The 57,671-nt window shown below is 38.2% G+C and carries 59 protein-coding genes (1 of these 59 running past the window's edge); 19 read left to right on the top strand and 40 right to left on the bottom strand.

Going from position 1 to position 57,671, the window contains the following annotated elements:
- Both ABDW33_RS24070 and radC read right to left on the bottom strand, forming a co-directional pair.
- Nucleotides 1-211 carry the 5' portion of a hypothetical protein gene (locus ABDW33_RS24070; protein ID WP_321570520.1) on the bottom strand. Its footprint begins 29 nt before the window's first position, so only the first 211 of its 240 coding nucleotides appear in the window; it begins with the start codon at nt 209-211; the stop codon falls past the left edge of the window.
- 141 nt (nt 212-352) lie between these two features.
- Nucleotides 353-1,096 (bottom strand): DNA repair protein RadC, encoded by a 744-nt coding sequence (gene radC, locus ABDW33_RS24065; RefSeq protein WP_343692653.1) that lies wholly within the window; start codon nt 1,094-1,096, stop codon nt 353-355.
- A 225-nt stretch (nt 1,097-1,321) separates the two neighbouring features.
- Here radC and ABDW33_RS24060 point away from each other — a divergent pair, with 225 nt between their 5' ends.
- Complete coding sequence (locus ABDW33_RS24060; protein ID WP_343692652.1) at nt 1,322-1,981, top strand: hypothetical protein; 660 nt, start codon at nt 1,322-1,324, stop codon at nt 1,979-1,981.
- A 1,074-nt stretch (nt 1,982-3,055) separates the two neighbouring features.
- Here the strand turns inward: ABDW33_RS24060 and ABDW33_RS24055 are convergent.
- The 24 genes from ABDW33_RS24055 to ABDW33_RS23940 all read right to left on the bottom strand — a co-directional run bounded on the left by ABDW33_RS24055 (nt 3,056) and on the right by ABDW33_RS23940 (nt 19,103).
- Nucleotides 3,056-3,334: a hypothetical protein gene (locus ABDW33_RS24055; protein WP_343692651.1), complete on the bottom strand. Its 279-nt coding sequence runs from the start codon at nt 3,332-3,334 to the stop codon at nt 3,056-3,058.
- Nucleotides 3,335-3,542: 208 nt separating this feature from the next.
- Entirely contained in the window at nt 3,543-3,878 is a 336-nt protein-coding gene (locus ABDW33_RS24050) for a hypothetical protein (RefSeq protein ID WP_343692650.1), read from the bottom strand.
- A 57-nt stretch (nt 3,879-3,935) separates the two neighbouring features.
- Nucleotides 3,936-4,730 carry a hypothetical protein gene (locus tag ABDW33_RS24045; protein WP_343692649.1) on the bottom strand — a complete coding sequence of 265 codons (795 nt, stop codon included), beginning with the start codon at nt 4,728-4,730 and terminating at the stop codon, nt 3,936-3,938.
- Between the two features lie 107 nt (nt 4,731-4,837).
- A complete protein-coding gene (locus tag ABDW33_RS24040; protein WP_343692648.1) occupies nt 4,838-5,722 on the bottom strand; it encodes a hypothetical protein in 885 nt (294 codons plus the stop codon).
- A 2-nt stretch (nt 5,723-5,724) separates the two neighbouring features.
- A complete protein-coding gene (locus tag ABDW33_RS24035) occupies nt 5,725-5,898 on the bottom strand; it encodes a hypothetical protein (protein WP_343692647.1) in 174 nt (57 codons plus the stop codon).
- A 5-nt stretch (nt 5,899-5,903) separates the two neighbouring features.
- Nucleotides 5,904-6,548 carry a hypothetical protein gene (locus tag ABDW33_RS24030; RefSeq protein WP_343692646.1) on the bottom strand — a complete coding sequence of 215 codons (645 nt, stop codon included), beginning with the start codon at nt 6,546-6,548 and terminating at the stop codon, nt 5,904-5,906.
- 37 nt (nt 6,549-6,585) lie between these two features.
- Nucleotides 6,586-6,825, bottom strand: a complete 240-nt coding sequence (locus ABDW33_RS24025; RefSeq protein WP_343692645.1) for a hypothetical protein — start codon at nt 6,823-6,825, stop codon at nt 6,586-6,588.
- Between the two features lie 76 nt (nt 6,826-6,901).
- Entirely contained in the window at nt 6,902-7,531 is a 630-nt protein-coding gene (locus tag ABDW33_RS24020; RefSeq protein WP_343692644.1) for a hypothetical protein, read from the bottom strand.
- A 43-nt stretch (nt 7,532-7,574) separates the two neighbouring features.
- Nucleotides 7,575-8,579: a hypothetical protein gene (locus tag ABDW33_RS24015; protein WP_343692643.1), complete on the bottom strand. Its 1,005-nt coding sequence runs from the start codon at nt 8,577-8,579 to the stop codon at nt 7,575-7,577.
- Nucleotides 8,580-8,590: 11 nt separating this feature from the next.
- Nucleotides 8,591-9,256: a hypothetical protein gene (locus ABDW33_RS24010; protein WP_343692642.1), complete on the bottom strand. Its 666-nt coding sequence runs from the start codon at nt 9,254-9,256 to the stop codon at nt 8,591-8,593.
- A 10-nt stretch (nt 9,257-9,266) separates the two neighbouring features.
- Nucleotides 9,267-9,449: a hypothetical protein gene (locus ABDW33_RS24005; protein WP_146971330.1), complete on the bottom strand. Its 183-nt coding sequence runs from the start codon at nt 9,447-9,449 to the stop codon at nt 9,267-9,269.
- Nucleotides 9,450-9,495: 46 nt separating this feature from the next.
- A complete protein-coding gene (locus ABDW33_RS24000) occupies nt 9,496-10,302 on the bottom strand; it encodes a hypothetical protein (RefSeq protein ID WP_343692641.1) in 807 nt (268 codons plus the stop codon).
- A 1-nt stretch (nt 10,303) separates the two neighbouring features.
- The gene (locus tag ABDW33_RS23995; RefSeq protein WP_343692640.1) at nt 10,304-10,618 is read right to left on the bottom strand and encodes a hypothetical protein; all 315 of its coding nucleotides are present in this window, start codon (nt 10,616-10,618) and stop codon (nt 10,304-10,306) included.
- Nucleotides 10,615-11,079, bottom strand: a complete 465-nt coding sequence (locus tag ABDW33_RS23990) for a hypothetical protein (protein ID WP_343692639.1) — start codon at nt 11,077-11,079, stop codon at nt 10,615-10,617. The genes ABDW33_RS23995 and ABDW33_RS23990 overlap by 4 nt, the downstream gene beginning before the upstream one ends.
- A complete protein-coding gene (locus tag ABDW33_RS23985; RefSeq protein WP_146971326.1) occupies nt 11,076-11,456 on the bottom strand; it encodes a hypothetical protein in 381 nt (126 codons plus the stop codon). Before ABDW33_RS23985 ends, ABDW33_RS23990 begins: the two co-directional genes overlap by 4 nt.
- Before the next feature lie 77 nt (nt 11,457-11,533).
- The gene (locus ABDW33_RS23980; protein ID WP_343692638.1) at nt 11,534-12,262 is read right to left on the bottom strand and encodes a hypothetical protein; all 729 of its coding nucleotides are present in this window, start codon (nt 12,260-12,262) and stop codon (nt 11,534-11,536) included.
- A 17-nt stretch (nt 12,263-12,279) separates the two neighbouring features.
- Nucleotides 12,280-12,912, bottom strand: a complete 633-nt coding sequence (locus ABDW33_RS23975) for a hypothetical protein (RefSeq protein ID WP_343692637.1) — start codon at nt 12,910-12,912, stop codon at nt 12,280-12,282.
- Nucleotides 12,913-12,934: 22 nt separating this feature from the next.
- Nucleotides 12,935-14,641, bottom strand: coding sequence for a hypothetical protein (locus ABDW33_RS23970; RefSeq protein WP_343692636.1), 1,707 nt, complete (start codon nt 14,639-14,641; stop codon nt 12,935-12,937).
- Nucleotides 14,642-14,647: 6 nt separating this feature from the next.
- On the bottom strand, nt 14,648-15,130 hold the full coding sequence (locus ABDW33_RS23965; protein WP_343692635.1) for a hypothetical protein: 483 nt from the start codon (nt 15,128-15,130) through the stop codon (nt 14,648-14,650).
- Nucleotides 15,114-15,368, bottom strand: a complete 255-nt coding sequence (locus ABDW33_RS23960; protein WP_343692634.1) for a hypothetical protein — start codon at nt 15,366-15,368, stop codon at nt 15,114-15,116. The genes ABDW33_RS23965 and ABDW33_RS23960 overlap by 17 nt, the downstream gene beginning before the upstream one ends.
- Before the next feature lie 116 nt (nt 15,369-15,484).
- Nucleotides 15,485-15,712, bottom strand: a complete 228-nt coding sequence (locus ABDW33_RS23955; protein ID WP_146971320.1) for a DUF4248 domain-containing protein — start codon at nt 15,710-15,712, stop codon at nt 15,485-15,487.
- A 1,337-nt stretch (nt 15,713-17,049) separates the two neighbouring features.
- Entirely contained in the window at nt 17,050-17,634 is a 585-nt protein-coding gene (locus tag ABDW33_RS23950; protein ID WP_343692633.1) for a hypothetical protein, read from the bottom strand.
- Nucleotides 17,618-18,037, bottom strand: coding sequence for a response regulator (locus ABDW33_RS23945; RefSeq protein WP_343692632.1), 420 nt, complete (start codon nt 18,035-18,037; stop codon nt 17,618-17,620). Before ABDW33_RS23945 ends, ABDW33_RS23950 begins: the two co-directional genes overlap by 17 nt.
- 94 nt (nt 18,038-18,131) lie before the next feature.
- Entirely contained in the window at nt 18,132-19,103 is a 972-nt protein-coding gene (locus tag ABDW33_RS23940; RefSeq protein WP_343692631.1) for a hypothetical protein, read from the bottom strand.
- A 484-nt stretch (nt 19,104-19,587) separates the two neighbouring features.
- On the opposite strand from ABDW33_RS23940, the gene ABDW33_RS23935 reads away from it, so the two are divergent.
- A complete protein-coding gene (locus ABDW33_RS23935) occupies nt 19,588-20,001 on the top strand; it encodes a helix-turn-helix transcriptional regulator (RefSeq protein WP_343692630.1) in 414 nt (137 codons plus the stop codon).
- A gap of 385 nt (nt 20,002-20,386) precedes the next feature.
- A complete protein-coding gene (locus tag ABDW33_RS23930) occupies nt 20,387-20,611 on the top strand; it encodes a hypothetical protein (RefSeq protein WP_343692629.1) in 225 nt (74 codons plus the stop codon).
- A gap of 138 nt (nt 20,612-20,749) precedes the next feature.
- On the opposite strand, the gene ABDW33_RS23925 is transcribed toward ABDW33_RS23930, so the two are convergent.
- Nucleotides 20,750-21,973 (bottom strand): DNA-processing protein DprA, encoded by a 1,224-nt coding sequence (locus ABDW33_RS23925; protein ID WP_343692628.1) that lies wholly within the window; start codon nt 21,971-21,973, stop codon nt 20,750-20,752.
- Nucleotides 21,970-23,121: a phosphoribosyltransferase gene (locus tag ABDW33_RS23920; protein ID WP_343692627.1), complete on the bottom strand. Its 1,152-nt coding sequence runs from the start codon at nt 23,119-23,121 to the stop codon at nt 21,970-21,972. The genes ABDW33_RS23925 and ABDW33_RS23920 overlap by 4 nt, the downstream gene beginning before the upstream one ends.
- A gap of 551 nt (nt 23,122-23,672) precedes the next feature.
- On the opposite strand from ABDW33_RS23920, the gene ABDW33_RS23915 reads away from it, so the two are divergent.
- The gene (locus ABDW33_RS23915; RefSeq protein ID WP_343692626.1) at nt 23,673-25,418 is read left to right on the top strand and encodes a hypothetical protein; all 1,746 of its coding nucleotides are present in this window, start codon (nt 23,673-23,675) and stop codon (nt 25,416-25,418) included.
- Nucleotides 25,419-25,699: 281 nt separating this feature from the next.
- Here ABDW33_RS23915 and ABDW33_RS23910 read toward each other — a convergent pair whose 3' ends face one another.
- Nucleotides 25,700-26,962, bottom strand: coding sequence for an ATP-binding protein (locus tag ABDW33_RS23910; protein ID WP_343692625.1), 1,263 nt, complete (start codon nt 26,960-26,962; stop codon nt 25,700-25,702).
- 224 nt (nt 26,963-27,186) lie between these two features.
- On the opposite strand from ABDW33_RS23910, the gene ABDW33_RS23905 reads away from it, so the two are divergent.
- The 5 genes from ABDW33_RS23905 (at nt 27,187) to ABDW33_RS23885 (ending at nt 35,560) form a co-directional block, all read left to right on the top strand.
- Complete coding sequence (locus tag ABDW33_RS23905; protein ID WP_343692624.1) at nt 27,187-28,518, top strand: putative phage abortive infection protein; 1,332 nt, start codon at nt 27,187-27,189, stop codon at nt 28,516-28,518.
- A 1,053-nt stretch (nt 28,519-29,571) separates the two neighbouring features.
- Nucleotides 29,572-31,755, top strand: coding sequence for a reverse transcriptase domain-containing protein (locus ABDW33_RS23900; RefSeq protein WP_343692623.1), 2,184 nt, complete (start codon nt 29,572-29,574; stop codon nt 31,753-31,755).
- A 3-nt stretch (nt 31,756-31,758) separates the two neighbouring features.
- Entirely contained in the window at nt 31,759-32,445 is a 687-nt protein-coding gene (locus ABDW33_RS23895) for a hypothetical protein (RefSeq protein ID WP_343692622.1), read from the top strand.
- Nucleotides 32,446-32,494: 49 nt separating this feature from the next.
- Nucleotides 32,495-34,303, top strand: coding sequence for a hypothetical protein (locus ABDW33_RS23890; RefSeq protein ID WP_343692621.1), 1,809 nt, complete (start codon nt 32,495-32,497; stop codon nt 34,301-34,303).
- A 252-nt stretch (nt 34,304-34,555) separates the two neighbouring features.
- Nucleotides 34,556-35,560, top strand: a complete 1,005-nt coding sequence (locus tag ABDW33_RS23885) for a hypothetical protein (protein WP_343692620.1) — start codon at nt 34,556-34,558, stop codon at nt 35,558-35,560.
- A gap of 518 nt (nt 35,561-36,078) precedes the next feature.
- Here ABDW33_RS23885 and ABDW33_RS23880 read toward each other — a convergent pair.
- From ABDW33_RS23880 to ABDW33_RS23865, 4 genes are all read right to left on the bottom strand, one after another.
- The gene (locus ABDW33_RS23880; protein WP_343692619.1) at nt 36,079-36,633 is read right to left on the bottom strand and encodes a hypothetical protein; all 555 of its coding nucleotides are present in this window, start codon (nt 36,631-36,633) and stop codon (nt 36,079-36,081) included.
- Nucleotides 36,634-37,317: 684 nt separating this feature from the next.
- Complete coding sequence (locus tag ABDW33_RS23875; RefSeq protein WP_343692618.1) at nt 37,318-38,358, bottom strand: serine hydrolase domain-containing protein; 1,041 nt, start codon at nt 38,356-38,358, stop codon at nt 37,318-37,320.
- Nucleotides 38,359-38,603: 245 nt separating this feature from the next.
- Nucleotides 38,604-41,228 carry a glycoside hydrolase family 2 TIM barrel-domain containing protein gene (locus tag ABDW33_RS23870; protein WP_343692617.1) on the bottom strand — a complete coding sequence of 875 codons (2,625 nt, stop codon included), beginning with the start codon at nt 41,226-41,228 and terminating at the stop codon, nt 38,604-38,606.
- A 520-nt stretch (nt 41,229-41,748) separates the two neighbouring features.
- Entirely contained in the window at nt 41,749-42,297 is a 549-nt protein-coding gene (locus tag ABDW33_RS23865) for a hypothetical protein (RefSeq protein WP_343692616.1), read from the bottom strand.
- Nucleotides 42,298-42,430: 133 nt separating this feature from the next.
- Between ABDW33_RS23865 and ABDW33_RS23860 the strand changes: the two genes are divergently transcribed.
- Nucleotides 42,431-43,060 (top strand): hypothetical protein, encoded by a 630-nt coding sequence (locus ABDW33_RS23860; protein ID WP_343692615.1) that lies wholly within the window; start codon nt 42,431-42,433, stop codon nt 43,058-43,060.
- A 449-nt stretch (nt 43,061-43,509) separates the two neighbouring features.
- On the opposite strand, the gene ABDW33_RS23855 is transcribed toward ABDW33_RS23860, so the two are convergent.
- A complete protein-coding gene (locus ABDW33_RS23855; protein WP_343692614.1) occupies nt 43,510-44,205 on the bottom strand; it encodes an NAD(P)-binding domain-containing protein in 696 nt (231 codons plus the stop codon).
- Between the two features lie 115 nt (nt 44,206-44,320).
- On the opposite strand from ABDW33_RS23855, the gene ABDW33_RS23850 reads away from it, so the two are divergent.
- The gene (locus tag ABDW33_RS23850; protein WP_343692613.1) at nt 44,321-44,722 is read left to right on the top strand and encodes a helix-turn-helix domain-containing protein; all 402 of its coding nucleotides are present in this window, start codon (nt 44,321-44,323) and stop codon (nt 44,720-44,722) included.
- 516 nt (nt 44,723-45,238) lie between these two features.
- Here ABDW33_RS23850 and ABDW33_RS23845 read toward each other — a convergent pair.
- Nucleotides 45,239-45,589, bottom strand: a complete 351-nt coding sequence (locus ABDW33_RS23845) for a helix-turn-helix domain-containing protein (protein WP_343692612.1) — start codon at nt 45,587-45,589, stop codon at nt 45,239-45,241.
- A 29-nt stretch (nt 45,590-45,618) separates the two neighbouring features.
- Between ABDW33_RS23845 and ABDW33_RS23840 the strand changes: the two genes are divergently transcribed.
- Entirely contained in the window at nt 45,619-46,584 is a 966-nt protein-coding gene (locus ABDW33_RS23840) for an SDR family oxidoreductase (protein ID WP_343692611.1), read from the top strand.
- A gap of 23 nt (nt 46,585-46,607) precedes the next feature.
- Here the strand turns inward: ABDW33_RS23840 and ABDW33_RS23835 are convergent, their stop codons facing one another.
- Nucleotides 46,608-47,528 (bottom strand): 2-dehydropantoate 2-reductase N-terminal domain-containing protein, encoded by a 921-nt coding sequence (locus ABDW33_RS23835; protein ID WP_343692610.1) that lies wholly within the window; start codon nt 47,526-47,528, stop codon nt 46,608-46,610.
- 104 nt (nt 47,529-47,632) lie between these two features.
- Between ABDW33_RS23835 and ABDW33_RS23830 the strand changes: the two genes are divergently transcribed.
- From ABDW33_RS23830 to ABDW33_RS23805, 6 genes are all read left to right on the top strand, one after another.
- Entirely contained in the window at nt 47,633-48,034 is a 402-nt protein-coding gene (locus tag ABDW33_RS23830; RefSeq protein ID WP_343692609.1) for a winged helix-turn-helix transcriptional regulator, read from the top strand.
- A gap of 578 nt (nt 48,035-48,612) precedes the next feature.
- Nucleotides 48,613-49,851 carry an aminotransferase class III-fold pyridoxal phosphate-dependent enzyme gene (locus tag ABDW33_RS23825; protein ID WP_343692608.1) on the top strand — a complete coding sequence of 413 codons (1,239 nt, stop codon included), beginning with the start codon at nt 48,613-48,615 and terminating at the stop codon, nt 49,849-49,851.
- A 12-nt stretch (nt 49,852-49,863) separates the two neighbouring features.
- Nucleotides 49,864-50,889 carry an alcohol dehydrogenase catalytic domain-containing protein gene (locus tag ABDW33_RS23820; RefSeq protein ID WP_343692607.1) on the top strand — a complete coding sequence of 342 codons (1,026 nt, stop codon included), beginning with the start codon at nt 49,864-49,866 and terminating at the stop codon, nt 50,887-50,889.
- An 11-nt stretch (nt 50,890-50,900) separates the two neighbouring features.
- On the top strand, nt 50,901-51,584 hold the full coding sequence (locus ABDW33_RS23815; protein ID WP_343692606.1) for an HAD family hydrolase: 684 nt from the start codon (nt 50,901-50,903) through the stop codon (nt 51,582-51,584).
- 89 nt (nt 51,585-51,673) lie between these two features.
- Nucleotides 51,674-52,822, top strand: coding sequence for an MFS transporter (locus ABDW33_RS23810; protein ID WP_343692605.1), 1,149 nt, complete (start codon nt 51,674-51,676; stop codon nt 52,820-52,822).
- Between the two features lie 4 nt (nt 52,823-52,826).
- Nucleotides 52,827-53,357, top strand: a complete 531-nt coding sequence (locus ABDW33_RS23805; protein WP_343692604.1) for a DUF1349 domain-containing protein — start codon at nt 52,827-52,829, stop codon at nt 53,355-53,357.
- A gap of 228 nt (nt 53,358-53,585) precedes the next feature.
- Here ABDW33_RS23805 and ABDW33_RS23800 read toward each other — a convergent pair whose 3' ends face one another.
- The 3 genes from ABDW33_RS23800 to ABDW33_RS23790 all read right to left on the bottom strand — a co-directional run bounded on the left by ABDW33_RS23800 (nt 53,586) and on the right by ABDW33_RS23790 (nt 56,205).
- Nucleotides 53,586-53,921, bottom strand: a complete 336-nt coding sequence (locus ABDW33_RS23800; protein ID WP_343692603.1) for a hypothetical protein — start codon at nt 53,919-53,921, stop codon at nt 53,586-53,588.
- A gap of 225 nt (nt 53,922-54,146) precedes the next feature.
- Nucleotides 54,147-55,367: an MFS transporter gene (locus ABDW33_RS23795; protein WP_343692602.1), complete on the bottom strand. Its 1,221-nt coding sequence runs from the start codon at nt 55,365-55,367 to the stop codon at nt 54,147-54,149.
- The gene (locus ABDW33_RS23790; RefSeq protein WP_343692601.1) at nt 55,348-56,205 is read right to left on the bottom strand and encodes an NAD(P)-dependent oxidoreductase; all 858 of its coding nucleotides are present in this window, start codon (nt 56,203-56,205) and stop codon (nt 55,348-55,350) included. The genes ABDW33_RS23795 and ABDW33_RS23790 overlap by 20 nt, the downstream gene beginning before the upstream one ends.
- A gap of 88 nt (nt 56,206-56,293) precedes the next feature.
- Here ABDW33_RS23790 and ABDW33_RS23785 point away from each other — a divergent pair, with 88 nt between their 5' ends.
- Nucleotides 56,294-57,250, top strand: a complete 957-nt coding sequence (locus tag ABDW33_RS23785) for an AraC family transcriptional regulator (protein ID WP_343692600.1) — start codon at nt 56,294-56,296, stop codon at nt 57,248-57,250.
- Between the two features lie 240 nt (nt 57,251-57,490).
- Here the strand turns inward: ABDW33_RS23785 and ABDW33_RS23780 are convergent.
- Nucleotides 57,491-57,671: hypothetical protein (locus ABDW33_RS23780; RefSeq protein WP_343692599.1), on the bottom strand; the 181-nt coding region annotated here is incomplete at its 5' end.

Below are 57,671 nucleotides of genomic sequence, written 5' to 3'. Positions count from 1 at the left end.
TCACTGTTGCCTTTTCGCCCTCCAGCATTTTTTCAACATCCTCTCTTTTAAAGTATCCATTTTCATTTTTAAATACGCCAAACTCTTCGCACTTCTTGGCAAACTGTGTACGGCCGAGATTACAAAAAATCATTGCTTCTTCCGGTTTCAGATACGGTTTGAAGCAAATTGCAATTGCACGCATAGTAACTAATTCTTGCTGTTTAATCATATGTCAGATTTTAAAGCAAAGTTCAGCCATCCCCTAAAACTGATATTCCAATTGTGCAGCTTTAAGTCGAAAAATGTCATATTATGTAGAAAAATGTCGAAAAATGTAAAAAATAGTCGATCGACTATTTTTTACATTCCATCAATTAAGCGATCCTTCATCTGCAAGGCTGTAAAATCCGACCTCTGAAACGATAATATGGTCAATCACAACAATATCCATAAGGCTTGCTGCCTTCACAATTTTCTCCGTAAAATATTTATCCGCAGAACTAGGATGTAAATTCCCGGATGGATGATTATGACAAAGGATTAACTTAGTTGCTCCAATTTCCAATGCTTCTCGAAGTATCATTCTTGTATCTGATGAGACATTAGCAATCCCCCCTTTGGCTACAACACTGTGTTTTAAAACCCTTTGCCCATGATTCATATACAACACATGAAATGATTCATAGGATTGATCCCCTAATATAGGCTTGAAGTATAGCACAGCATCAATGGTATTTGTAATGACTTTTTTCGACAATAGAAGTCCTGCCTGCCTACGTCTTCCTAATTCCATTACCGCTGCTAATTCGGCAGCTTTTATGTCTCCTATTCCCCTAATTCTCTTAAACTGGTTCACATTAAATTTCGCTAGCTCACTGAGGCTGTAAGAGGCTTTAGCAAGTAATTCCTTTGCCATATTTTGTACGTTATTTCCTTTAGAACCGGTGCCGATAACTAGTGCTAACAGTTCCGTATCTGTCAAAGAAGAAGGACCGTGATTTATTAATTTTTGATGTGGTAAATCATCTATTGGCCACCTGGACATTGACAATGTGGATTTTACATCGACCATCTTATTATCAATTACCTGGTCCCAATCAACAATGGATTTCATAAATACCTTTTTTGATTTTCTAATTACCGATTAAATCGCAATAATTAATTTTTTTTGTAACAATGAACAAAATGATATCGCAATTCCTAAGAATTAGCTAAAGTGGATAATAAAACATCCCTTCTGAAAACTATTTTTACAATTACCCAACTAGCGACCACCCCAGGTGTATCTAACATTTCTTGAGTGAACTAATGCCCGCTCAGGACGAAACTAAAAATAGATATGTCGGACGCTGTAAACCCTCTAATCCTACTTTCGGAACTCGTCTGTGATATTAGCATTAAAAATGCGTTCCAGATAACCCAGCAGGAATATGAGTATCAGATAACCAAAATAAACACGTATGAAAAAGAAATCCAGGTAGAGATTTTTATGCAGGCTGTACATTTATTGTCATGTCAAGGTGTTGAGAACTACGTTTCTTCTTATTCACGGGTGTTGTCATATCTGGAGAACTGCCTGAATGAACGTCTTTCCAGCATTGAAATGAATTCAGGAAAGGATTCTCTTATCCTGTCACTAACGCATCACCTTTTATCTGTAGTGCAAAGCCTAAAACAGTTTATTGATCGCCGATTTATAACTTTTTCTCCTGACAATGCGGCTATTGACAAACCCATTCAGAAACAAAAATTTAAACTGAATATAGCAGTTTCAGTTATAGCTACCTTGACATCGGCTTTTGTTCGATCAGGAGATAATGTTAGCACTAGAGAGGAAACTGAAATTATGCGTTTCATAATACAGCTATTCAGTTCAAAGCAAACTGGTGAAATAGCCTTCAAAAGCTTTCAAAACCACTATAGGACACCGGAGAGATCAGGAATTGCCAAATCAATAGGCATTCTGCAATCAATGATAATGTGGTTAAAAAAACAATAATTAACAGATCACATTAATTATTAGCCAGTTGCAAGGGGCTACACCAGCCTTTGCAACTGGTTCCTTATTTAAAATAGGTGTTGCTTTGATAACTCTTCCATTGTTTGTTTTTCCCAGGTAAATAGCCTTGCACGATTATTACTATTTACCACAAAAAATGGCCTGGCAGTATTGCCAAGCCATTTATAAAAAATTATTTTAAAATTACGGTAACTATGTAGCACTTTAACCTAAAAGTGTAACAGACAAGCCTTCAATATTGAAGGCTTGTTAATCGAATCAATCATCTGAACTTCTTTACTGATGCTTAATTAGCTCGGTGATCATTTTGACAACCGCAGTTGCAAAAGGAATCAGTTCTTTGAAATGCCTTTTCAAGAATTTCATTGCAAATTATTTTAAAGTGTATCCGATTTGTTTGATTTACAATTGACAAGCTCAGAGCTGAGCTTCTTTTTACAATTTTGACATCCTGATTGAGACAGGATCTTTACGGTATCGAGAGCATTTCTTGGGAGGAAGCACTCTCCTCATCTAAAATACATCAAAAATTCTACATAGAAAAGTTGCAAAATCTACTGAATCCCGGTTCCTCATCAAAACAGCTAACAAATCACAGAAATGGTAAGTTTACTTCCTGGACAATGTAATACACAGTTAATTATATTGATCTTTAAATAAATGACTGATGTGAATAAACAATATGCGTCTCTGGTTGAGTATAAAGAGGCACCTGAGAAATTTTTATTAAGGGAAAAGAAGTGGCACCTTATGAAGGTCATTAATAAAGTAAATGAGCTTCATGTTGAGTTGGATAGGCTATATATAAAAAGACACTTCCATTGAAGATGCTTTTTACGAATTATTTACTGGTTCGGGACAGGATATTCATTCTTTTAAAACATTTGAGGAATCTGCAGAATTCTTTAAGTGCAAGTTAGTTAAAAGGTATAACTCGTCTGTTTCAGCTGCCTCTAAGTTTGAGACTGAAAAATTACTGGAGGCCTATGAAAAGGCCTCTCTTTAAAGGAAGCCTATTTCAAAGTCTTTGCCAAGGTACAGGACCTACAAAAATCACAAATTATTAGTAAGCCATTGCGATCCTTTATCATTAAATCCTCTCCAGGCAGATTCGCGGCCAGTTACATTAATAACTAGCAGCTCATCGTTGCCGTCAATGAATTGTTTTAAGTGATCTCTTACCTGAACAGCAGTAAGATCTGACTTAATCAGCCAAGTGGAGTCAAGATGGTGCCACCATGTGTTATTTGACAGTTCCTTGATCCCTTCAAATAGAGATTCATAATCTTGACCTTTTTTGTTAAGATCGTAACCAATAAGAAATGTACTCATATAATATTAATTAATGAGGACTACTTATTACAATTATGATGCGAACTGCTTCCTGGTGACAAAACGACGTTTGAGATCGATTTCAATGGACAAATCGGCACGGTTAAAATGGCAGATATCTGATAATCAAATATCTATATCGTAATTTTAAAATAATAATGCTAAGTTAAACTGATGTATAAATGCCCAAATTATTAACTAGAAACCATCATGCTACCGTTGGGGTGTCAAAGATATTCATCTCTCCTCCCTGATTATACCTACCCATTTGCACTGCACGTCCCTTTTCAGGAACCTCAATTACGATGTCAACATCATGCTGGAAGGAATTTTCTCCTCTAAAACTACCCTGTTTAGTTGCCTGGAATATGAAAATAAATGATTTATCAGGATACCTTTCGCGTAATACCCTCAAATCGTCAGGTTTCAGACCAAGATAAGTAACACTATCCAGGAAAACATTTGCGTAAGGAGATAAGTCTTCAGGTAATTTACCCGAAACAATCAAATTCCGATGCTTAACGCTGTCTACTTTCTCCTGCAAGGTACGATTAAGCTTTTCTTCATTAGCTACATATAATGTAAGACCAAAATTCCTGGCTTAATAACCAGCAAAATCTAATGCTAAATGACTTTTCCCAAGTTTAGGTTTACCAAATATCATGACACTAAAATTTTGAGCAGGATCTCCTATAAATTCAAGCCACTTACCCTCAAATCCTAATGTTTTAAAATTCAACTTTGCAAAATCCATACTATTCATAATTCCGTCAGGCAATACATTCCCCTCCACTCCCCCGGATAATTCGACCGATATACTTTCCTTATTATGTTTACTTAGAGCGTCGTTCCAGCCAGACAACGTAGCTCGTTGAATCGGAAGAGGATTTAACTTCACCTTGTGACCTAGAAATTTGGTCAGATTATTTTGGAGCATCCTGATCCTATTCATATATGGATCATTTACTGGGATCTCCCTTTTCGTTATAGCTTCGACAATAGTATCCAATAAATATTGTGCCTTCTCCCTGGTAATTTCTTTACCTTGTAATGAAATGTATTTTTTAATATAGGAAATCGGAAAATAAACTTTCTCTGAATCTAAGATCATACGGAATTCTTCAAGCCGTTCTTTCTTAATATTTACTTCAATTGTTTCCTTCATTGAATTATACACCCTAATAAGATTATCCTGGATATAGACGATTTGTTTAGCATAGTTAGATACTTTTCTAATTCTCTTCTCTATAATGGCTTTTTGTAAAGAGTTAAGGAAATTAAGAATATACTTCTTAGTCCTAATTTTTCCATGCATATCAAAATATCTTTTGATAAACTTGATCTCTTCACCGATGTATCCGGGTTCAATTGTTTTTATATTTTCTTTTAGAGGCATAGTAGAATATTAAATGCAATAAAACACCAACATATCCGGGCTTTTTTCAACATGTACTACATCAAGAACTGAGGTTTTTCTTCAGAAAAACCTCAGTTTAAACTAACCTAACGTGAATTTGCATTGGCTAATAATTGCTTGATATCAACAAGTAGTTGATTTTGCGTATCCTGCTTACTTATCAAACTGGCATGCTGGCTACGTAAATCATTCAATGTTGTATCCATCGTTGACAACTTATTAGTTTGAGATTTCAACTCATTTAGAATATCAGCAAGGGTAGTCTGAACTTGCCCGGTTATTACCTTAGTATCCGTCAATACACCGGTTAAACTGTCCTGCTTACTCAATAGGCTTTGATCTGTTGTGCTGATTACACCCAACTTCTCAACCATGGAAGTAAACATGATGGAATGGGCACCAATGAGGGAGATAATAGCATCTTGTTTCGTCAACAATTCATCCTCTCCGGATTTTATATCAGATACTTTTTCTGAAAGAACTGAAATTTTCACTGTCTGCTCCTTAACTGACAATGTCTGATCCTGCATACTGGTTAGGAGTTGCTGGCTGCTTTCCTTTTCCTCTAATAACCGGTTACCAATAGCTATTAACGCGTTTACCTGTAATTGTTGGAAGTTCAGATCTATCTGCTGGGTACTGTGCCACAGGTTTAAAACCTGTTTAATTTCTATAAGCTGGTCTATTTCCAGCTGCTGCTTATTCAAGGCCAATTCCTCATATTCGTTAGAATAATCAAGCATATGAGCTACCGCATCTCTCAAAGCAGCTATATCAACAATCCCGGATGGTGCCGTCACATCCACCAATTTTATAAACAGATCACTTAATTTACCCTCTCCAAAACTGATCTTGATTGTGTCATCCCTGACAGTTTCTACAGTTTTTATTTGGTCTTTGGCTATTAAAAGCACGCTATCATTAGTTACCATCCGGATAAATGCCCCATAACTATATATCTGTACACTCATACTTAACTCCTTTTATCGATTTTAATGAGTATTAATTCCGCTGCCATTGCCCCAACAAAACCACCTATAAGCAAATAAGGCACCTCTGACCTCTTGTTTGCTTGGGCATACCAGTAAAAGGCTAATGAGCTGATTAAAGTACTGGTGGCTATAACAGCCCGTTCTTTATTTTCCATATGAATTAATGAGTTGCTACTACAACCAGGACACCTGTGACGGCCGCAAGAATGCCACCAAGCACCCTTTTAACCTTCCGGTGCTTTTTGATCATTTCACGCTGCTGGGTATTTTCCGTTAATAGCTGCTGATGTTGGTAAGCAATACTTGTAAGATTATTCCTGAGCGTATCACATTCGTCTTTTTGCAAAGAAATCATACTGTCTTTTATGGAAACCTGCGACTGAAGGTCAACAACCATTGAGTCATACAAACTATCTTTAAGCTGGTCAATCGCTTTAAAATCCACCAATGCTACAGCCAGGCTATCACAATTACTAATGATTGCCGAGGTATCTGTCTCGGTATAGTGAACAGAAAGCAAATCATCAATGGATTGTCTTAATGATGCATTTTCAACTTTTACAGCCGTCAACGAGCTACGAGTTTTAATAATACTTTGGTTTAGGGCTGCATTCACCCGTCTTAAAGAATCAATTTTACCGATGAAGTACATTTCTGATTCATGAATTTTATCCAGGAACACAATCGGCTCCTCGACCCTTACCGATGATTTTTGAGAATTGCCTTTAAATAAAGGTTTTAAGAAATAATAAGCCATTACAGCGATTAAAGAAATAACAAACAGTTCTACTATTATTTTTTTCATGAAATATGTTTTATACTTATTGGGTTAAAAATGAGGTCTAAATATTTTTACTGGAATCATTACTTTTCCTTTCCAGGGAGTATCCAAAGGTTCCAGTGCCAATTAAACTGGCAAACGTAAAGAACATCGCTTCGGGAATATCCTTATCAAGGAACTGCTGTCCAATCCAACTAATAACCAGAGCCAGCAATAATGTTCCGATAACTAATTCTCTAAGGCTATAGCTTCCATTCTTATCCTTCAGTAATTGAAGGATGAAATTCTTTATATCTCTCATGTGCTATTGTATTTTATGAGTTTATATGTGGCCAGTGATACCCCGCCGGCAAATAGTAATCCTGCAATACTGACCATCAATTTTTTTTTATGATAGACTTACCATCGCCATCAAATATTGGCAGGCTACCATCCGGCAGGCCAGATAAAAGAGTGTAGGTAAAAGAGTTGTTGTAAAGTGCGCGGTGCCTTTCTGCTAATTGGAGAAATACCGAGAAGTCATCAGCATTAGAAAACACCTGGCAACCAGCAGAATACTGATCAATATACTTCGTCGTTCCATTGGCAAGTGCCCTATGGATATTGATCCCAAAAAGTCCGGTCTGTTCCCTGCCTGAATTGTAGTCAGGCTTTCCATCCCTGTTAAAATCCCGTATAACAGTTACTGGCTTTACCTGGACAAGTGCCAGGTACTTCCCCCTGTGCATCCCCAATCCATGGCTACCTGGATATTGACCAGGTTTAAGAATTGCCGTTCCCTGTTCATTGGATGGATTACGTAACCAATATGTACCGGGATCAGTTGTAGCCCTCCAGCTGAAAGCAACCTGCTTTCCCGTATTATCTGTAAATAGCACGTTAATACTGTCATTAAAGACATTAGGAACACTGGTATTATGCCTGACACCGATGATATTTAGCTCCCATGGGCGCACGGCAACCTTATACCCCCTCTGAAGGAGAGCTTCATTTAGAATAGTCTGCATTTTAATGTAGTTTGTAAGTGAAGAATATCGGGGTAACTAGAACTTACAGGTACTTGATGGATTTAGTGGCAACCAGGAAGTACCTTCCTTTGTTTTCGAAAAGCGTATAGTCCAGTTTCTTGGTGACTTCAGCTCCTAAGACAGTCTTCTGAGGTACTTCCATTCTCTCATTAGCATTTATCCACACATTGGCAGGCTCAATGGTGATTAACGTTCTACCATCAATACCATCTAAAAACCATGTGCTTCCGTTGTATCGCAAGCCCATACGAATAAATTGATACCTTATTTGTTCCTTGTCAGATTCTTTGCTAAAACTGCTTAAAAGTCCATTTACAAGGGTCTGCCGGACACCACGAAGCCGTAGTTGAGAAAAAGCCGCGCTAACTTGCTTATAATCCTCTTTTGTATTCATTTGCTTTAACAAGCCTAAAACCGTTGATAAATTAGATGTCGTGGCCGCTGCTAGAAATTTTGAAGCCAATGCTGATTTATCTGTAGCGCTACCACTCCCTTGTACAAAAACATAATAGGTACTTTCATCAATAACTGCTGGTAAACCAGCTTTTACCAAAGCAGCGACTGTTTCAGAACCAAAATCCCCATCTGCACCATACTTAGGTAAAATGGATACCCCGTATTTACTAATCAATGCCTGCTGAAGTGCTTTGACTAATTGCCCTTTACTGCCCTTTTTCAATGGAAAGCTGTTATTCGATTGGGATGTAGTTGAAGAAGTTGTTGCTTTCCCTGATCCTTGGCTGGTATTAACAGGCGTTAAAAATACCGGTGTTGCAGGTGTATCCGTATACGATGTTGTGGATGGGTAAACCGAAGCAGTGGGCCGTAAAATCGTATTTAAATCAGCAGATGTACTACTGGTTTTCTTCTTCTTCCGCAGGTACTGCCATCCCAAATATCCCAGTATCCCGGTTGCAGCTACTGCCAGTGTAGTTAACACGATATTACTTTTCGCCTGCTTCTTTCCCGCCTTCCTGTTCATCGTATTACCGGAAGTACTTTTAGCTTTTACCCCACTTTTTTTCATAAAGATTCGTATTACGGTTTACTTCTAATAATAGACATCATTGGATCATATTCCCAAAATTCCAATTCACTCTTCAGATCACTTTCCAGGTCATTGCCATAAGTCTGCCTGTAGATGGCGGCTACCTGGTCGTATACAGCCTTTGATGGTATCTCAATGAATACAGCTTTAACTGCACTCTCATCAGTTCCAGGGAAAGGACCATAGTGAATGTCAAAGGCAGCTTTGAGACGCTGTGCCCAGGAAAGATATTGAGTAGGACCAATCATAGCAGAAGAGGATGAATTTAAAGTATCTGGTTTGCCAGCGATAATGGCTAATAGCTCATTATACTCAGTGGTCTGTAGCTCATCCTGCATATCCCTCATCATGGTACGATTGTATAATCGTGAATAACTATTCATTACCTTCACGAAATCCTCCTTACTTGGAATACTTCGAATAGTATCTCGCAACGCTTCTACATCCGTACCCCACCAACCATCATTTTCAAAAGCCATCTTTACCTGTTTGGCAAAAGCAGGAATACTGCCACTCTCAAAGGTTTTCTGTTCTTCATTATTCGCCCTGTTATTCAGAACTATTTTCCTTCCAATAATAAATGCTCCACCTAATACCACTATCCCAATGAGACTATATTGAATTTTTTCCCGGGTTGTAAGTGCGTCTTTTCCCATCTTACAATAGTTAAACTCCTAAAAATTGCTTGGCTATCGCGGTTTTGCTGGCATCCGTTTTAAGAACGTGGGCCATTTTTGCAAGTTCAGCAGCTGTTAGATGGCTGGCCAAGGTGGCAAATGCTGAAATCTTATCTTTTGCTTCATTCTCACTGGAAGCCTTAATCTTGATATTATAACTGTACTCTTTCATGTTGGAATGGATTTAATAATTGAATTAATTATGTTTGAGCTATTCTTTAATGTCCAAGGTATGCGAGAACAGATGCAATTTTTTCAGGACTATTTGCCAGGACATCCATGATGGTAAAAACTGATATCATTTGTTGCTCATTAAATCGCTCCTGCATTTGGGCGATAAGAGATAACCGGTTACGGGTAATTTCATCGGGGTGCTCGTCATTAGATCGCTCAAAGCTCACCGATGCTTCGGGCAATGGAGTAGGCGCGGAATTAATAGGTGCCTCAGCGCCTAACAAACCTGCTAGTGCCGCTCCGCCTGGCAATTTGGATGCGTGCTGTTGTACCAGCCCCTTTAACACCACACTGGCTACCTCTCCCAGGGATACCGCATTGGTATATCGTTTATCCTCCATTTCCTTAATACGATTCTGCAAAACATCAGCGTATTCTTCTGCTTCAGTCAGCTGAGTTTGCATATCCTTCAGTTTCTCTCTCATTCTATTCAATTCATACTCACGTTCCTTCTCTTCCATCTTCTGCGCTATCATCTGGTCTATCTCCCCTAAACCATTTAGGGTTGTGCTAGTCCTGTTGCCATTATCTGCATTTAGAATAAAAGAATACCGGGTATTCCTGTTCGTATTAGGACCGTCATAAATTAATATGCTCAAATTCCTTGTTGAATCTTTTATCTCCTGTTCATATTCATCAAACTCAGAAATATCATCGGTCCTGGAGACAATATGAAATCCGTCAACCTTTATTTCATAATCACGTGGGCGATTTTTATCAGCTTCACGTTGAAGAAAGCGTTTAAGGAAATCTACTTTCTGTTGATCAAATTTTTCTTCTATTAGTGGCATATTATGGATGTATAATTACCTGTAAAAATTCAATGTGTTGTCTATGATTGGCATAATTCTCCACTTCGATATTCCCCATGTGCTCATACTGCAACTCGTTAACTGTGTCTACTGTGAGGTCATATATACCAAAAGCACTCTGCACCCGAATCATAACAGCAGGGTTAATGAGCAAAAACATATGAGAATCGGCCTGGATAGTGACGGTTTGCCTGGGCCTTAATACATAGTGCCTCAGCCTTATGTAATAGCTGTTAGCATAACCTAGCTCCCTCATTCTTCCATCAATAAATTGCTGGGCAATTGCTGTAGTCATTTTCGATTAACTTGAATCCATAATGTGATGCTTACCCTATATGCTATATCCTTTGCCAGTGTTTCTCCTAATACATCCTTATAATTCGCATAGAAGCAGTTACAAGAGGGTAGGAAAATTGTTTCTGGGGAGTTCATTCCCCGCTGAGCAAGTCCATTCTTTTGCAATAAGGTCGGCTTGGTAAATCCTGCCTGGTACGTTGTAAGGCTCAAATCTGATTTCAGTGCCTGGGAAGATTCAAATTTGCATATGGTATTATAACACCCATTAGCTTTTCCAGTGGCCTGAAATTGTAAGAAACCTACCTGCCCCGTTCCTGTAGCCTTCACGTCCTGCATTAGCTGGACACTACTAGTCACTCCTGTAATTGCAATGACATCCCTGGAAATATTTAGCTGGAAATATTGATGTTCTCCAGCCCGCGTTATTAACAGGGTATGAACTATTATTTCTTCCCTCATAACTCTACCTGTTCGCAGTCCAAATAAAGGCTCACCCTGTATGATTCAAATGTCATGCGCGTATCATTACTATCTTTGTATTCCATTCTCACCAAACCATTACCAACGGGAATATTAGTAACATAATACCTGGCGTTCGGGGATACGTTTATACCACACATCAACAGTTTCGTTTCATAATTCTCCGGAAATATTTCCTGTTTGTTGACCTCGATCCGCTGAGAACCTCTATAGTAGAGTAGATCTTCTTTATCAGCGGTCAATAGTATTCCTTTAATAAAAGTGATATTCTTATCCAATTCGAACGTCTGTGAAAAGATCCTATCACTAGCGGTAACAGCGATATCAAATCTCTTTTTAACAATGGTAGTAGCCATAAAATGATTTTTTAGGATTAGGATATATGGCAGCAGATGGAAATCTGCCGCCTGATAAAACTTAAATAAAGGAACAATTAAGGCGTAGTTATCGTACCATGAAGACCCGCATATATGTACGTATTAGCCGGAAGCCCTTCTGTAGTTCCTAACTCTACAGTCAGTTCGATTAAAACGTCATCAACAATCAACCGGGGATTTGCCAATTTGTAATAACCTACCGGAACCTGGGTATATTGATCCGTTCTGAATACGTAATTAGATGTTTCCGGAACTATCTGCTTTTTATTATACTTCACATTAAACTCCCCATTAAGTAATGCGGAATAATTTTCCAGCCCTACATACTTGGTTGAGAGTACCTGATCTTTTCCACTGCTTGCAGCGGTACCGGCTAGCAGGTATATACCAGATACTAATAATGCCTGGTTTTTGGGTAGCTTCGCATTGGAGATATTACGAAATCCAACTTCACGGTCATCCTGCGTCTCCCACATCTTAATAGTCTTGGAATTAACTGGTTTAATTGAATAGATCAAGGTATCTGCCAGGCGAAGATCACCCTTGACTAACGCTTCTTTAATGGAGGCGGGTAATTCACCAAAAAACTTTTCCATTTCCGCACGGGAACCTTTTGAAGGAGCACCAGTAGAAGCCAGTTTATTAACCGTACGCTGCCTTTTCACTGGATTCATCCTTTTTAACTCTCCCATCAATTCATCGCCGTCAGACCCATCTAATCCAAGTAATGCACCAGAGTTATTATATTCTTCAAGTGGACCATTTAATCCGTCTAAACCGAGCATAGTGTGTATTTTAAAGGTTATAAATTATAATCTGAAACATCCCCTAAATCAGATAGATCTGCAATTGGGCCTTCTATACCAGGGAAACTATAATCTGGTGATACACCTCCCTGTAGCTGAAGCCTGGACATGGCGCTATTCTCAATCTGATCTTCAATAGCATTTAACCCCTCAATACCTGCAATCTCATTTGCGTAGTTAAAATATTGAAGGCCTCCAATCCCGGATACTGTGGATGCAGCTGTGCCCGTTTTATTCTTAATAAACTTATCGATATAGAGTTTTTGGGAGAAAGTATCTTTAAAGGCGACAACTCTATCTTTAAAACCAAGTAGGCTATCATCCTCTATACCACTTACAGATGACTGGGTTTGAAATCCGTTGGCGGCCATCATACCTACCCCCAAAAGACTTATTGCTTTATTGCCGACAAAATGTCCCAGTCCAGTTACCCCGATGCCGATTAATAATGATGGCTTACCAATAGCCGACCCTAACAGACCGCCGCCCAGGACACCGATTAATAATTCCTTCCCTGTCTCAATTACACTATTCTTTAAATCTCCTTTAGTATCCAATGTTCGGGCAATAGCCTGATAATGGGTCTGCTGCGCTTTTTTAGCATAACGATTACTTGTTTTCTTACTCATATAATAATAGTTTTCACATTATTTACATTAAGGCAACTTTTGTCTTCCTCTTATAATTCTTTCGCTTCTTCTCATTCTTTGGCTTCGCGCTGGCAGGAATTCCATTGAGGTGTTGCTTCCCGGTATGATCGCCTGTATTTAGCATTTTCATTCCGACTGTGATAGCGGCAATAGCGCCAACACCAATTACAGCAGGTAACAACCATTTTTTGTTCTTTTCCCAAAATCCCTGGGAAACTTTAGCCGCCGTGGTTGTATTCGCAGCATCTGAAACAGCAAGTGAAGAGGATGTCGAAACGGGCAATAGTGAAGAGTCAGACGAAGTATCATCAATATCATCTGATGCAACCCTTGCAGATGAGCTATTAGATGGTGCCGATGAATCATAAGAACTATTCTCGCTTTCATCACTGGTTACTGGTGCTGCAGAGGAACTGGATGATGTATTTGAAGCAACAACGGTCGTAACTGGCGAGGTGGCTGTTGGAGTTTCCGCTGCTTCTTTATCAGCAGCAGCCGTTTCAGTGTCGGAGAAGTCTTCAGATCCTTTTTGCCCCCCACCAAATATGTTTCCAATGCCCTTGATGATCTTTGATAACGCTGCGATGGCTGCAGAAGCTGCCGCAATTGCAGCGCCAGTAGCAGGCTCTCCCAGCTCTCCAAAACCTTCAAATCCCTCCATTCCATTCACATTTTCGTCATAATAGATGTCTGGACCAAGTAGTGTAGCAAGCGGAGTAATGCTGTTCATATATAAGACTGAAGCATCACTATCAACAAAACCCAACCCCGCTACAGCAACCTCTTTATTCTTATTGCCTTTACCTTTAAGAATGGCCTTCTTCAGGTTCTTGGGATTCCCACCAGCTGTTTCAAAGATTGATTCTAATTTTTCCCGGACCTTCACCAATTTGTCGAACTTATCCTTGATAATACCCCGATTCACTGCTTCTTCAGGTGACAGGTAAGCATACTTAATCCTGGATGCTACCTTGAACAAGTTCAGTTTCATTGCAGCAAGGACACCGTTTCTCAACAAAATTGTAGCTGGATTTATCTTATTAATCTTACTCAGAACTTTCTTGAAAAAACCTTTCTTCTTTTTCTTTTTCGCTGCTGCTCCTAACTCCCCTATATTTCCATCAAATACAAGATCATTACCTCGCTCACCTACTCCCTGCAGGCCGTCTAAATATTGTAGATCCATAACTATATCTTTTTTTTCACTAAATGGTACCTCGTAGTTAAAATGATCTGTTACGCAGTCTATAATGATCATTTTACCCTTATCATTTACCACTGGATAAATATGCTGAAAATGATCACGCTGATACTTAGTAATTCTAAGACTATGAGGAATCCGAAGGTTACTTAAAATGCTGCTTATAAATGTGCTATAACAGTCACAATCCACCCCTGTTTTCCTGTCAGCCCATGTGCGACTTGGGCTACGTATCTGTTCCAAACCTTCTGCATCTTTCTGGTATGCCACGTTGTTATAAACAAAGTGCCAGATATTCTTACAGGTATCATATACAGTGGAACCAGATAATTGCTGTGCAATTCTTGAGGTCTGAGATAGAGTTTTCCCAACTACCTTATGAATAAATGAAACAGTATCCTCCAGGGTGGCATTTTCCACAACTGTTTTATCTCTATTCATTGCTGGCGGGAAAAGGTAGTCGTACTCTCTTCCCGGGTAAACCTTTCTTCTTGTAGCAGCCTGCATATCCAATTACTTTTTCAATGTTATTTCCTTCTGGTCGTTATAAGGCACACGTGACCAGCCTAAATCAATAGTAGTAATCGTCTCCACCTTCACTGTTATTGATTCCTTGTTGAGTAAAGCCTTAATGACATCATAGGCAACTGAAAAGAAGCTCATGGTAGATATTTCAACCTGGATGTTGTCAATCTTGACCTGACCGAATGCTGGAACAGTAATATCCTTATCAATAACCTGGCTACTTCCAAGAATGGAATCTTTATGGCTTATCTTCACATATGGGAACTTCACTTTGAAGCTTGCCCCAGTTGGATTCTTCAGTAAAGCATCAATACGGATTGACAGACCAGAAAGTGATAGAGAATGAATTGTTGCAGTGGGGACAACTTCTAATTGTACGGAAGCCCGTCGCATATTGGCGAAATAACTTATAATGGCTATTACTCCGGCTCCAACTGCTGTACCCATTATTAATTTATTCAGTGTTGCCATTTTCTTTATTTGTTTTTTTGTGATGTACGCGCTTGTATCGGGTACTAATTACTTTCCGCTTCCGCCTTCGCTGTATATACTCACCTGCAAGCTTAAAAGCTAGCCATATGGCCCCACCGGTTAATGCCTTTAAAGCATATTCAAACAAACCGGTCATATCAATATTGGCCAGGAGAATCGTTGCAGGCAATAGGATATTATTAAGAGAGGAATCGCCGTGGTTTGTTTCTGTTCTCATAATGTAGTTTTTATTGTTTTGTAGTACAAAGTTCCGACGATGGCAAATGACGGTGTCCTGATTATGTTGAATTATGCAGGATTATGTCGAATTATGTAGATTTATGTCGAATTATGTCAAATATTACTATCCCTGAACTCCAAATCACCGGGTAATCCCAACCTGTTAATAATAATCAGCACCTGGTTAACGGTGTACATATGGCCTACCCGTTCACCAATCAATGGAAGATGTGGTTTCAACCATCTGTTGAAGGTCCGGTAGTTTACCTTATATAATTTGGCGAGTTGCGCCGTATTATATGCGCGTAGTTCGAAAATGACCTTTGGATTATTGGTACTCATAAATCTTTGATTGGTGGGTTAATAAGTAGTTGAACAATAACATTATTCCATAACTGGATGAGGTCATATTCCCTCAATGAAAGGAGCTTTGCAGCGCAGCTTTTCAATATTTTATCAGAGGGGCATACCATGTACCGCAATAAGTGCCTGGCAAAAACCTTGATTCCTTTATAATATCCTTTGACCAGCTTTCTCTTTTCCCTAACTGACCTATATAAATCATCATAGCTAGAGATTCCGTCCGGAAATTCAGGATTAAACCAAAGTGACGGTAGATCTATCCACCTTGAGTTATCGTTACGTACCGTTTTATACGATAGAAGTAATCGTTCTATCATCTTTATGAAATTCCGATCTACAAAAGGTTTGCTAAGGATATTCCAGATAGCATTTTTCGCATATAAGACTTCTGCTGCGGGTAAACGGTCGTAACACCAAAATGCCTTGTAGCTTAGTACCCAGCATGCATGCACATATGGGTGGTCTAATGGAATAGTGGGAGAATTGTTAATTGGAATTATCTTACTCATTGTGGCATTTGTTTCCACAAAGATGACTATCGCCAAAAACTCAATGCCCTAATTAGGTTGTTTTAGGTAGAAACGGGTAATATTTGGTTGTTTTTTGCAGGTTTTAGTCGGATTGGGAATCTTTGGGCAATTTTGGGCAAATTCCACCATAACCTATTTACAAAGGATTCGAATTCCATTCGGAAGAATTTGAAAGCGAATAAAACCGGGTTTAAATCGTAATGGGATATGTATAGAAATACCGTTCCAGTATAGCTATTATGTTATGAAAAACTTCAAATAAAAGCTGCATGGAAATACAGCATCATTAGTTATAACGAAATCTAAGTTTCGGTTCAACTACTTTACTTCCTTTAAATTAGTATCCAGTTTGGTAATAACGATCTTATTAGGAGATAATCTTACTTTAATCTTGTCCCCAACATGAAACTTATATTGGTATAGCCAACTTCCACCGAATTTGATTATGGGTATATCCGCATATGTATAACTGTTAGAAGCCGTTTTAAAATTCAATCTACGGAATCCCTGCACCTGAAGGATTTTGACCGGATTCTCCTTTTTACTGACAATCCTTTGGGCCTTCTTTGTGCTTTGTTTTTTCTTTCTATACATGATGCGATTTTACATTTTAAAAATTTTAGCGAAACCAATGGCGGGTATCACCCGCTCATTGGTCGCTGAACATCCACAAAATGATTTGGATATATACACATACGGGGTGGAAAAGCATAGGCCAAATAGACATTTAGCCTATTTTTCTTCACTTTTATATGCGTATGGATTATCGTTAAACTTTGTTTTTTATTAGCTATTCAATTTGATCTTCCATTTTATAGCCCTGTTACAAACCTGATCAACAGCAATTAATTTTTGATAAATTGGAATGATTAGTCCTATTTGCTTTTTATTAAATACCGCATAGGTATCATAGTCATTCGCAACCGGGACCATCCTTTTATAATCAAAAACCTTTTCTTCCCACTTAAGTTTTTCACACACCTTTTGCTTAAATTGTAAGGGCGAATCAACCAACCCTCTTATTAAATCCTCCATTATATTCATCGAATATGAATACGGAGATTGAATATCATGTCGAGGATCTTTATAAAAACCCCGCAACCTCGTCTTCCAACCCTCTGCCCTGGAGGACATATGTTCTATACCTATGAACTGGTTATAAGTCCGTAAAATGAGACTTACCACCTTGCCTGAAAAGAAATCAGCATTTCCCTTTTCGTTTACCATATTAATTTTCGTCATATACAGTAAATCGGCTTCTCCGTATTTTAATGTCTTGCAAATAGCTGACTTGTAAATAGCCGCTGATTGCTCCAGGGAAATGGATAGATCATTCAGGAAGTTGTTGGAGTATTTAGTTGCTTCTTTCATCAGTCTTACCTTTTAAATACTTTTGAATTGTGGCCTTTAGTCCAGATCGGCTAATAGGCTTCTTTAAAAACTGAACAATCCTCACTTCCTTTATTTCCGAAATAGCTTCTGTTTGGGAATCACCATACAGAAGAATAATAGGAATCTCTGCTAATGGGCTGTTTTGGAAATAGGCAATAAAGGCAGGATCATAAAATTCCCTGGTCCACTCGGTTAATATAAAATGAGGTGGACCCATTATAGTGTAATTCTTATATTCCTCTATTGCCATCTGAAGATTAGAACAAAAGATGGGTATATGGATTCCTAAGCTATCCAGTATTTCCCCTAATTTTTCCCTGGTAGTAGGATTTTCATCAACTAAACAAATGGATATGCCTGTTTTAAGGTGGCGTGATATCATGATAGTTATTTTAACAATGGATTAAATCGAAAATTTAAGGTACCGGTGAATGAGGAGTCAAGTACCGGGATACGCGGTGTCATTTAAAGAATCCCTAATTTGTACCTGCAACAGGGATCTTAGCAGTAAAAACTGTTTCAGCGGAATTGCTGACAACGTGTATGCTCCCCCTTAATTCACTAATTATCTTTTGTGATAGATATAACTTCCTTTCCTGGTCGTATGTGAAAGGCCAATCGTTAAGGAAATCTACTGGCTGAAATAACTCTCCGATAAGATCCGGGTGGATTGGTTCGCAATTACATTTAACCGAGAAAATTATATTTTCATGCTCCTCATGATTTTCAGAATGTATACCTACAGATACCAATTGACCAGGTGTAGCATAATAAAATCCTAAGTGCAAAAGATTAGTTACTACAATATTCAACATGTGAATATCCGTAGAAATAATCCTTGAATACTTCAGCGTGTTTGTGATCTCCAATATTTTACCCATCGTTTCCTCATACAACCTAAATGGAGCAGTTACTTCGTCGATGAATAATGCCAGGTTAATACTATCCTTTGTGGGTAAGAAAGAAAAATCATCCTTTGAAATAGTTAGGCTCTTTACTACCGCCTTCAGCGATTCACTAGATTGACTTACAATCATCCGAAATGTGCTTATGAAATAAGCTATCTCTGGTTTAATAGCAAACAATTTCATCTCATGAGTCTCCATAATCATATCCATGGACATTTTTGCCACTTTCATCCTGAGTTCAAGCATATTTAAAAACTCGACAAGGAACGTGGATATACCGGGATGGATTCCCTTGTCCTTATATGGACTTACGAATCCTGCTCTATCCCTATATTTTACTAATAGAAGACTAGCCTCAATAATTCGCCTAATGAGATCATTCGCTGCAGATTGGCCTGGTACTGTATATGCCTCCTTAATAAGGTCAGGAATTTCATAAACTATAAAAATGCGTGTCAAGGCTAACATAGGGTCAGCCATCTCATTATCTGTAAGCATAGAGGTAGCAGCCCACTTGTCAGGGGAATTCACTTTCTCCATTATTATAAATTTTAATTGATGAGAAATAAGGCAATAGGAAGAAGTTCCAGGATTTAGATCCTAGGTACTATTTCATTTGTATTAACCCCAAAAATATAATCAGTATTTTTGTACGATATAGGAACAGGAATACTCGCCGCTTTTAAATAAAAAAAGCGCAGGGCCATACTTGTCGCCGTGAGCCTGTCGAAGGGCGTATGCAGACAAGATGGCACCCACGCGGTAACGTGAGCACCCTTCTTATCATCCTAGCATACTTGAAATTTTCGACAGTTCACGGCTTGGATAATGTAAGAAGCGAGCTTCAAATAAGATTTTGAGGTTGCAATAATACAAAAACTATCCTGTATCTAAATTAGACAAGCGCATTTTGTAAATCATTTAATCAGTTTAATAATTTCTACAACCAAGTTAAGAAATATAAAATACATGGGCAATACCATGTGACAAATAATTTAAAATTATTTCTTTTCGCCACAAAAAAATGGCTAAAAAGAATCATACAAGAATTATCCATAATGTAACTGATAATCAAAAAGATGAGTCAGCCATAATCAACAATAAAAAGGAAGAAAAAATTAAAGGAAATATTTTAAAACCAAAAGAAGAAAGAAAGCGGGTTCCAGTAACAGAGAATCTAAAGTCTCCTATTAATCAACACGTTATTGATATTGTAAGGGCTAAAAGAAAGGTTTTAAAATTAAGCCAAACTAAACTAGCTATCGCCGTAGGGTTCACAGAATCATTTGTTGGCCACTGTGAAAATCCAAATAGGCCAGAAAAATACAATTTAGATCACATAAACATTTTAGCTGCTTTCTTTAAATGCTCCGTCAAAGATTTCTTTCCAGATGAACCTTATAAAGTTTCAGATTCTGAAAATATTCAATTAGGCTAATTTGGACAAATTCCCCCTTTACAAGCACCAATACTAATAACTTCAAAGAGTCTACGATTTGTTAATTTTCATACAAAAAAAATATTTTAAAAATACATTTACATTAATTATCAATTTATTGAAATTTCAATATTTTCTAAATGCTTTCAAACCTTAATTTCATTTGATTTTTTGGTATAAATTTAGTATCAAGAACAATAATCCTGAGACTGAAAAACTTGCAAATTAAATGCTACTGAATGAATTGCAATAATTTTTAGTTTATTCATTAACGTTGTAAAAACAATTATTATCGCACAACAAATAATTTAAAGATTTATACCATTAGACACACCCAACATTCGATCAAACCTATATCCATTTAACCCATTAAACAGCTGGTCACATGAAATCTAAACCTATTCCCTCGACCAAGGGATTAACCGCCTACAAGAAAGGGGAGATAGCAGACTTATATGGTGTTACCTTAAAGGTATTTAACCGATGGCTTCAGCCACATAATAAAAATATCGGTAAATGCGAAGGACAATACTATAATATCAAACAAATTAAATACATGCTAAAAGAATTCGGACGGCCAGATTCAATGAAAGGATTAAAACTTAAATAAAAAATTTTGGTTTTTATATAAACCACATATAAATACCAAACATATAATTACATATAACTTCCTTACTATCATTTTATTAAAAAATTTTAGGACCATAAAATTAATATCCGCGATTGAGATATCCACCGATCTTGATTGTTAATCTCCATTTTTTGTTAACTGTTCTATTTTTTTTATTCCAGTATTCATTACAAAGACAATAATTTTTTCTATGTCTTTTTTTGAAAGAAAGGAATACTGTTGTATATATTTAAAAGCAATGTTTTGGAAACGAGCGGTAAGTTCCTTGTTAATATTATTTATATTTTCTCTTAGGAAATGAGATCCTTTATATTTTAAATTATGATTTATATACTCAATTCCATAACTCATCATTTCATTCATGATATCATCAAGGATATTATTTTTTCTTATCTTATCACTTGGAATGTCCGTAAATTTTATATTGTTATTACTATTGATTTTCTGATTGCCATACTTACGTTCATCTAATTTTTTAACAACATCATCATAATTAAAATTTTGATCTAAAATTGAAAGATTTTCATACTTGTCCTCCAATAGCACACGTATACCTTCATAGGCAGCAAGGTTACTATAACTTGGATCAGGTCTGATTATAAATAATCTTCTTTTTTGTTGAATACAAAACTGAACACTATGCATGGTTCCTGACTTAAGGCCCATTTCGATTGGCATTACTATATCACTAATTCCTGTTTGGAGTCGATTCCTCTGTACAAATCCCTTTTTTCCTAAATTTATTCCCAATGGCAACTCTGTCATTATTCCTCCTCCTGATTCAATTATTCTATTAGCTAAACTTAAATGATCCTTAGGATAAATGTGGTCAAGAGCATTGGGTAATATTGCAAGAGTGTAAGCTTTATTTGATAACGCAGACTCATGAGCTAATTTATCAATACCATAAGCTAAGCCAGAAATAATTCCATACTGTTGTTCAGAAAATACCTTTACAACATGACTTACAGTTTTACTAGCAAAAGAACTAATTTCACGGGTTCCAATAACCGCTATATTTTTGTTTTGAGGTAAATTTCCTTTAATAAATAATAGCGGAGGCGGATTTCTAATAGATTCTAATTGTTTGGGATAATCATTGTCTCCAATTTTCACAAAGCGAATACCTCGGAACTTCATCTCTTCATATCGTTCAGACGTAATTTGAAGAAGCTCAAACAGACTAATATTAGATACATTTTCAGAGCGTTCCTGTTTATATCGTCGATAATCATCAATAAAATCTTCAACATTCTCATACTGAAGACCTTTGTAGATTTCCGCGATACTATACCCGGTTAAGTAAGTCAAAAATAATATATCAAAATTTTTATCTCTCATTTCATCAATTGGCCTAATGTCTGAATAAATTCACTATTCCCTTTATAATTAAAGGTTCCGGTTAAGGTTGTATGATTCAATTTCGAAGCTTTAAAGTCACCAAAAGGGTCACCCACAATATTATAATTATATTTATGATATTCCTTACCAAATTTTCCTAAAGTAATAAAAATTAATTTTGCCACCCCCGCTTTTTCCAATAGATTTCTTGCTGTTTCGCAGCTAGTTCCATATGTTGTAAAGTCATCAATTATACAAACTGTTTTACCCTTCAATTTATTTTCATAATAAGGGTTTAGTCGAACAGTTAAAAGTTGAAGATCACACGCTTCTTCAATTCTTTTAGCGGCAGGCCGTCCCTGACGTTTAACTGCTGGAGTATGACGAATAATGATAGGTTCTTTACTTATTCCTTTATAAGATTGTCTTGCTTTATCTTTAAAATACTCTAAGTCCATATTAGGCCCAGTACCTGAACTTGGATAAATCCCCCAATAATCAACCTTTTCAAATTCCTTTACAATACCATAAGTACTAACTAAAAAATAAACCATAAATGGCATTCTGTATGTAGCATCTCCATCCTTCAAACATTGCTTAAAAAAGTTATTGATATCAATTTCACTCTGACTTTTATTAAATGTATTGGCATCAGTTAAAGCGTACATCTTGGTTTTTTCGGACACTTCTACTTGATAATACCACTCTCCATTGAAATCCGTAAATGTTTTAAAGAAATTACCTAGGGCAATAGAACTTTCAATAGGAATACCATATTTCTTTTCATATAGTAACTCACCAGGATTATTCTCAAACGCATACTTCGCACGTAATAACAATAATTTGGAGTTAGCAGCCTGCTGTACATCCTTATCTTTTGCTGCTAATACAATGAAGTCTTTGGTATCAACATCAAATTGCTTTTTTAAATATTCAATCAGCTTGGGACTTCCCCTTAGTTCATTTTTTAAATGTATTGGATTAAATTCCTTAGGAATTTTGTCTAATCCTTTACCTGATCGTGAAACTACAATTATTAAGGTTTGCTCACTTTTGTTGAATTCATTTAAAACTTGTAATAATCTTGGAAAAAACTGTTTTCTCTGATTATCCAACAATGCATCAGGAGTAGTTAATAATATTTTCACAGCAACATTTTTAGAATCAAAATGTCAAAATAGTTATAATATATAGGGGTATAATGTCTTTTAATAACTGATCCTATTCACCAAATTTGAAAGATCAGAATTTAAAAACATGGAATTTATTTTAGATACACATTACCTGATCAAATATCGGAAAACAGAATGATAAATGTCTAAACACTGAAGGTATTATTTTTCACTCAATATCAAAACCTGATTGAAAATGATATTAATTGTTTTAATCGGAAACAGTCATTTTTGGCAAACTTCCGCATGAAGAACATCCTCCATAACACATTGATTATAAATTAAAAATGGTAAATTTGTTACCGAATTAAAAGGTATCACATAGAGAAGTCAGATAATGAATTGATATAGATTAAAAATCTATATCATGGTTTTTCAGAACTAAGCTATGAAAGATAAAACTGTTTTAAAATACCAACTAGTTGGTATTTTAAAACAACTGTAAAAGTATTACTCTTGTATAAAATCCCCATATGAATCATAACTTACCCCTCCGGCTTTTAATCATTATAATCATTGCCAATTTTATGGCATACGATATTTCGGCTCAAACCCAAAATAATTCTAGTAATCAGGCCCAAACTATTCCAATTAAAACAGAGATTTTCTGGCTAGACCTTTGTAGTCCATCAGAATTAAAATCTGTAACAAGAACACCAGGTAAAATGAAATACCAGGTAAATTGGAAGCATAACCTCACATTCGCTTTAACTAATATTAATCAATTCAAATACGATTATAAAATAAACAGCTTGCCTTTTGCGATGTTCGTAGACACCACGTATGGTACATTTTCCAGCTCCATTAAATCTGCGATAGACTTAAATAATAATGTAAGATTCTTATTTGAAGTAAATGCCAAAGCTCCGACAAAAGAATATTTCAAACTGATGTCAGGTAGAGCAGATTCCCTATTCGACATTTTTAAAAAAGTATCCGTCCGAATGCTTAACATACAAAGCGAATTTAATTTAGATTATAACACTGAGAGGTTCGATTCAATATACTATACCGCCAAAAATAAAAAAATAAAAATAGAGTACGATTCATTATCTAAACAATATCAGAATTTACGGATTGCATTAAGTGATCTAAATAGTAGATTAAACAACTTAATCTCCTACAAAAGTCAGACAAAATCTATTTTAAACCTAATTAACCGCATTATAACACTCGAGAGAAATATGGGAAGTGATGATACCGAAATCCAAATGGTAAATTCCCTAAAAGAAAGAATTGAAAATTCCATTGAAAATAGCTATTACAACCTACCAGATGAATCCGTAAATTCAGAATCAGGAAACCGTATTAATACCCAAAACCCCACACTAGTTGAGTACTATCAGCAAACAGCTCAATTACTAAAGTATATTTTTTCACAATTTGAAAACAAATACATTGATTTACAAAACACTCTACTCGCCAAAGAGTGCAAAAGCTTTAGCAAAGAAGATACAATACGAATAAATAAAGACATTAGAAATTTCTACGTAGCTAAGCAGGCATTTAGCGATCTAAAAGATCAGTATATATTATCTCCATTTCAAAATGACTATCTCGAACAATATTTATTAGTTAATGGCCAGTATTCGGAATACCTGACCAAAAAACTAAGTGGCATCCAGAAAATAGAAATCATGGATTCAATCTACCTCACACCTACCACTACAAACATGAAGAACTTCGATTATATAACAATTCAATTGGAGAAGAAAAACAAATTAACCGATCAACCGGAAAATTACGAGTATAACATTTTCATCAAAGGCGGAATAAAAATAGATTTCAGTGCTGGTATATTTGGCACTTTTCTGAAAAACGATCAATTCTTTACGATAGACTCACTTGATGACCAACAAAATAACACAAACTATAAAATGATCAAAAGAGTCAATAATGGAAAAGCAAATATCGGATTTGGCGCCATGATGAATATTAATTACAGATCTGGAGCATCCTGGCTTACCCCTGGAATTAGTTTCGGTTTAATAACTTCCACTCAACCCAGCCTTCAGTTTATTGGGAGTTTGACACTAGGAATTGGAAAATCTGAAAGGATATTATTTCATGGGGGATATGCACTAGGATTTGTAAAAAGATTAGATAATCTCCAAACCGATGAATACATGCCGGCAATACGGATAGGAGATGGGGTACGTACAGTAGATCAATTTATGGCAAGACCATTTATAGGATTGACTTATAACCTAACAAAACAAAGTGTGTTCAAAGTAACGTCATTTACCACAGCGTCAGAAAATACCAGCAAATAAACTGTATGGAGAATAAAAATCAACTGAACAAATATGAACTCAATTTTCGGGTTTAAAAATTTTTGTGTAGATGCCTTCCCCTATTGTTTGATACCCTGCAGGGAGGGGAAGGGAGCTTGGCTAGGCAGCAGCCCCTTCTCCTGTTTTGGAGTCTGTCAAGACAAGGAGCTGCAATAGACCCAATAACACATGAAATGAAATTCTACAGCCTCCTATTTAATTACCTTATATGATAATATAAAAAATCTACTTAATAACGACGGTATATATTTAGCTTTCTGTTAAGAGATCCTTTTTTTTGAATCGTCTTTACTTATTGCATAACTAGCCAAGAAACCTTTAGGTGTAACTTGAATGGTTTTTCTTCTATTATCAGTTTCGTCAATAGTACTTGTAAGCAATGCAACTCTTTCCAATTCCAGAACATGAGGCCTAAGAGCCGCAAAACTATTAAACTTAAATTTTTCAAAGTCACTAGGCGAAAAGATTCCTCCATATTCAATAATATCTTGAAAAAATTTCAATGCCCTTTGTCCTAATTTGCCCTCAATTGATGTCATGATTGTATTAGCTTCATTTTGCAACCAACTGAAGAACAATTTGGTTTTCTCTTCTTTTATTTCCGGCTTTACTCCAGCATCAACAACATATAGACAATATTGATCACAATAATGAATTGTATTACGAAGGTTTTCGTTAAATACTTCATATAGAAAATCAAATTCATTACCTGACATAGGTAGATAGGCCGGAATTGCTTGATTTGCTGAGTAATATTGAACTCTTCTTTCAAACAGGTCTTTTACATGTTTTCTCTCAACCGAAAATACTTCAACAGGTTTGTGAAGATATCCTTCAAGCCGAGGTGTTGACGCAACGCTTTTAACAATACCTAATGACCCACATAATATCCATCTAATACCATTTAAATTAAAAATCTCATCACGAAGCCGTTCCAATTGTCGCCTTGCTTGCTCGGAAGTCTCAAGCAACTCAAGGTTGTCTATTATACAAACAACCGCGCCACTTCCCTGAGTAGGAAATATTTGCTCCAGCCAAGCCTTAATTTCATTCTTGAAACCTTCGATACCAAATTTCGACTGCCAAAATGATATATCAGTAGAATTTAGTACCATCTCAAAACTTGCAGAACTACTTGGCAACGTGTAACCTAAATCTTTCAATTCATCTGCTCGCTTTAGCAAAGTCTGTGCTACCTCTAGATACAAAGCATTTAAAAAATCTTCTATATTGCTTTCTGCCAGAATTTGAAAAATCTTATTACATGGAATAAAGAGGGTATTCGTTTCTTTCCTATAAAGCATTTGAAGAGAAGTAAATAATGCAACATTAACCAAACTGGTTTTTCCTACTCCGTTTAGGCCCTCAACCGTAACTGAAGAAGGTGGATTATAAAGCCTTCTAAGAATTTGCGCTATTTCATTGTCTCTACCAACAAGTAATGAAGCCCCATTCTGGTCGGATTGTAGAGCAGCAGTGTTAAATGGACTTTCGCGAAAGCCCCAATCTTGATATATATTCATGAACTTAAATACTACTTACATGAATTGAGAGTGTCGTTAGACTCATTTCAAACTCTTAAAAACCTGATTATAAGGCAATATATTATTTTTCATCGATTTGACGAAACAGCGCTAAACTTAGTCTAACTATAGGGAATCTTACGAACGATAACCTAGTTAATCTTTGTTCTCTCAAATTCTGATTATTATCTTATATTTTGATAATTTAGTAGTAACATATACATATGAGCGACATACTATCCCATAACGAAACAGAACAGGATATTTATTTGCGCTACAAAAGGAAGAGGCGACTAAAATATAAGACAAATACAATATATCTTGTTCTGGGGCTTACAATTATTGGTTACTTCATTAATTGGGTTTGTGATCGCCCGTCTGTTTTTCTTCGTTATCCAACACTGGCGCTAGAGAAACTGGCAACGCTTGGTGCCGTAGGTGACGCCAACGGAGGTTTAATGGGTCCACCTATTGCAATTGCAAGCGCGATATTGACATTTTTAGCATTTTTTATCCAATACTTAGCTAATTGGGAACAAAAACATCAGTTTAATTTAAGCCTTGACTTACAACGAAGGCAATACAAAGAAGATAAGTATAATAAGTTCTTAGAGGATGAAAAACAACAAAAAGAAGCACATCGCGAACGGATTGAAAGTCGTTTCTTTGAATTAATAAAGCTTCATAAAGAAAACGTCAATGAGATCTACCTTTCAAATGATTTGTCGGGTAGGAGGTGTTTTAATTCTATGTTTTATGAGTTCAAGTCCGTTTTCGATATAATCATTGAGGTTAAAAAGAACATGGAAAAGCAGATGGGAATTAAATTAAAAAATGTTGATGCAACTTCCATGGCTTATAACATTTTCTTTTTTGGAATTGGCTATAATTCTGAGAAACTTTATGAATCATCTTTCAACGATGATGAATTGAAAATTTTCAATAAAAAAAATATTGATCCAAACTCCTTTCAATTCGAATGTGTGAAAGAGAAACTGGAGACATACAAAAACGAAGTTCAATCATTACTTGAAAAAACGAATTCATTAAATAAGAAAAGGTCGAACTGGCCAATTCATTTTCGATACAAACCTTATGATGGTCATGCAAATTGGCTAGGGCACTATTATAGGCATCTTTTTCAAACAGCTCGATACATTCTTATGGATAAAATTCTGGATCTTCAAGAAAAACGTCAATATTTAAGAACACTTCGTGCCCAATTATCCAACTTTGAACAGTTACTTCTCTTTTATAACGCATATAGTTGGTTCCAAGAAGAGTGGGACCAGTTGTTCACTACATATCGTTTTATAAAAAACATTCCACTTGAATTGGCTGATGTAGGCATTCATCCTAATATTTTTTATGAAAAAGAAATGATTAGTCTTTACCTTAAAAATGGTAAGCAAATGTTATTTGAGGGACAAGGGGATATTTCTAAGCTTGTTCATCAAAGGAATTACGTTATCATTCCGCTAAAGCCGTTAATGAAACCTGAACAGCTTTCAGCAAATCTTAAAAACATTAGTACTTTAAAAATTCTTGGAGAATAAATTCTTAATTAGGAAGCATGTTAACAGATAGATATGAAGATTAATAAATTTATAGATTTATTGAACAAAGCGAAGAGTTTCTCTATTTTAAAAGATGTTCAGAAACAACTTTAGACAAAGTTGAAATAGAAGGGCAAAAATTATTCAGAGAAAAATTTACTGATGAAGAAAATAAGTATCTAAAATCACATGGAGAGAATAAGAAAATAAAACGGCCCGATATTCTTTTATTTCCTGAGGAAGGGAAATGCATAATCATTGAATTAAAAAGTCCTGAAGTAAATGCATCTGAGCATTTGAGCAAATAGACATGTATGCTAGCCTATTTTAAATTATTGCCACGATAATTTAAAAATTAATACATTCTACGGCTATTTAGTTGGCCAAGCTATTGAAGATAGAGATGTATTAGGCCGTGTAGGTACTTTTGAAGTTGCTCCTCATTTTGGATATTTATTCCGGCCGTCTCAAAAAGTCAGAGGATTTGATGGGATGTCTGACGGTTCAATATATACCGAAGTCATACGATATAGAACACTTCTCGACAGGGTTCGCCTGAGAAATAAAATATTTATTGAAAAACTTAATGAAATAACAAAATAATTTATCACGATAATTCAATAATTAATGTCAATTTATAATATCTTAAACGGCAACCTCCAGACAAAAGTCTCATTTTTAACATTTTAGACACGCAAAATGCTAATATATATTGCATTTGCTGTAAAGTATTAACAACATCGATAACCTTAAAAACGAATCTTCAGCCAAAATATATTTATTTTTTTAATACTATTCAGTGAATTATGATTGAAAATTCTATAAATTTAAATATTGGGAATTGAATTAGTTGTTTTTTAACTAACTTGCTAAGTTAATCTACACATTTTATATGTATAACTCTTTGCGAGCTCTACCGAAAATATTGATTAGTCCGTTGGGGAGCTTCCGGTTGCCAAATCGGCGGACGTTGGCTTGGCGCAAGCTTAGCATACAATAAGAAATGTCAGTATAGTAATCGGTGATTCGGCTGGCTATACTTGTTATACTTTTATGGCTATATTCATATACAAAGAATACAAGGTAGAGCCGCAAAGATTTATTTATTATTTAATGAAAATTTCAACAAAAGAAAGAGACCATATCAAAGATTCTTTTCAGAAGCTTGAAAATAGAATGGATTTACTTGATTTATTAAATTATGTCAAGCGTATTTATCTCTCCGATAAATATGTGCCTTTTGAAATCAAGCAATTAACTTATTATAGTAATCCACGAAAAGCACTTAGATACAAAACATTCAAAATTGCGAAGAAAAACGGTGGGCAGAGGATTATAGCCGCTCCTGTCAAAGGGTTAAAACTAATCCAACGTTGTCTAAACATCATATTTCAAATAGTTTATACTCCACATAAATCTGCCACAGGGTTTGTAGCCGGACGATCAATATATGAAAATGCTCTTAGACATGTTAATAGTAATTTTATTCTGAACATAGATTTAAAAGATTTTTTTCTAAGTATAGATCAAGCACGGGTATGGAAAAGAATTCAACTTCCTCCATTTAATTTAGGTACATCAGAAAATCGTTTAAAACTGGCTAATATTATAGCCGCCTTATGTTGTACAAATTTGTTAGTAAGGAGAAAAAATGAACGTGACGAATGGGAAGAAAAAAAACAAAATGTTTTACCCCAGGGTGCCCCAACATCTCCACTGATTAGTAATGCTATATGTGAGAAATTAGATATCAAGCTAACAGCATTATCGAAAAGGTTTGGATTAAAATATTCCAGATATGCTGATGACATTACATTTTCTTCAATGCACTTTGTGTATAATGAGAAATCAGGATTTCTTGAAGAATTATATAGAATCATTATTGAGCAAGGTTTTACTATTAACGATAAAAAATTTAGGATACAAACAATTGGTCACCGTCAAGAAGTAACAGGATTGATTGTCAGTCATAAAGTGAATGTTAAAAGAGAATACATTAAAAATTTAAGACAGATACTTTATTATTGGGAAACCTATGGATTGGAGAAGGCTAATAATATTTTCAAAGAAAATTATGCAAATGAAAAGGGGCATATAAAGAATTTAGAAAACCAAATGCAAAGTATTATTGAGGGAAAGCTAAATTTTTTAAGTGCAATCCGTGGAAAGGATGATAATTGCTATAATAAGCTAAAGACACGATTTAACAAGTTGATACAAGAACTTGAAGGCGAAAATTTATCTGGCTATCTTGATAAAGATAGTGAGAAGTATAGAAATAAATCTTTTAATGCTCCTATAATTCATAGTCCTCAAAGCTTGGTAAAACTGCTGTCCAAATTTTCAGAAAACAACTCTGCACTCAAATATGCTACTCACAGTTGGGAGTCTGGTGTTATGGATGGTCAATTTACCAGTTATAAAAATTTCAAAGAAAAATTAAATATAGAGTTCAAGGAAATAAGTTCAGATTTACGAACACTGAACTATAAACTCTGGTCAAAAATATACTCATTCCTTTTATTGGAAAATCAAAATGGACAATATTCCAGAAAAGGACAATTAACACCATATTCCTGGGGAACACATGGCTTGAATATTGGCTGGTCATCGGTCGAATTAGAAAAGTGGTGTGAAAAAAATCCAGGAAGAGATCCTTATGATTATCCATTGCATGAAAAAAGAATATTCGACAGAACACAGCTGAGTCAGTTCTCTCAAGTTGTTGATATTTTTAAAAACGAAATCGAAATTAGGACAGAGGGAAATAAGTTAGAAAGGATATTTATTGATCTAAGAAAAAAACACCTGGGAGGCGACTTTGTAACTCCTAATTATATCGGACTAAAGCAACTATCATTTTATACCGATGTTGACCTATTAACAAAAGGATTAAACAAAATTTTCCGCGAAATAGGAAAAAGGACTAATTTTCCTAACGTTACCATATCTGCAGAAAATAAAATTAATCTTGGGTTAGTTGAAATCAGTATCCTTCAACATAAATCGTATAATCTTCAGTTAACATCTGATGAAATGATATCATCAATACAAAGTGGAGATTTTGGAGATATTGCGGGATGGTTTAATAATATTTGTGATTGGTCTGTTGAATCAAGATTTAAAGATGGAAATTTTAGAATTAATTTTCTAACTTCTAACAAAAAAGATCCTGCCAAGAAAGGAACTGACAATGTACAAGGTTTTACACATATTTTAAGATTTTACAAACGGTAATGTATGAAAGCTGTATTAATAGAAGATAGACCAGTAAGGCAGAAACAATATCTTGATAAAAACAATGTACTGAGCTTTGAGAAATACAAAGCTAATCTTTATTGTATGGAGCCTGAAGAATTTACAGCATTGAAAAATGACCTTGACAATGACGATTTTTCAAAGCTAAACGATTATGATTTAATTATGTTACATGCATCTGCCTTTTCTCATAATCAGCTAGATAAAATAAAAATTCTTTGCGGAAAGTCTCAAAAGAAGAAAAGTCTTGTATTGTTTTCAGGTGGAATTAGTTCGTCGTTTTATGATGCAGAATCATTCCCCTTTTTAAATATTAATTCCAAAGATTTTTATAGTGTCAATTTGACTTCTTTTTTAGCAAATATAAAGAACAATAATAAGGTCAACTTGTTACTTCTACAATTTGGGGACAAATGGGAAGCAAGTAGATTGATGTCGATAAGAGAAAGGATTGGAGTAGAATTAAACACTCTCTTAAATGAAGAAACACCACTATATAAAGAGGATCTGGAGAGCTGGGTGATGGATAACGAAATTTTAAATGGGTATTTTTTAAACTACAAAAGAGATTCTACCACAGCAGTGTATGAAAGTGCGGAAGCGGAAACTATTCTTCGTGAAATTATAGAATACCTTACTAAATCCATCCAAAAATTCATTCATAACTAATTTCAACCATTATGGTAAAGACTGAAATCTTAAATAACATAATTAGATTATGAGTAGGCCTGTATTGATACATTCCAACAATTCTTCGTTGTTAAGTTTGTTTAGTGAAACTATTCATTTTCAACCTTCTAAAAATTCAAATCTTGATATTGATTCGCAATTAACAGCAACTGTTGAAGATTTGATAAGGAGTAATCCAACTATCATTTTTATTAAGATTTCTCTTTCTTACAATTCATTGGAATTACTTGGAATTAGATTAGCATATCACATCAGATTATCTGGGAATAATTTAATAGAAAAATTACCCATTGTATTCATTGGAGAAGAATCCCTGGATGAATTACTCATTCTCTCAGAGTTATCTGATATTTTTTCGACAAGAGGGATCTACTTAATAAAAGAGAACACAAAGTTTGTAAAACAGATATTTGATTCTACTCATCTTTACCCAGGAATAAAGGAAATTAAGCAATTTATAGAAAGAATCAATGTTTCTCCCCCTGCAAACTATTCAACTCATCACTCAATTACAAACGAATGGGGAATTTTTAGACTATCTCAACTATTCAAATTAGATGATGAGATAAGAAATAATATCGACAAGGCATTAGAAAAGTGTTCAGCCTTACATTCGCTATATTTTAAATTTTTAAGGGCCAAAAGCGGTACACATCAAAAATTTAATAAAGGTAACCAGAAAGAACCTTCTATTCTAGGAATTGAAGGTAAACATATTGTACTTATTGACGATGAACTTGACAAAGGATGGTTTAAGCTGTTGAATACCATATTTACTAAGTCAGGAGCTACTTTTTCAGCATTCAGAGATTTTAGCAAATCATCAAGTAAGGATGATCTTTTAGAAAGCATTCAGTCCTACTTACAAGAACCAATTATTTCGAGTGCTGACTTATTCATTTTTGATTTGAGATTATGTGATGAAGATTTTAACGAAAGAAGCTATTCAAAGCTATCTGCAATATTATTAACTAAATTTATCTTAAGACAAAATCCAGGTAATCAGATTATGATTTTCACAGCTTCAAATAAAATCTGGAATTATAAAGAAGCTATTATTGAATCTGGAGCAATGGGATATGCGGTAAAAGAATCACCAGAATTAAACTATAGTAGGCAAGAATCATCTTCATTATATACGGATTTTTGTCATACCGTCGCGAAAGGTTGTAAAAGATCACATTTGAAGAAATTACACTTGTTAAATGAGATGATTAAACAATCTGCGTATTGGAAAAATCAGATTCATCAAGAATTTTACGATAAGATGGCATCAACCAACGGCTGGCTTGACCAATACTTTAATCTACTAAAATTAGATACTGATAAAGTGCTAAACCAGTGTCTGCTGATACTCTTTCAAATTTTTGAAAATTATAAAGATATATGGAGTACAGATATGAAATCGGGTGTGGGAATAACTCTACGTGACAAAAGTTTTAAGAAAATTTTCACTGAAGTGACGATGCCTTCCACAAGTTCTAATGATCAAAAACAAGCTCATTCATTTATAATTCCTGAATTGGGCAATTATTCCTTCCAAAGAAAAAGCGACGAATCAAATAGGATACTTATTGGGGTTGATTTCGTATCAAAAGAAATACTCATTTCTAGTCACTTCAGTGGCCTTGATAATCGTTTTAATCTTACTGCCGCCGCACTAATGCACTATAATCACAATTTTGAGTTGGAAAAAATAAGAAAATTTATCGAATTAAGATTTTTAAGGAGTAACTTATCAGCTCATGATACTGGAAAAATTGATACTTCCAAAAGAAAAGTAGAAATAGATGACATTCATTTCTTGGTTGGTCTAATCCATGAAATGGGACAATAGAGGAAGGTGGTCTTTTAAAATTAAATAATTCTATAAAATTGAATTTCGCATCCTTAATTTTTATTGACAATACTTATCACGTTATCTGTAGATATAAAATGGAGCAATGCATTTGCTTAAACTTAGAGAGGTCGTTGGGGACTTTCAAATAAATTCCAGTTTTATTTCGAATTCGAGTAAACCTTTAAAAGTTAATTTATTAACAATGCTTAATGTAAATATGATATATCACCTTTATTAAATTCTACCTAAATGAAATCTGCAAATAATAATCCCTTAGGTAATATGTTGAATCCAGGGATTTCTGATAGTGATATAGAAAAAGCGATTAGTAGATCTGGTTATCCTTTACAAACAATTATTGCAAATAAATTACGAGGAAACTTTTTCTGCCAAGAAGAATGGAGCTATTTAGATAGAAATACTAAAGAAATCAGAAGCTTGGACATAATGGCTACCTGTAGGTTATTTGATATTACTGAAAGACAGCCCAGGGTGCGCCCCACGTTAAACTTATTAATTGAATGTAAGCAATCAGAACTCCCGTATGTTTTCTTCCTCTCCCCAGAATCAATAATTACTAATAGTTACCCTAACATATCAGGATTATTTCATAAGTCAATTAAAATATTCACAGATGATTCTCCTAGTACATGGACAATGCCAATATTACATGCCTTGGAACTATCGGAAGATAATTTTTTAATTAATTCAGCTCCAAGTTCGATGACTTTTTCAAAGTGTGTGAGAGCTGGTAAAGAGATCGTACTTTCTGGGAATGAGTCATACCAAAGCTTGGTTCAGCCCCTAATCTCATCATTATTACATTTTGACCAAACTGAGAGGCCGCCTGAAAGCGCTGTTTATTTCGATGCTCATCTTCCATTCGCTATTGGTGTTTTAGATGCTCCTATGATCGGGGTAACTGTCCATGATAATTCACAAGAAACAATTTTTTTACCTTGGATTAGGGTATTTCGACATGAATCATATGAACACAAAAACTCATTTGAAAGGAGCAAAACATATGCTATGGATTTAGTACATAAAGACTTTTTTGAAACCTTTATCGAGAAACACCTTCTTCCATTTGCCTCTAAATATGCCGATTTAATTATTAAACATGATAACGAGCTAGCAGAAGGAAGGGGGTTTGCTAAGGGACTTGAGGAAAATAGTTGGGATAATATTGAGAAAAGATTAGAAATTTATTCTAAGAAAAAGCGATATTCAGGCAAATTCAAAAAATGTACATAAATACTATAGATTAACCACAATTTTCAATTTTTAAATATCATTATAGTAGTAATTATGCATCTTAAATAGATGTTTTCGTGCAAGGAAATTAACAGATACGGAAAACACGAAAGTCATTTTTCGCTGACCAACCTTTCTGAGAAGAAACGGGATTCGAACTTTAAGTATCTATGGAATGAATTTGTCCTTATATTTGCTTCGACAGGTAGAAGTAGTTAGAAAGTGCCAAAAGCCAATCTTTCTCATCGTTTTTAAACCTTTGACAAGCATTCGACAAGCATTCTCCGCAACTAATTGATATTCAGCGCCACGAACGTTCCAGTTCTGGGCACTAAATGGCTCTGTAATCAATTGATTTACAGGGCCATTTTTAATTTATGCTTGTCAATAATTCACAGGTTTTAACGCATTCTATCACTATTATTGACAAGCAGCATAACAAGCAGAAGTTGTCCTACTCCTGACAAAATCAATCCTTTAATTTCTTTCCTATTACCATTTTATAATTGATTTTATTACTACCCTTTCAGCAACTCTATTTTTTGCTTAGCCAGTGTTAATATTGAATCAACATCCATACTATCTCTTAGAAAAATTGTATTATCAGAACCATACCTCTCCAATTTCATATACCAAACTGCCTTTCCTTTATCAATATAGTATCCAATTTGAAAACCATCCTCCGTAACAAACTTATGTTCTAAATAGTCTGAATTATTATTTATATCAACATTAACATCTGCCTTCAAAATTTGAATTGCCTTTATTACCTCAATTAAATCTGAATAAGCAATTGAAGCAGTTGTGTTGCTATACTGTCCGGATTTTTCAATCTGATAAAAATATTCTGATAGTTTTCCGTCACTTATTTTGCAGATTCTTGTTTTACAACTACCTGCATACATCAATTTTAAATCGTCAAGATTATAATCCATCAACTTATAAACAACTCCGGTCTTCGAAGAAAAAGCGTCAAGCTTAGTCGTAGGGGTAACCTTTTCAGCCTTTTTATCTTGAGAATAAACTTCTACCAATAGAGATAATAAAATAATAGTAAAAAATAGCCTTGTCATATTGTATAAATTTTAAAAAATAAATTCTTCACTAGCTAAAAATGAATCCAACATTTCTTCATCCTGTAATCAAAAATAACTATCTAATTGATAAAAATGAGAAATAACGCTAGGGGAAAAATCCGGTTTTTTTAATGCAACTCCAGCTACCACATAGATAGACGTTCGGGTCGGTTTTAATGCAGGTGAAAAGCAGGAAATCTTTGGGGATCTGCATGCAGGAGATACTTTGATAATGAAGCCTACAGAGGAATTAAAAACTGGCACTGTTGTACAGGTGAAAATTTAACCTGATTTGAAGAATTCAGGTTATAATCTCTTAATAAATACTTATAAATGAATTTGTATGCAAGCTATAACAATCATTGCAATTATCGCTTCCGTTTCTTTGCTGTCTTCCTGCAGTAATCAGCGTGGGGAAAATTTCTGATACGCTTGCAAAACCAACCTGTTACGATATCATGTAAACCGGGAAATAGCAAGCTGGATAATGCGAAGATCGAGCAGATAACGGGTATGAAAGGTGTTTTTAAAAATGGAGAATATAACTCACTTGTTTTGAAAAGCGGTTTTTAAGTGCAGTGGGAGAGATATAAATAAACTGAAAGATTGAGATCATTAAACCCAGGTTTGGTATACTTAGCTTCATGACCGTACGCCAATGGTATCGTGCACCTTTTTATTTTATTTCCTGAAATAATAATCTGCCAGCGCATTCAAGATAGCCTGTGGATCCGTCTCATCAGTATTCGTAAGAATAATAATCGAAAGCCCATCATTCACATAACGCACAAACCCGGAAATAAACCCGGTATTAGCTCCATTATGCCCTACCCATTTATGTCCTTTATATTCATTTATCCTCCATCCAAAACCATAGTAATCTTTTCCATCAGACTTGTCAGAAGTTCTAACATACGGTTGCCATAACTTCTCCCAATTTTCTTTCTTAAGAATAATTTGCTCTTCCCTAATCACCTTCTCCCACTTAATCATATCTGAACTTGTAGAAAGAAACCCACCGCTTGGACGTATAGCATACATCGGCGTAGCATTCACAAGCGTATCATGCTTGTGCATATACCCCACAGCACGGTTAGGAATAATCAAACTAAAATCAGTCACATAACTATCCTTCATCCCAGCCGGTACAAACAACTGATCATGTATATAATCCGACCATGGCATCCCGCTTACTTGTCTTATAATATCAGCCAGCATGAAATAACCTAAATTACAATACTCATATTTTTCCCCCGTTTTAAAACGCAGCGGTAAATTGTAAGCAGACCTGATAACATCTATATCGGGTTGTATTATGAAATTATTATACGCAGGCCCCTCTCTTTGCAACCCTGATGTGTGGTTTAGCAGATTTTTTATTGTAATTGGCCGCCATGTTTCAGGAGCATCAGGGAAATACTTATGTACCGGATCCTCAATATTAAGTTTACCATCCTGCATTAATTTCATAATAGCAGTTGCAAAAAACTGTTTACTCACAGACCCTAGTCTGATGACAGTCTCAGAAGTCACAGGTACGTTTAATTCCACATTGGCTAATCCATAACCTTTGTTCACGACAGGTTGTCCATTTTTAATGACAGCCAGTGAGAGGCCAACAATTTTTTGCTTATCCATCATTTGTTTAACGATGATATCAGTACTGTCTATTTGTGCAAAAGACACTGATGGCAGCAAGAGCAAAAGCAGGAATTTTATCATGTTGACATATTATCGACATAAATTAAGACATTCCCATAAATATTAATAGCAGAATAAAGAAAAAATCTCACACCTAAGGTGATGGATATTTAATTTTAGTAGTTCTTCTCAATCCTTATGAAAGATCACGGCCGCCAATCTGATATTTATCAGCGAATAATGCTTACTTTTTGTTATTTAAAATACCCCCATCATGATTCTGTACTTTCACGATTTGGCCGCATGAATGTGAATCCTACTTGATGCTATTGTAAAACCGCACCAGTTACACTTACTTCTGATATAGCCGATTTAAGGTTATGAACAAAACTTATTCTTATATATCGACCTTCGGCATTGATATTTTTCAAGCTCTTTGTTTTCTCCTTTTGCAAGTTATCGGATAAGTCTGATATTAATTTCCATGTTTTCTGGTCATCACTGATTTCAATCTTGTATTGATAGACCTCCTCAGCAGGAAATGTAATCATTAAATCTTTTAAGGCTAGCTTTTTCTCTGTATCTAACGTCCATTTCGGATAGGCATCGCTATCATTGGGCTGCCACCATGTATCAGAATCACCATCAGCAGCGTAGCCTGGTAGATGATTTTGACTAAAACTACTGGCGAAGGTCGGATTATTACGTCCGAATACCTGCAATTCTATTTTTTGGTTTTCTTTGGCAAAACGTATATAAGGACGATCTCTGACCTTAAGTTCAGGCCGATATGGACGCTCGCCTTTAAAATCAATAATTAATTCTGCGGCAGGCAGTCCGGGAGAAGTTGCGCGAATTACGGATTTTCCCGCAAATTGGGAACGAAGTTCTATCGCTGCCTGGCCGTCCATGATTCTGATATCGCTCTTTTCACTAAAATTAATGGAAGTACCTGTAGGAAATTCGCCAGGACCGGAAACCACTTCGAACTTTACATCAGGACTGTTGCTTAATGGCTTCCCATCTTTATCCATCACTGTCACCAGCACGCGAACATCGTCCGTGCCGTCTGTTCCAACGTCTCGTTTATCTGCTTCCAGGCGCAAAGCTGCAGGCTTACCTGTTTTGGGCCACTCAGGAGGGGGGATACCTCTGTAATGATTGCGATACCAATACCATGCACGTTTGGGAATACGGAAATAATCAATAATGCCAAGCTTTGCCATGCCTGCACCGGCAATAGAACCGTGGTCAAAAGCACACCAAAGCGATTGACCGCTTCTCCAGGGATGTACAGGTTCTCCATTATCTTTGGAAAGGTCCCCCCAGCCGGGCTCGTACTTGCCAGGCCGTTCCGAAAAGGTTCCACCATATTCGGAAACCATATTTGGTATGCCTGGATCTTGAAAAATCGCGATCGCACTGCCATCACCATTGTAACCTGCCACATCTCCAATCTTATCAATTCTGTTACTGTCAATAGGACGTTGTGCGCCGCCTACGGCAGCAACCCTGGTAGGGTCAATTTCATGTGAAATTTTGATTAACTTACTTAAAAGCCCTCTCATGGCAGCAACGGTATGGGGGGCAGTAAAAAATGGCTCATTGGAGACACTCCAAATAGCAATCGAAGGGTGATTGCGGTGCATCTTTACCATTTCCTGGAATTGTTGCTTTACGCTAGCTTCGAAAGCTGCTGTGTCCTTACTGTCTAAGGGATATGCACTGCCGTTCCAATAGCCATCAGGTACATTGTCACTACCACCAATTCCCCAAAAAGGATTTTCTGACCAAAAAATAATACCTAACCGATCGCAAGCGTCGACAAACGCAGGGTCGTGCGGATAATGTGATCCGCGAATAAAATTAAAACCTGCATCTTTAACCATTTTTACATCGCGGAAGAAACCTGCATTGGTCACCGCATCACCCCAGCCAGCATGGTCTTGATGAACATTGGCTCCCCGCAGGTACAGATGTTCCCCATTTAGAAAAAAGCCCTTATCCGCAGTCCACCGGAATGTCCGGACACCAAAAACGGTTTTGTATTGATCTATTATTTTGTTGGCAATAGATATTGAAGTAACTGCAGTATAGAGGTACGGGTGATCAGGATGCCATAAAAGCGGCTTTACAATTGTTCCAACGTCTTGGGTAATCGTTTTTACCGATTGCGCCCCAATCAGTTCAGATGAGGTATAACTGGCTACTACCTTGCCATTGCTGTTTACCAGATCAGTCCGTATTTGAATATTTTGATCATGTTTTGTTTCATTTTTGACATCCGTTTTAACCAAAACCTTTGCACGTTCCTTGGTAACAACGGGAGTTTGCACAAAAGTACCATAGAGATCAACATGGATAGGATTAGTGACGACCAGACGAACATCCCTGTAAATACCTCCTGAAAAAACATGCTCTCCTGCTCTGGGGGCAAGCTGAGGATTCCAAAGATTATTGACCCTCACGGAGACAATATTATCTCCGGGTCTCAATGCTTTAGTTACATCTATCGAAAACCCGGTGTAACCACCCTTATGTTCTCCCACAAAATTGCCATTAACAAATATCTCGGCTTGTTGAAATACTCCTTCAAACTCTAATGAAACAATTTTATACTGAAAGCCTTTAGGTGCTAAAAAATGTTTCCGATACCAGCCATATCCAACATAAAACTCCGGAGACATAAAATAGGGCGTGCTGAAAGAGTGCGGTAAGCTGGTCAGTTCCCACAGCCTGTCATCAAACACAGCATTTTCCGCTCCTTTAGAGTCACCTATTTTAAATTTCCAGTTTGCATTGAAGTTCTTTGATAATCGGCTTTCTTGCCCGTTGTCCGCCAGGCTATTTTTATTTACCTGTCCCCAAACCGGATCTATGGATGAACTTAGAAAAAAGATTACAAGTAAGTATTCAATTGGTGGAAAAAAAACAGATTTATAGTTTTTCATAATTACAGTTAAGTCTATAATTAGTTAGTACAGTGTGAATTTTTATACGAATCGCCGCAAACAATGGAACAAGATAGGAAGGTATATCTGTAAAAATTTCTATTTAAAAAGACTTTTTTTTATAAAAATCCGACTATCGCGACACATACGACCGATTTAAATAGCTTTTTTATGGCTTCGTTTTGGAGCCGGAACGGGCTTAAATCATATTTAACTGATTTTTTCCAGGATACATTGTTCATAAAACGAAACTAAATCCAATGTGAGTTTGCTACATTTGACTGGACAGAAAGTTAAGATAATAGTATAGGTGCAGGACTTTCCTGGTCTTCGTTATAAAGTTGCTTTGTGTATCAAACGTGACGTTGGGAAATACAAGCCACTAAAGAAATCGTAATTTGAAACCAGACACTATTTGTGAGAGGATGAGCGTAAATTACAGCAGGATTCGGCCATTTGTTGAAGATATATTGGATAATTATCCTGTCAGCCCTCGGCAGTTAGGCCAATTTACCAGGCTCTAGTAGAGCTTGGGAGGTTTCCCTTTATTCTCAACAACATGGCGGACAAATCCTTCCCATTTGCCAATAATTTGGTGCCATTCATCACCCTTCAAATATGAATCAAAAGGTTGATCTAAATCAACCTCCGGCATATAAATTCCTGTTACTCCTTTCTCTAGCAATCCTTCAGCAATAACGCCCTTTTCTCTAAAAATTAGTATCGGCAGGCCGATCTGGAAAGCCATTGCCGGCTCTATCTGGCAATATGGACTGGTTAGCCATTTATTATTTAACGAGTATTCAATTGCGCCAATATCGCTAGAGGGTTTTCCTTTGCCTTCAATGATGTGACTACGCCTCAGTGCAATTGTGATTAACCCGTTTGATTCAAGCATAAGTCTCCTAATTGCTGTCAATGGTTCTTGCATATCATAGTCAGTCACGCCCAGCGTTCTACCAACCAAACCGCGTGAGTCTAAATACATCTGAATTGCGTCAATGAATTTCGCTTGAACGCTGTTGAAGGGTTGGGGATAACTTAGAAAAACAGGTATCTTATATTTCATGACTGTGTGGTAATAACGTACTAGAGTGATAAATCGTCATCAATTTACGAAATTGATTTAAGTTCAGACGTGAAGTATTTTTATTTAATACATAGTATCTTTTTATATTGCAGCCCATTAAATATTTCATCAAATGAAAATCACCCTGTACCTTGCCCTTACCCTGGCAGCCTTCGGAATTTCCTGCAAGAAGCAATATTATCAATATAATAAAAGTCTGATCGATATACAGTCGGTAAAAGCTAATGAAAGTTGCCCCAATGGAGGATATGTTATCTTAAGTGGAAATGATGTCAATTTTAACGGTACGCTGGATTCCAATGAAGTGCAGAACCGGGAGTACATCTGTAATGGCTCTGATGCCAGCAGTGACAAAAAGACGATCTTATCTTTTGGTATCCCTCTCGGAACTGCTACGAGTAGTGCAGCTGGAACCATCTTAGGGGCTATCCCCCAATTTAATAAGCTTGATTATAGCAATGTAGATTCTATCACTGTTTATGCTTCATTGAATAAAGGTTACGCTACAGACCCAGTTGCTATAAATGCGACTGTTGAAGTCTATAATGTTACGGATAATACCGTTATTGCTGGCAGTGCTGTTGGGAGCCTGTTAACGGCTACTCCGGCTTTAGTGGAATCACGGAGTTTTTACAGTTCATTACCTGAAAAGAATGTTAACCTGGCTATTAGATATAAATCACCTGTAGATGGATATAGTGCTGTAATCAACTATGCTTATCTGATTGTTTATAAACATTAATTTTATCAGGATAGACCTGGTACTTTTTAGGTACCAGGTCTATCCTGATAAATTGTAAGTTTGCCAGGTGTTAACTTCTCCATCTTTCACGGAATCGTAACGCCCGATCTACTTCCTCTTCTTGAAATTTTGATTCAGAAGCACCTTTTGTCGCAACTTAACTGCAAGAATAAGGAATAATCCCATTTGTAAAAATTCACTTTCCCAGTTTAAAAATGTGGACTGTATAAAATGTCCTGAATGAAAATAACCTTCCAAAGCAACAGGCGATTTTCCATCATCTTCCTTTTCCTGATTATATTCCTTCCATCCACAAATCACCTGGCCAGCCCAAAAGAAACATGGCAGCAAACTCCAGGAATAGCTTTGAAAAGTTCCTGATTATAAACCTCTTATAAAAGACGTTGATGATGTCAATTACCAACTAATTTGTATTAGCCTGCGAGTAATCATAAATGCCCATATTTTTTAATAGCATTTTTCTCCCTGACAAGACGATCCTTATTCAATTGAATCCTATCTGCATCTGTCAGTGCAGACAGCTTTTCAATAATGTCAGCTGAAGGTAAATCAGCACAATAAATAGGAGACCCAGGATGTAGCTTCCATGATTCTTTGATAGTACCTGCGTCCACAGGATCAAAGCCCAGTTCATCCACCAATTGCATCACCAGCTTTTTTGAATGCGCATTATCCCCTGCAATCGGTAACCCAATACGGCCATTCCTCCCTTTAGGTAATCCCTTAGTCCGTAAACTTTCTGCCAGAATACTGTTAAAAACTTTAATAACCGGATGCTGTATTTGTTCTTCAACCCATTCACTATCTACTGTAAACTCAGAAAAACCTACTAGCCGTCCATCTCGTAAATCCGGATAATAATTGCATGTATCCACCACAATTTTATCTTTAAAAATTCCGGCAGGCAATGCTGGAATGCTCTTTTGAGGAATACTGAGAATAATCAGATCGCTCTGCCCGATCAATTCCTTCAAAGCAACAGGTGTTACCCCTGTTTCATCAGCAAATTCTTTTAAAGACTCCGGGCCACGTGAGTTGGTGAGCAATACTGGATAATTAAGTTCTCTACATTTTCTGGCAAGCGTTCCTCCGATATTACCGGATCCTATGATTCCAATTTTCATATAACTATTTGTAATTTTAAAAGTGCAAATTAGATTGTGTATTGTTCTGTAACAAGAACTGAGTTGAGAATCAGTTACTTACCTATGGGTTAGTTAGATTGAAAACAAGGCATTTATGAAGACAAAAAATTTACTTACAATCACAGATATAGCAAAGTGCTATAATAATTCTGAGATTTCTATACGCATCGTGCTTGAAAGAATAGGCGATAAGTGGTCTATGATAGTCCTGCTTTTATTAGATGAACATGGTACTATTCGCTTCCATGAGTTCGATAAAATTATCCACGGTATTTCTCAAAAAGTACTTTCAAATACCTTGAAGGCACTGGAAACAGATGGACTGATAGACAGAAAGGCATACCCGGTAGTTCCTCCGAAGGTAGAATACACACTTACTGACCTGGGTCGTGGACTAATACCTCCTGTCAAAACGTTGATAGACTGGGCATGCGAACATAGTGTTGATATAGTTGCGGCGAGGAAAAATCACAATCTTAATCAAGGCAAATTCTAAGAAATCGCACTACTGATTATCTTCGTTTAATAATTCTCTAAGTTTATTCTTACATCCGGGGAAAAAGGCATTTTAACTTCCATGTTGCCTGGAATCCTTTACGGCACCAGCATTTGTAATGCTCATTGAAAGCGGGGAGCGATGATTGAGTGTGGCAGAACGCTGGTAATGGTGAAGGGGTTTCAGTCATGGTGGTGGCACGCTGCGTTATCGGCTGTTATTACCGCTGTTTTTTACACACACACACACACACTACAGCGACCATTCTTCCAGCAATTATCTTCATGCAATTTAACTGCTACGGGGCTCATTTTATTAAAGCAAGCAAGGATAGATCTAAAATATAGCAGATTGCAAAACCTTGTCAACTAAAGCTTGATGTTTTGTTATTACTGACAGAAACACTTTTCAATATTTCTCCTTTCCATATTAAGTTCAAAATCTACGGAAACACCACTCTTATCGATCCAAAATACTACTTCACAATCACGTTCATCAGGATTGCTGGCTACACCTTCAATCGGAAAGCTTCATCTTACCCTGATGATGTGCCCCAATGTTTTTCCTCGTCCAGGCTGTTATTTCAACCAACAAAGGACACAGGCTTCTCCCAAAATCAGTGAGCGCATACTCTACCCGGGGAGGAAGCTCCTTGTACTCTTTCCTGCTGATCAAACCATCAGCTTCAAGCTCTCTCAATTGTTGAGTTAACACCTTTTTTGAAATAGCAGGTACCCTCGCCTGGATTTCACCAAAACGCCTGGTGTTTTTGGAAAGCACATATAAAATGATCAACTTCCACCGCCCGCCAAACAAAGCTATCGCTGCTGTAACAGGACAGTCAGCATGGTCTAATCTATTTTCCATTAGTCACTTTTAGGTTACCACTTTTTGTCTTGTTACTGACGAGCAAGCGTAACTATTCAAATCAATATTTGTTTCTTTACACAACAAAAGTAATTATTCTTAAAACAAAAAATATGATTTTAGTAACCGGTGCAACGGGGAATTTAGGTAAGGCCACCATTCATTCATTATTAAGCAGAGGCATAGCTCCAAGCGATATTACCGCATTGGTAAGAGATGAAGCCAGGTCGGCAGAATTAAAATCAAAAGGACTTCAAATAAAAGTTGGCGACTATCAGGATATGGAGTCTTTAAAAAGCGCCTTTCAGGGCGTGGACAAGCTGCTGCTTATATCTTCTTCATCAGATATACACCAACGGTTTGAGCAACACAGGAATGCGATCAATGCAGCCAGGGAAAAAGGTGTCGGCCATATTGTCTATACAAGCTTTGATATGAAAAATCTGCAACAAAGTATAATGGGTGAAGAGGTTCGATATCATGCCTACACAGCTGATTATCTAAAACAAATAGGTACTCCTTATACTTTAATGAACAATACCATGTACGCTGACATGATTCCTATTCTTTCAGGAAAGGATATATTAAATAAAGGCATTGCTATTCCTGCCGGAGACGGTAAAACACCCTTTCTGCCGATAACAGAAATGGCTGAAACTTTAGCCGTTGTACTGACTACGCCGGGCCACGAAAATAAGGAGTATGTCATCGCTGCAGAAACCGCGTTTTCATTCGCGGAGATTGCTGACATGCTATCAGACATTACCGGGAAAAAGATAACTTATCACCAACCGGAGGTCAACGCATATATTGCACGGCTTATACAGATCGGTGCTTCTGAAGAGGATGCAGCTTACATTGCAAGGTTCTGTGTGGCGATTGCCAAAGGAGAATTCGATACCAATAAAAGTGATGTGAGACGACTACTGGGCAGAAGTCCGGTCAGCTTAAAAGATTTTTTAAAAAGCATTTACAGTTCATTGGTAGAACTGTAAATCCTAAAGAAAAGACTGCCACATTACCGGCAGTCTTTTAAATCAAAAAAATGTGCTGTTGCCTCCAACCTTGGAACAGCAATACCTTTCGCTCTCGCTTCTGCCAACACCTCCTGTCCGTAAGATCTCACTTCTTCAGCATTGGAATGATTCAACAATGAATGCCTGAACCCTGCATTCAATTTCATCACAGTTCTCATCAGCAAACTGACCAACCAGGGTGGTAATTTAAACAGCGCCGCCTCACCCTGTACTTTTATACCCCGTTGTTGTAAAACCGGGAATAGCTCACGCACATTCAACACCGCTTGCTTCCCATGCTTCTTCGATGCGAGTAATAATCCTAATGAGCCGGCATGGAGCGCCTGTGACAGCAGACCTGCATTCACTACAAAATGAATGGATAACCAGGTTTTAAAGTCCCTGTGTTCTATTATCCTGAACCCACTGGTTTTGAATACCTGCCGTACCGCCATTTCCCTTGCTGTAGGTAAGGTGCCAAACGTACCAAAGTGTACACTGCCAAACAGCGCGCCTTTCAGCACACCTTGCTGATCAAACCCACCAGCCGCCATGGGAAATCCCCATGCCAGTTGTGCCTGTGGCAATAACGCTGCTTCCTCAACCGGATCCTTCCAGAAATTATTGAAGATGAGTATCGTCGCGGCGCTGGCCTTATCCGCCAGAAACGCTGCTACGTTTGCAAATTGATAATGCTGCACACTCACCATGATCAGATCATAATCATGATTAACCGGAAGCTCTTCCTGCATCGTCACTTTCCACATCGTATCAATATACTTTCCTTTGATATAAATATTCAAAGGAATGGTATCCGCCTTCTTTCCCGGCCTCACGTAAAACGCAATTGTATGACCTGCCTGCTCAAGTGCATAAGCATACTGTGTGGAGATCACCCCACGACCAAATATTAAAATTTTCATCGGTTTATTGTAGTATGGTCGCGAAATTAGCACTAATATTAGGTCGTGAAAAGTAGGTACGTCGACGTCCCTTAAGCACTTTGAAGTTAGAAATGAGCCTGACAATGGATGACAACGAAAAAAAGTTTGAAAAATTTACGGCCCTGCAACAGCAGATCTCCGCAGGACCAGATGCGTATAAGCACAGTATTCTCTACGACTGTTGCGCGATATTCGCTAATAAATGGAACCTGCTGGTTGTGGTGTCACTCATGCAGGGTACCCGGCGAAATAGCGAACTGCTCCAGCAGATCGCTGGTATATCCCATAAAATGCTGAATGAATCACTCAAAAAGCTGATTAGCCTCAAAATGGTGACACGGGAGGTATACCCTGAAGTGCCGCCGAGAGTGGAATATTCTCTTACTGAATTTGGCAGAAGCCTTTCTGGTCCGCTGTTAGCACTCCTCGACTGGCATGATGCCTGGAAGGACAAATTTGAAACGCTGTATGACCATTACGATTAAATGCTTCCACGAAATGCTGCCGTTATTTTCATATGGTATTATGGATGGTACCGGGCATGTTATTTAGTGTCACCTTCACATCGCCGCTCATTATATCGTTTTGGATATCGATGGTAAAAGCAGCTACCACACTGGTATCCTGATAGCACACTTCCCGGATGAGATCTCTAAAAGCAGTCCGGATCTTACTCAGGAGAAGCTTTTTGAACTTGCGGTGCTTTCGCAGTGGCGATAAAGTTATAGAACAGTACGCATCACAAAATGAATAGACGCGTATAAGGAAGAATGTAAGAAAACTTGCGCCAGCAATTTTTTATTGCACCCTAATTATAATATATATAGTACCTGATTTTTTGAAAATAAAAAAAGAAATTTATCCGGATTACATTTTATTTTGCAGCCGTTATGTAACCCGTTTTACTATTCCATCTTTAGTACAAGATCTTATTGTTTATTCTTTAAAAAACCCGTAAGACCCTCAAAATAGAAAATCGAAAAACGTATTATGACACAAAACCCCCTGACGAAACATCACACTCGTCCGGCACTTCAATGCACATACCCTAAAAACAGATTCCATGACTACTACTCAAGTCCAATTCAACAAAGGGAAAGGTATTCGCCTGTACACCCCTGAACAGGATGAATACATCGATGCCGTGTCCGGCACCTTTAACCTCGCATTAGGGTACAGCTACCCCGAACTGGTAGATGCGCTCAAAACCCAGCTGGAAGACCTTATCCACGTATCGTCTTCCTTTACCGGCGACCTTGCCCAGCAAGTACTGGATAGCATTCTTGCCCATGCACCCGCCCATATCACCACGGGCTGGATGCGCGACATTATCGGTTCCACTGCCAACGAAGGAGCTGTTAAAATTGCCAATAAGTATAATGGCAGAAATGAGGTGATCAGCCTCTCCCTGTCCCACCACGGACAGACACTTTTCGCGACTGCTATCTCCGGTAATGCCTTCCGCCGTAAGTCTTTTCCACATACCGTTGTAACGCAGAATGGTATTGTGCCTGCGCCTTACTGCTATCGTTGTCCTTTCTCTGCAAAAGGTGCACCTGCCTGTGGTTTCCTTTGCACAGAAGCTATTCACGACTATGCTGAGTATGCCGCTTCCGGTGGTGTATCATGTATCATCATAGAGCCAATCCTTGGCAATGGTGGCAACATCATACCTCCTGATGGTTACTTTGAAAGGGTCCGCAAAATCTGTGATGAGCTGGACATTGTACTGATCGCTGATGAGGTACAGACGGGCATTGGCAGAACAGGGCACATGTTTGCAAGTGAGTACTATGACATCAGGCCTGACATCATCACATTGGCCAAAGGGCTTGGTGGTATTGGTATCCCGGCTGCTGCTATACTTTACACACCCGAACTGGCCGTACTGGAGAAGTTTGAACACTCCTACACATCCGGTGGTAACCTGCTATCGCTGACAGCATCGCAGAAGACCATGGAGATTGTATCCCGGGAAGGTTTCCTGGAAAATGTACGTGAAAATGGCGTAGTCCTTGGCCGCCTGCTCAACAATCTCAAGGAAAAATATAGTGATGTAATCGGCGATGTACGTGGAATCGGCTACATGTGGGGATTAGAAATCATTGACAAGGATGGTGCGCCAGATGTAGCTCTTACCAACAAGATCATTGACAGTGGCCTTGAAAATCATCACCTCATACTACGTGGTTCCCGTTATGGATTCGGGAATGTCGTGAAGGTAAGACCTTCGCTGACAGCAACCGTTGATGACATAGAGGAGATCTGTGCACGGCTGGATAAGATATTTCATGAACTTTAAAAATTGCAAATCATGCAAGCTGTTGTTTATAATAATCCCTGGGAGATCTCTATCCAGGAAAAGGAAGAACCGTCTATTATACTTCCTGATGAAGTGATCGTAGAGGTCCGTGCTACCGGCATCTGCGGCACAGACCTTAGTATTATTTCCGGTGAATACATGGCACGTCCGCAGGTGATCATCGGGCATGAATCTGCCGGGGTGATCGTGGATAAAGGTGCTGCTGTTGATAATTGTGAGATCGGTGACCGGGTCATTATTGACCCCACTTACTATTGCGGTTACTGTGATAACTGCCGTAAAGGACTGCGTAATCATTGCCTGCTAAAGTCCTCTACAGAAGCAGGTGTGTCTATTGATGGCACATTCACCCGGTATTTCAAAACCACACAACGATTTATTTATCCATTGGCAGATGCGATCCCTTTTGAGCAGGGCGCCATGTCTGAACCATTGAGTTGTGTGCTCACTGCTGTAAAGAAATTGCAGGTTACTCCCTTCATGCGCACAGCTATATTAGGTGGCGGGCCTATTGGCCTGTTGTTTTACCTGGCCCTGAAGCAATATGGTATACGCGAAGGCGTGATCTATGAAGCATCGGGTCAGCGTATGCAACTGATTGAAAAGAATGATGTGTTGACTGATCGATGGACCATGTCTCCGTCGTTTGTACCGCAAAAGAATCAGTATGATTTAATCATTGATACCACCGCCAGTCTGTTGGAAAAATCCATCCAGGCGATAGCTGACGGCGGAAAGATCTCACTGATGGGATTACGCAATAATCAGCAAACCATCAATCCTCGTGAGATAGCGGATCGCAGTATTTCTATCATTGGCTCCATTGATTCGCAGGACACTTTCCGGCATGCGGTGGATCTCATCAATAGTGGCCAGCTGGAGTTGCAGAAGATCATTACCAATGAGTACGATCTGCATCACTTCGATGCCGCTGTAAAGGACCTGGGTTGCGATCTGACTACCCGTCAGCGAAACAATCATATCAGTAGTCTGAAATCAGTTATCAGGATCTCTTAAAGTTAACCAGTATGAAGTACATCATTTTTGATATAGACGGTACATTGACCGACACCACTGCAATAGACGACCATTGTTATACCCGTGCGATAGAAGATTGCTTTGGTTTCAAAGATTTCGAAACGAATTATGGATATTATCAGAACACCACAGACAGTGGTATTATCGACCAGTTGTGCCGTGAAAGACTGGGCCGCACATTTACGGAAGCAGAGCGGGATCATTTCATCACTCACTTCTGTGGATTATTACAGCAGGCGTACCAGGAAGATCCTGCTACCATTCGTGAAATATCGAAGGCAGGCGCTGTGATCAGGCAGTTATGCCGGCAGGAGCAGTATAGTATAGGTCTTGCTACAGGAGGATGGCGACAATCGGCACATTTTAAACTGCAATGTGCGGGGATTGATGTAAGTGCCTGTACCGCTTCTTTTGCACAGGATGCATTGGCAAGGCAGGATATAATCTATGCTACGATCCGGAAGATGAATGAAAAACATGGACTGGATACGGCACCTCCCGGCATCGTTTATGTGGGAGATGGTGTATGGGATTATCTCACTACGCAGCAGATGGGTATTGAGTTCATTGGTATTGCCAATAAGAAACTCGCTCACCTGGAGAATATTATCAGGATTGACGATTACGATCAGCTCTATCAGCATATAGGATTATATGCAGAGAAGGTTAAGTAAAAAAGTGCTTCACCGCTGTCATTGGCAGCGGTGAAGCATGCTGATCATCACCCGCAGTACGCCTTGCGCAGATTAATAAATGTGAATTTATGCTTTCAGTTACGATCGACCAGAAACGTTCCTACCGTATAGCGACGTCCATTTTCTTTTTTATAGCGGGCCTGACCTATTCAACCTGGGCCTGCCGGATTCATGACATCAAATCACAATTTGGGCTGGGCAACGCCGGGCTGGGGAGTGTACTCTTTGCGTTGCCTATCGGGCTGATGGTGAGTCTGCCTGTGTCCGGATGGCTGGTGACGAGGACAGGGAGCAGGAGGGTATTAATAGCCGCCGGCCTACTCTTCCCTTTTATGCTTACGTTTATTGGATTTACCACACACATCTGGCAGTTAGTCATCGTTTTATTCTGCTTTGGGTTTATGAACAACGTGTTTGAAATATCCATGAATACGCAGGCCGTGGGTATTGAGAATTTATATGGGCGGTCGATCATGGCTTCCTTCCACGGACTTTGGAGCCTGGCAGGATTTACCGGTGTCGGTATTGGTACCCTGGCCGTAAATCTCAACTGGCCGGTATGGCAGCACTTCCTGATTGTAGCATTGCTATGCTGGGTGTTGGCATTCAGCGCCAGATCATACCTGTTGCCGGCGGATGCGCCTACAGATGATGGACCACTGTTTGCTATGCCGGATAGGAAGATCATGCAGCTGGGACTGATCGCGTTTGCCAGCCTGGTCACAGAAGGGACTATGTTCGACTGGAGTGGCGTATATTTCCAGAAAGTGGTGCAGGTACCTGAGGCATTGACAACGGTGGGGTATATCGCCTTTATGGGTACAATGGCCGGTGGTCGGTTTGTGGCAGATAGGGTAGTGACACGCCTGGGTATTAAGCATGTGCTGACATATGCTGGCATGATCAGTAGCACAGGATTATTGATGGCTGTTTTCTTTCCGCATATCGTGACGGCTACGCTGGGTTTCCTGTTGGTAGGGATCGGCGTTTCGTCTATTGTGCCATTGGTATTGGCATTGGCAGGTAAGTCGGACACGTTACCGCCGGGCATGGCAATAGCTGCAGTGTCTACGGTAGGATTCCTTGGATTCCTGATTGGTCCTCCGATGATTGGTTTTATCGCTGAAGCACTGGACTTGCGATGGTCATTGGGTTTAATTGCGGTGTTTGCCGGCTGCACTGTCTGGCTGACACGTGGTATTGATACAAAACAATAACAATATGAAATGGATGAATGAACCGGCCCAATGGGCGGGTGACAATCAGCGGTTGTCGATGACTGTATATGCTGATACTGACTTCTGGCGCGTCACGCATTATGGTTTTATACGTGATAATGGGCCGTTTTATTACGTGGAGCGGGAAGGTGATTTTGTAGCCAGTGTGAAAGTGAGTGGTCAATATCGGGAGCTTTTTCATCAGGCAGGCTTGATGGTAAGGCTGGATGATAAGAACTGGATCAAGACAGGCATTGAGTATGTAGATGGTGTGCAAAATGTAAGTGCTGTAGTGACGCGGGAGGTATCTGACTGGTCTGTGGTACCCAGGAATGATAGTCCGGATGCGCTCTGGCTAAATTTGTTGCGAAAGGGTGATTATGTGGAGATCCGTTATTCATTTGATGGAGAAAGATATGAGATGCTGCGGCTGGCTTATTTTCCGCCGGGAGGAATAGTCCGGGTAGGGCTGGTGGCTGCTGCACCGGGTAAGGAATCATTTTCAGTGTTGTTTGAAGATTTTCGGGTAGATTAAAAGTGGTTGTTTGTTGTGTTAAAAACATGCTCTTAAAAAAAACTCTGTAAAGGCTGGTGTTCCTTTTTTATTGCTATACAAGCAATCTTATCCAAGCAGACATCGCTGTGCAGTTGAATTTTAGTGGACTTGACTAAAAAAACAACACCTCGCACATTGTGCGAGGTGTATAATAATATACTTAAAAGCTATCTCATTGCTAAATGAGATCTTTATATGATAAATAAATTATAATATTCCTGCTTTCAACAGCCGGATTTCTCTAACCATATTATCCAAACTGGCTTGTTCCTGTTCATTTAGAAAAGCAATTGAGGCTGAATGTTTCTTGAGGAATTCCTTATTCTGCACATCACGTTTTGCTGCCAAATTCGACCCTGCAAGAACTAGTCTCTTTGCTTTAGAGGGCTGTATGCCAGTAGCGCCATCGATCAGCGCTCTCTCACTATTTACAATTTTAAAAGCAATATCCTTCTCGTCATCCTCTGGTTTAAATTCCAGAACAGTATCCAGAAAATGATCGACATGATTAATATCCATTAATAATCTGGCATATCTTCCCATCTTGTTCCATTCAATTTTCAAAAATTTATGTTATCACATAATTAATTACAGTTACCAGGGTTTCGTAACATTTTCTGGAAATCGGGAATAAATTTTTGAATACTATATACTATCGGGATGCAGATGATGATCGTTCTTTTTGATTTGATCTTGTAAAACAAGGAACGCTTTGTAAAGGCAACAAAATCATTATGGAAAAATTTAAAAACGCTTCGCGCTACGCTTTTAACCAGCTGCTGAACGTAATCGTCCTACAATCGCAGCCGCCACCAATACAACTATAACAGCCGTCAGATACAAGACCGCCGGGCTATAGTAATAAATCCCCGCCGCCATCAATGGCACCAGCACGTTATTGGCCGACTGCAAACTTTGATTCACCCCTTGTATTTTCCCCTGTTCACTTTCAGCGACCGACCGCGATAACCGGCTATTATAAACCGGATCGAACAGTCCTTCGCCCGTAATGATCAGGCAGACCGCCAGCGCAATGAGCAAAGCTAAATGAATATAAAGGCCGGCCAGCAGCAGCGCTAAGCCCAGGGCAAGCAGTGACAGCCCTGCAACGGCTATATTTTTTTCCGGGAAGCGTTTCAGGAGCAGGGGCAGCAGCCAGGCTCTCGTAAGAATATCACAAACCCCCACGAAGGTCAATACAGTGCCGATAGCGATTGGTCCCCACCGATAAATATCCTTCAGGTAAATGGTGAAGTTGAACTGAAAGATACCCAGACCTGCAAAAAAAAGAACGCCTGATAATAGCAGTATCCTGATCGTACGTGATTGGAAGACGTCTTTAAAATGTACAAAGGTATTGAAGCTGCTATACGTCAGCCGGGTCGTCCTCGCTTCAGGTGCCAATGATTCGGGTAACAACACATAAACTGCCAGCGCAGAAATGAAAATCAATCCGGCAGTAATGTAGAACGGCAAGCCGATAGCGATGCTGCCCAATACCCCGCCCAGGGCAGGCCCGCCAATCTTGCCGATGCCCATGGCTGCACCGATATAACCATACCATTTAGCCCGCTCTTCGGGTGTCGTGGTGTCGGCGATGTAGGCGAATAGTATCGTGATGTTACCTGCCGTCAGGCCATCGATTATACGTCCAAGAAAGAGCACCCATAGCGCGCCGCCAATACCAAACAATACATAACCCAACACGGAGCCAAGTAAGCTGATGATCAGAATGTACTTTCTGCCATAGCGGTCGCTCAGTGCGCCAAAAACCGGCGCTGCAAAAAAAGTACATCCAGCAAAGACGGATAGCAGTAAACTCATGCCCATCACCACCTGTCCGGCGGGCAGGTATTTGCTCAACAGGAAAGGTAGCAACGGTAATACCAGCGATAGCCCGATAGAGTTCAGCATGACAATGGCAATAATGATCCACAGGCGATATTGTTTGGACCACGCTTTCTCTGATTTATAACGTGCCTGCATCATAAGCGGAATAAAAGGTTGGATAATAGGGAGAATAGCCAAGTGCTGTTCTGATCTTCCGGTTGCTCACTATCATTTCCCAGGGATCAGTCACTATCTCATCAGGACCGGCGGGCAACGCATACATTTCCCGCAGCTCTGCCATGCTTAAGGCAGCATCATCGGTAACGTTATAGATCCCGCTGGCTTTTTGGGCGATGCATCGCCTGACTGCCTGGCCAATGTCAGCATGATGCACCAACTGCACACGCCCGGCCTGCGGCCAGTCATTCAGGGCAGATATCGTTTCTTTCAGGTGAGGATAGCCTTCGCCGTAAGCGAGAGAAAGTCTTAGAATACAGAGTGAGGCCGCGGGATGATCGAACAGCCGGATGAGTAAATTTTCAGCCTCCACCTTGGCTACCGCAAACCGGTTATTTATGGGAGCTACAGGATCTGACTCAGTAACCTGCTTCCCGCGACCGGTACCGTAAACACGGTTGGAGCTAACGAAAATGAACTGGCTTACACCGGCCTCCAATGCAGCCCGGGCCAATATGGCTGTGCCATCCAGGTTAGCCATCCGGGATTGGTCTTCAGTAGCGCCTTTATAAAAAGTGGCCAGGTGAACGACTATGTCCATGCCCTGGGTTGCCCTCTGCAGGGAGGTGGGGGCAAGCAGGTCGCCCATGACAGGTTCTACCCCGATACTGCTTAAAGCAGTTGCACTCCCGGCATCCCTTACCAGGGCGCTCACCTGATAGCCCCACTGAAGGAGTCGTGGTGCCAGCCGGCTACCTACTTTTCCGGTTGCGCCGGTGATCAGGATCTTAGGAGAATTGAATTGCTGTTGATAAAACATCTTTTTACCTTTTGATACGGCAAAGATGATTGCTATCTTCGTGTTAAAATAGTTCCTTTGGTTTTATAAATAGTCGCATCGGGTCATTATGAAAATAACAACGCAAGAGCATACCGTGCCCCGTATCCTGGTCCGGCTGGCGGAACAGCTAGGGACGGAACTGAAGCAGGGCCGGTTGGAGATCCCGGCAAGATATGGCCGCGGTTATTGCGCCGGCTTTGTGTTTAATGCGCACCTCCGCCTTCTGATCAGTAATTACGAATTACATGATGATATTGTGGTGGAGAACCCAGAGATAGATCCTTCGAAAAAAACGATCTTTTTTAAGTTCCAGCACATCTTTCCAGGGGCTGCAAAGGAAAGAACTCCTGCTGCAACACCTGCCGTGCTGATAGGCACCAGCAGGGTCAATACAGATGAGGCAATTGCGGTACACAGTAATACAGGGGTGATCAATATCGAAGTGGATGCTGATTACCTGAATGGACTGTTCGACCTCCCTGAAGATCATACAGTGTTGCAAAGCCTCCTTGAAAACAGTCAGCCGCTGCTCTTCGAACAGTTGATCTATCCCGCCCTGCAGGCGATCATTGATGCGCTCATTGAGCAGGCGGTTGATGACAAATTCAGGCGATTCTTCCTCCGGATTAAAACTGAAGAACTGATCTGTCATTTGCTGATGGCGCTGGAACAGCGGGATAGCCAACACCTGTATCCTTTAAACAGCGAGGATATCTCCACCATTTACCGGCTCCGGGACCAACTGTTGGCTCGCCTGGATGATCCGCCGGTCATTGCAGATCTGGCAGCCACTTCGAATATGAGCCCTTCTAAATTAAAGCGTCTTTTCAGGCAGATCTTTGGCGAGAGTATTTTTACTTATTACCAGGCGTTCCGGATGAAAGAAGCCGCAAGGTTGCTTCGCGAAGAAAAGTTGTCGGTAACGGAGACAGGTTATCGGCTGGGCTTTACCAATCTCAGTCATTTCACACGTGTGTTTGAAAAGCACACAGGTATCAAGCCTAAGAAATATTCGGCGTTATAAATTTACCAGTAGAGCGATTGCGTTACTTCCGGATTTTTAAAGAATCAAAAAACTAATTTAATTACTTCCCATGAGCCATTCAATTGTCCCGCAACAGTTGAATGTATTAAAAGACGCAACAGTTTACGCGCAGGCATTACACCATTGACGAATAATGCTGCAGGATGTAAGCCCGGGAAATATTCGGCGTTATAAATTTCACTGGTAGAACGATTGCGTTACTTCTGGATTTTTAAAGAATCAAGAAACTAACCTAATTACTTCCCATGAGCCATTCAGTTGTCCCGCAACTGCTGAATGTATTAAAAGACGCAACAGTTTACGCGCAGGCATTACGCCATTGACGAATAATGCTGCAGGATGTAAGCCCGGGAAATATTCGGCGTTATAAATTTCACGGTAGAGCGACTGTGTTACTTCC

Source organism: Chitinophaga sp. (assembly GCF_039596155.1).
Classification (GTDB): Bacteria; Bacteroidota; Bacteroidia; order Chitinophagales; family Chitinophagaceae; genus Chitinophaga.
This window is presented reverse-complemented; position numbering and strand designations above follow the sequence as displayed.

Excerpts from the sequence above, each read along its gene's own strand:
- ABDW33_RS23825 (WP_343692608.1), top strand. The coding sequence starts at position 48,613 with ATGACTACTACTCAAGTCCAATTCAACAAAGGGAAAGGTATTCGCCTG.
- ABDW33_RS24035 (WP_343692647.1), bottom strand. The coding sequence starts at position 5,898 with ATGGAAAATAAAGAACGGGCTGTTATAGCCACCAGTACTTTAATCAGC.
- ABDW33_RS23785 (WP_343692600.1), top strand. The coding sequence starts at position 56,294 with ATGAAAATAACAACGCAAGAGCATACCGTGCCCCGTATCCTGGTCCGG.
- ABDW33_RS24025 (WP_343692645.1), bottom strand. The coding sequence starts at position 6,825 with ATGAGAGATATAAAGAATTTCATCCTTCAATTACTGAAGGATAAGAAT.
- ABDW33_RS23955 (WP_146971320.1), bottom strand. The coding sequence starts at position 15,712 with ATGAGTACCAATAATCCAAAGGTCATTTTCGAACTACGCGCATATAAT.
- ABDW33_RS23970 (WP_343692636.1), bottom strand. The coding sequence starts at position 14,641 with ATGCAGGCTGCTACAAGAAGAAAGGTTTACCCGGGAAGAGAGTACGAC.
- ABDW33_RS23935 (WP_343692630.1), top strand. The coding sequence starts at position 19,588 with ATGGCTAAAAAGAATCATACAAGAATTATCCATAATGTAACTGATAAT.
- ABDW33_RS23885 (WP_343692620.1), top strand. The coding sequence starts at position 34,556 with ATGAAATCTGCAAATAATAATCCCTTAGGTAATATGTTGAATCCAGGG.
- ABDW33_RS23790 (WP_343692601.1), bottom strand. The coding sequence starts at position 56,205 with ATGTTTTATCAACAGCAATTCAATTCTCCTAAGATCCTGATCACCGGC.
- ABDW33_RS23960 (WP_343692634.1), bottom strand. The coding sequence starts at position 15,368 with ATGAGAACAGAAACAAACCACGGCGATTCCTCTCTTAATAATATCCTA.
- ABDW33_RS24030 (WP_343692646.1), bottom strand. The coding sequence starts at position 6,548 with ATGAAAAAAATAATAGTAGAACTGTTTGTTATTTCTTTAATCGCTGTA.
- ABDW33_RS23860 (WP_343692615.1), top strand. The coding sequence starts at position 42,431 with ATGAAAATCACCCTGTACCTTGCCCTTACCCTGGCAGCCTTCGGAATT.
- ABDW33_RS23995 (WP_343692640.1), bottom strand. The coding sequence starts at position 10,618 with ATGACTACAGCAATTGCCCAGCAATTTATTGATGGAAGAATGAGGGAG.
- ABDW33_RS23800 (WP_343692603.1), bottom strand. The coding sequence starts at position 53,921 with ATGGGAAGATATGCCAGATTATTAATGGATATTAATCATGTCGATCAT.
- ABDW33_RS24000 (WP_343692641.1), bottom strand. The coding sequence starts at position 10,302 with ATGCCACTAATAGAAGAAAAATTTGATCAACAGAAAGTAGATTTCCTT.
- ABDW33_RS24060 (WP_343692652.1), top strand. The coding sequence starts at position 1,322 with ATGTCGGACGCTGTAAACCCTCTAATCCTACTTTCGGAACTCGTCTGT.
- ABDW33_RS23915 (WP_343692626.1), top strand. The coding sequence starts at position 23,673 with ATGGCATACGATATTTCGGCTCAAACCCAAAATAATTCTAGTAATCAG.
- ABDW33_RS24055 (WP_343692651.1), bottom strand. The coding sequence starts at position 3,334 with ATGAGTACATTTCTTATTGGTTACGATCTTAACAAAAAAGGTCAAGAT.
- ABDW33_RS24040 (WP_343692648.1), bottom strand. The coding sequence starts at position 5,722 with ATGAGTGTACAGATATATAGTTATGGGGCATTTATCCGGATGGTAACT.
- ABDW33_RS24020 (WP_343692644.1), bottom strand. The coding sequence starts at position 7,531 with ATGCAGACTATTCTAAATGAAGCTCTCCTTCAGAGGGGGTATAAGGTT.
- ABDW33_RS23815 (WP_343692606.1), top strand. The coding sequence starts at position 50,901 with ATGAAGTACATCATTTTTGATATAGACGGTACATTGACCGACACCACT.
- ABDW33_RS23835 (WP_343692610.1), bottom strand. The coding sequence starts at position 47,528 with ATGAAAATTTTAATATTTGGTCGTGGGGTGATCTCCACACAGTATGCT.
- ABDW33_RS23925 (WP_343692628.1), bottom strand. The coding sequence starts at position 21,973 with ATGAGAGATAAAAATTTTGATATATTATTTTTGACTTACTTAACCGGG.
- ABDW33_RS23975 (WP_343692637.1), bottom strand. The coding sequence starts at position 12,912 with ATGAGTAAGAAAACAAGTAATCGTTATGCTAAAAAAGCGCAGCAGACC.
- ABDW33_RS23940 (WP_343692631.1), bottom strand. The coding sequence starts at position 19,103 with ATGGAGAAAGTGAATTCCCCTGACAAGTGGGCTGCTACCTCTATGCTT.
- ABDW33_RS23980 (WP_343692638.1), bottom strand. The coding sequence starts at position 12,262 with ATGCTCGGTTTAGACGGATTAAATGGTCCACTTGAAGAATATAATAAC.
- ABDW33_RS23820 (WP_343692607.1), top strand. The coding sequence starts at position 49,864 with ATGCAAGCTGTTGTTTATAATAATCCCTGGGAGATCTCTATCCAGGAA.
- ABDW33_RS23990 (WP_343692639.1), bottom strand. The coding sequence starts at position 11,079 with ATGAGGGAAGAAATAATAGTTCATACCCTGTTAATAACGCGGGCTGGA.
- ABDW33_RS23985 (WP_146971326.1), bottom strand. The coding sequence starts at position 11,456 with ATGGCTACTACCATTGTTAAAAAGAGATTTGATATCGCTGTTACCGCT.
- ABDW33_RS23895 (WP_343692622.1), top strand. The coding sequence starts at position 31,759 with ATGAAAGCTGTATTAATAGAAGATAGACCAGTAAGGCAGAAACAATAT.
- ABDW33_RS23900 (WP_343692623.1), top strand. The coding sequence starts at position 29,572 with ATGGCTATATTCATATACAAAGAATACAAGGTAGAGCCGCAAAGATTT.
- ABDW33_RS24010 (WP_343692642.1), bottom strand. The coding sequence starts at position 9,256 with ATGGGAAAAGACGCACTTACAACCCGGGAAAAAATTCAATATAGTCTC.
- ABDW33_RS23910 (WP_343692625.1), bottom strand. The coding sequence starts at position 26,962 with ATGAATATATATCAAGATTGGGGCTTTCGCGAAAGTCCATTTAACACT.
- ABDW33_RS23830 (WP_343692609.1), top strand. The coding sequence starts at position 47,633 with ATGGATGACAACGAAAAAAAGTTTGAAAAATTTACGGCCCTGCAACAG.
- ABDW33_RS23930 (WP_343692629.1), top strand. The coding sequence starts at position 20,387 with ATGAAATCTAAACCTATTCCCTCGACCAAGGGATTAACCGCCTACAAG.
- ABDW33_RS23950 (WP_343692633.1), bottom strand. The coding sequence starts at position 17,634 with ATGAAAGAAGCAACTAAATACTCCAACAACTTCCTGAATGATCTATCC.
- ABDW33_RS23875 (WP_343692618.1), bottom strand. The coding sequence starts at position 38,358 with ATGATAAAATTCCTGCTTTTGCTCTTGCTGCCATCAGTGTCTTTTGCA.
- ABDW33_RS23865 (WP_343692616.1), bottom strand. The coding sequence starts at position 42,297 with ATGAAATATAAGATACCTGTTTTTCTAAGTTATCCCCAACCCTTCAAC.
- ABDW33_RS23805 (WP_343692604.1), top strand. The coding sequence starts at position 52,827 with ATGAAATGGATGAATGAACCGGCCCAATGGGCGGGTGACAATCAGCGG.
- ABDW33_RS23945 (WP_343692632.1), bottom strand. The coding sequence starts at position 18,037 with ATGATATCACGCCACCTTAAAACAGGCATATCCATTTGTTTAGTTGAT.
- ABDW33_RS24005 (WP_146971330.1), bottom strand. The coding sequence starts at position 9,449 with ATGAAAGAGTACAGTTATAATATCAAGATTAAGGCTTCCAGTGAGAAT.
- ABDW33_RS23850 (WP_343692613.1), top strand. The coding sequence starts at position 44,321 with ATGAAGACAAAAAATTTACTTACAATCACAGATATAGCAAAGTGCTAT.
- ABDW33_RS23845 (WP_343692612.1), bottom strand. The coding sequence starts at position 45,589 with ATGGAAAATAGATTAGACCATGCTGACTGTCCTGTTACAGCAGCGATA.
- ABDW33_RS24015 (WP_343692643.1), bottom strand. The coding sequence starts at position 8,579 with ATGAAAAAAAGTGGGGTAAAAGCTAAAAGTACTTCCGGTAATACGATG.
- ABDW33_RS24045 (WP_343692649.1), bottom strand. The coding sequence starts at position 4,730 with ATGCCTCTAAAAGAAAATATAAAAACAATTGAACCCGGATACATCGGT.
- ABDW33_RS23965 (WP_343692635.1), bottom strand. The coding sequence starts at position 15,130 with ATGGCAACACTGAATAAATTAATAATGGGTACAGCAGTTGGAGCCGGA.
- ABDW33_RS23905 (WP_343692624.1), top strand. The coding sequence starts at position 27,187 with ATGAGCGACATACTATCCCATAACGAAACAGAACAGGATATTTATTTG.
- ABDW33_RS23880 (WP_343692619.1), bottom strand. The coding sequence starts at position 36,633 with ATGACAAGGCTATTTTTTACTATTATTTTATTATCTCTATTGGTAGAA.
- ABDW33_RS23810 (WP_343692605.1), top strand. The coding sequence starts at position 51,674 with ATGCTTTCAGTTACGATCGACCAGAAACGTTCCTACCGTATAGCGACG.
- ABDW33_RS23890 (WP_343692621.1), top strand. The coding sequence starts at position 32,495 with ATGAGTAGGCCTGTATTGATACATTCCAACAATTCTTCGTTGTTAAGT.
- radC (WP_343692653.1), bottom strand. The coding sequence starts at position 1,096 with ATGAAATCCATTGTTGATTGGGACCAGGTAATTGATAATAAGATGGTC.
- ABDW33_RS23795 (WP_343692602.1), bottom strand. The coding sequence starts at position 55,367 with ATGATGCAGGCACGTTATAAATCAGAGAAAGCGTGGTCCAAACAATAT.
- ABDW33_RS23870 (WP_343692617.1), bottom strand. The coding sequence starts at position 41,228 with ATGAAAAACTATAAATCTGTTTTTTTTCCACCAATTGAATACTTACTT.
- ABDW33_RS23855 (WP_343692614.1), bottom strand. The coding sequence starts at position 44,205 with ATGAAAATTGGAATCATAGGATCCGGTAATATCGGAGGAACGCTTGCC.